The sequence below is a fragment of the Mycobacterium sp. 3-98 genome (assembly GCF_035918355.1).
In the GTDB taxonomy this organism is placed as follows: Bacteria; Actinomycetota; Actinomycetes; order Mycobacteriales; family Mycobacteriaceae; genus Mycobacterium; species Mycobacterium intracellulare.
The window spans coordinates 395,564-452,105 of sequence record NZ_CP142360.1 but is presented as its reverse complement, the minus strand read 5'-3'; the positions used below and the strand labels follow the sequence as shown (position 1 = coordinate 452,105).

The window sequence follows — 56,542 nt, the reverse complement described above, 5'->3', positions numbered from 1 at the left end:
CGACCTTCTCGAACCGACGTTTCGGCGCAGCGTGATCTACATCGTCGAGCACAACGATGGCGGCACGCTGGGTGTGGTGCTCAACCGCGCCAGCGAAACCGCGGTGTACAACGTGCTGCCCCAGTGGACCAACCTGTCGGCGAAGCCGAAGACGATGTTCATCGGGGGCCCGGTGAAGCGTGACGCCGCGCTGTGTCTGGCGACGTTGCGCGTCGGCGCCGATCCGCACGACGTGCCGGGCTTGCGGCATGTGGACGGCCGGGTGGTGATGGTCGATTTGGACGCCGACCCCGACGCCATCGCACCCCTGGTGGAGGGCGTGCGGATCTTCGCGGGATACTCCGGCTGGACAATCGGTCAGCTCGAAGGCGAGATCGAACGCGACGATTGGATTGTCTTGTCCGCCTTGCCCTCCGACGTTCTCGTCGGGCCGAGGTCAGATTTGTGGGGTCACGTCCTGCGTCGGCAGCCGTTGCCGCTGTCGCTGCTTGCGACCCACCCGATCGACATCAGCCGAAACTAGGGCTCCCCAGCTAGAAGGTCAGTGGCACGACTGCGTGCAGCCGGCGCAGCTGCCCGCGCACGCGGGCGCCGCCGCTTCCTGGCGCAGTGCGAAACGCGCGCTCTGCCAGGAGCCCGCGGCGAGCGTCCCCAGCGCCCCCGCGACACACACGATCAGCACCACCAGTGCGGTGTGCGGGACCGCGGCCAGCGCCACCACACCACCGGCGCCCAGCATCACCGCGGCAGCCAACTGGGTGGGCGCCATGGCGCGCAGCGCCAGCGCCGTGGCGCCGAAATTCCGATTGTGCGCAAGCGACCAGGTGCCGAACCCCGCCGAGGCCACCGCCGCACACATGCACAGCACGCCCGCAACCAGCATGGGCCCACAATACGAGCCGGGTTGCCGGCCCGCTCATCCGGCTCTGCGGGGTGGGTGCCGCCGGGCTCAGTGCTGGAGGAACGAAAAGTTCGGCAGCGGCGGCAAGCCGGGCACCATGGCCAGCAGGCTGGGCGTGTGCTGCTGGTTGGGCAGCGGAGCCTGCGCGGGGAGCCGGGCCGGGGCCGCGGGTGTCGTCTGGGCGAGCGGCACCAACGGGGCCGTGGCGGGGGCCGGGGCGACCGGGGCAACCGGGGCGACCGGGGCCGCTGGGGTGGCAGGGGCAGCCGGCGCCGGGGCGACCGGAGCGGCCGGGGCGGTGGCGGGTGCCGGAGCGACGGGTGGCTGGGCGGGTCGCCCGACCGGCGAGGCGGCCGGGGCCTGGGCCGGCGCCGGGGCGGCACCGCCTGGGGCGTTGACCCGGAAACCGTTGATGATGGCGTCGGTCGCCGGGGCGTCGGCGACGCTGACCGCGCGGTCGGTGGTCACCGCGAGCGAGACGAGGTATTTGTCGGGTCCCGACGTGGCGATGACGTGGCGCCGGGACGTGTTCAGCGTCAGGTCCCCGTCGCGGTAGGTGCCCTCGACGATGGACGACGGGAAGCCCCCGAAGTCGGCCATCGAGGCATTGGTGGGCTGCCACGCCGGCAGTTTCTGGCTGTCGACGTAGCCGTGGGTGATCGCCTCTTTCGGATCGAAATCCCCGACCAGCTTGTACACCACCACCTGGGCGTTGGAGGAATAGATGCTGCTGCCGCGCCGATCGGCGATGACCGCGAACGCGTCGGGCACGTTCGGGTCGGGCACCTGGGTCCAGCGGGCGGGCACCGGCAGCGTGATGTCGAGCGCCTTGAAGTTCTGCGGCTTCTGCGCCTCGAGCTTGACGCCCTTCGACTGCAGGAATTCACGAATCGTGCCGGAGGTCGCGGGCACGGGAGCCGGGGCCGCAGCCGGGGCCGGAGCGGCAGCCGGGGCGGCCGCGGCGGGTGCCGTCGTTCCTGGAGTCCCGGCGGTGGCCGGCGGCGCCAGGGGAGTGGCCGCCTGCGGCGCGGCGAGGTATCTGCTCGGAGGCACCAGCTCGGGCCCGAGGTTCTGCGGCGCCTGCGCGGGGACGGCGGGAACCGGTGCCGGCGCCGGGGGCAACGGGTCCGCCGATGCGGTGCCGCTCGCAACAACCGCCAAACCCATCAGGCCGGCGACCATGCCGCCGAGAAGTGCCCGGTGGACGGGGACGATGTCAATCATCTGCGTCGGTCCTTCCCATGGCTCAAATACCAGAAGCCGTCGATAGTGGCCGACTGTAACTAGAGGTCAAAGGCGCTGAACAGGCCCGAAATACACCTGGGATGAACCCCTGATCGGCGCGCAACGGAACCGAGACCAACCTGTGGCCGGCGAACGGCCGTGTCGGCCCTTATACCCTGTTCAGGTGACCGAATCCCCGACCACTTCGACAGGCGGCGGCCCTGGCGCCGCCCAGCCGGACTCCGACGCGCCGCCGCATCGTTACACCGCGGCGCTGGCGGGCCGGATCGAGGGCGCGTGGCAGGACAACTGGGCGAAGCTGGGGACGTTCAATGTGCCCAACCCGGTCGGATCGCTGGCGCCGCCAGACGGGTCTTCGGTCCCCGACGACAAGTTGTTCGTGCAGGACATGTTCCCCTACCCGTCGGGGGAGGGGCTGCACGTCGGCCACCCGCTGGGCTACATCGCGACGGACGTGTACGCCCGCTATTTCCGCATGACGGGCCGTAACGTGCTGCACGCGTTGGGGTTTGACGCATTCGGGCTGCCCGCCGAGCAGTACGCCGTGCAGACCGGCACCCACCCGCGCACCCGCACCGAGGCCAACGTCGTCAATTTCCGGCGCCAGCTGGGCCGCCTTGGGCTGGGCCACGACAGCCGACGCAGCTTCTCGACCACCGACGTCGAGTTCTACAAGTGGACGCAGTGGATCTTCCTGCAGATCTACAACGCCTGGTTCGACACCGCCGCCAACAAGGCGCGTCCCATCGCCGAGCTGGTCGCCGAATTCGATTCCGGGGCGCGCCGGCTCGAGGACGGGCGGGACTGGGCCGCCCTGTCGGCGGGGGAGCGGGCCGACGTGATCGATAGCCACCGGCTGGTCTACCGGGCCGACTCGATGGTGAACTGGTGCCCCGGGTTGGGCACCGTGCTGGCCAACGAGGAGGTGACCGCCGACGGCCGCAGCGACCGCGGCAACTTCCCGGTATTCCGGAAGCGGTTGCGGCAGTGGATGATGCGGATCACCGCCTATTCCGACCGGCTGCTCGACGACCTCGAACTGCTGGACTGGCCGGAGCCGGTCAAGGCCATGCAGCGCAACTGGATCGGCCGGTCCACCGGCGCCAAGGCGCTGTTCGCGGCGACCAAGGCCGACGGCGAGGCGGTCGACATCGAGGTGTTCACCACCCGGCCCGACACGCTGTTCGGCGCCACCTACTTGGTGCTGGCCCCCGAGCACGACCTGGTCGACGAGCTGGTCGCCGCCGCCTGGCCCGACGGCACCGACCCGCGTTGGACGTATCGCGCCGCGACGCCCGGCGAAGCCGTCGACGCCTACCGCAAGGCCATCGCCTCGAAGTCGGACCTCGAGCGCCAGGAGAGCAAGGCGAAGACCGGCGTCTTTTTGGGCAGCTACGCCACCAACCCCACCAACGGCAAGCCCGTGCCGATCTTCATCGCCGACTACGTGCTGGCCGGGTACGGGACCGGGGCCATCATGGCCGTCCCCGGCCACGACCAGCGGGACTGGGACTTCGCCCACGAGTTCGGCCTGCCCATCGTGGAAGTCATTGCCGGCGGGGATATTTCGGAAGCGGCCTACGCCGGTGACGGGGTGCTGGTCAACTCCGGCTACCTCGACGGCCTGGACGTGGCTGCCGCCAAGGAAAAGATCACCGCCCGCCTGGAGTCCGAAGGCCGGGGCCAGGCCCGCATCGAATTCAAGTTGCGCGACTGGCTTTTCGCCCGCCAGCGGTACTGGGGTGAACCGTTCCCGATCGTCTACGACGCCGACGGACGCGCGCACGCACTCGACGAAGCCGCGCTGCCGGTCGAGCTGCCCGACGTGCCGGACTACTCGCCCGTGCTGTTCGACCCCGACGACGCCGACAGCGAGCCCTCGCCGCCGCTGGCCAAGGCCACGGAATGGGTGCACGTCGAGCTGGATCTCGGCGACGGCCTCAAGCCCTACACCCGCGACACCAACGTGATGCCGCAGTGGGCCGGCAGCTCCTGGTACGAACTGCGCTACACCGACCCGCACAACTCGGAACGGTTCTGCGCCAAGGAGAATGAGGCCTACTGGATGGGCCCGCGGCCGGCCGAGCACGGCCCGCAGGATCCCGGCGGCGTCGACCTGTACGTCGGCGGCGCCGAACACGCCGTGCTGCACCTGCTCTATGCGCGGTTCTGGCACAAGGTTCTCTACGACCTGGGACACGTCAGCTCGCGGGAGCCCTACCGCCGGCTGGTCAACCAGGGCTACATCCAGGCCTTCGCCTACACCGACGCCCGAGGGTCGTACGTGCCCGCCGAAGAGGTGGTCGAGCGGGACGGCCGTTTCGTCTACCCGGGACCCGGGGGAGAGGTCGAAGTCTTCCAGGAGTTCGGCAAAATCGGTAAGAGCCTCAAGAATTCGATCTCGCCCGACGAGATCTGCGACGACTACGGCGCCGACACGCTGCGGGTCTACGAGATGTCGATGGGCCCGCTGGAGGCCTCCCGGCCCTGGGCGACCAAGGACGTCGTCGGGGCCCACCGATTCCTGCAGCGCGTGTGGCGGCTGGTGGTCGACGAACAGACCGGTGAGACGCGGGTCCTCGACGGGCCCGCGCAGGAGCTCGCCACCGGCACCCTGCGGATGCTGCACCGCACAATCGCCGGAGTCGCGGAAGACTATGCCGCACTGCGCAATAACACGGCCGCGGCCAAGCTGATCGAATACACCAACCACCTCACCAAGGAGCACCGTGAGGAGGTGCCCCGCGCGGCGGTCGAGCCGCTGGTGTTGATGCTGGCGCCCCTGGCTCCGCACCTGGCCGAGGAATTGTGGCTACGGCTCGGCCACACCACCTCGCTGGCGCACGGGCCGTTCCCGGTGGCCGACCCCGCGTACCTCGTCGACGACACGGTGGAATACCCGGTGCAGGTGAACGGCAAGGTGCGCGGACGCGTGACGGTGGCCGCCGACGCCGACCAGGACACGTTGAAGGCCGCCGCGCTGGCCGACGAGAAGGTTCAGGCGTTCCTGGCGGGTGCGAACCCGCGCAAGGTGATCGTGGTCCCCGGCCGGCTGGTCAACCTCGTCGTGTAACGCCGCTACCGACCGGCCGGCCGAAGCATCACCTCGTGGACGTGCCCGTCGGGTGGGGTGGCCACCACGTTGGCGACCGCGGCCGCAACGGTTTCCGGCTTCAAGAACTTGGCGGGATCGTAGCTTCCGCCTTCGAATTCGATGAGTTCGCGTTGCATGTCGGTGTCGGTGCGGCCCGGATAGACCGTGGTGACGCGCAAGTCCGGCTCGTCGTTGCGCAGGGAGTCCGCGAAGGCGCGGACGGCGAACTTGCTGGCCGAATAGGAGGCCATGCCGGGCGAGACGTTGCGGCCCGCTCCGGAGTTGATGAAGATGACCTGGCCACGGGCGCGTCGCAGCGCGGGCAACAGCGCCAGCGTGAGTTCCACCGGCCCAAAGACGTTGACGGCGAAGGTGGCACGCCACTCGTCGACGTGGGAATCGGCGACGTTCCCGGGGATCGACAGTCCCGCGTTGTGCACGAGCACGTCGAGTTCGTCCACGATTTCGCAGGCGGCCTCGATGTCGCCCCCGTCGGTCAGGTCCAGTGGAAAGGTGGTGGCATCGAGTCGCTCCGCGACCGCGTCGAGCCGATCGGATGGGCGGCCGGCCAGCAGCAGGGTGTGCGTCGGTGCCAGCGCCGTCGCGATCGCCGTACCGATCCCGCGTCCGGCGCCGGTGATGAGTGCAGTGGGCATGTGGAAAGTCTACCCAGACCCCAACGGCAAGCGAAAAGCGTTGAACGCCAGCAGCTTTCAGGCTTCCTGGCGGGCGGGCGGCACGCCGGCCGGGCCGGACGTGGGGTCGCCGGACGCCAACCGCTCCAGCGGCGCCAGCGCCTTCATCAGGGTGTCGAGGTCGTCGGTGGGGAGCTGGCTGAGCATGGCGGCCAGGGCCGCGCGGCGGTTGGCCAGCGACTCCCCGTGGACGGCTCGCCCGCGCGGGGTGATGTCGACCAGGACCGCCCGCAGATCGGACGGGTCGCGGGAACGCTTGACCAACCCCACCTTCTCGAGCCGGCGGATCGCCACGGTCGTGGTGGGAGTCCGCACCCGTTCGTGCGCCGCCAGATCGGTCATCCGGATGGGCCCCTGATCGAGCAAGGTGACCAGGATCGACAGCTGCGCCAGGGTCAGTTCCCCGGCGGCGGCCCCGCTGGGGTCCCCACGCCGCAGCATGGCAAACAATTTGGACAGCGCACGGTGCAAACCTTCGGCGAGCTCGGCAACGTCGGCCGGGTTCGATTCGCTGTCTGCCATAAATCGGGAGTCTAACCCGTTATCAGGTGCTTACAAGGTAGCTATTGCCCATTAGGGCAGTGGGGATCAAAGCACTTGGGACAAAAACCGCTGCAGCCGTTCGGTCTCGGCGGCTTCGAATATCTGCTCGGGCGGGCCCGATTCCACGACCTTGCCGTGATCCATGAAAACCACCGCGTCGGATGCCGACCGGGCGAAACCCATTTCGTGGGTTACGACAACCATTGTCATGCCGTCGGCACCGAGGTCGGCAATGAGTTCTAAAATTCCCTTGACCATTTCGGGATCCAGCGCCGAGGTCGCCTCGTCGAAAAACATCACCTGCGGCGACATCGCCAGGGCGCGGGCGATCGCCACCCGCTGTTGTTGGCCGCCCGACAGCATGCCGGGGCGGGAACCGGCCTTGTGTTTCAGGCCAACTCGGTCCAGCTGGGTCAGCGCCAAGTCGCGCGCCTGGTCGGCGGGCAGACGCCACAACTTGCGCGGTGCCAGGGCCACGTTGTCCAGTACGGTGCGGTGCGGGAAGAGATTGAAATGCTGGAACACCATGCCGATGCGCTGGCGTAGCTGGTCGGGATCGTCTTTCAACACCGACCTGCCGTCGAGCAGGATGTCGCCGCTGTCCGGCTCGTGCAAGCGGTTGAGCGTGCGCAGCAGCGTCGACTTGCCCGAGCCGGACGGCCCGATGACCGCCACCGTGCTGCCGGCGGGGACGTCGATATCGACGCCGAGAAGCACCGCGGTACCGTCCAGGGTTTTGTGAATGCCGTTGCACGCCAAAGAGACTGACGAACGGGCCACGACGCCCGAACTCACGTGATCTCCTGGCCGAACGTCGAGGTGAGCATGTCGGGCCGGTCCTCGGGGTCGACCGCGGCGCGACCACGGCGCAGCCGAGCGTCGATGTAATTCACCAAATGCGTTAACGGCACGGTCAATATCAGGTAGAAGGCGCCGGCGGCGACGAGCGGCGACAGGTTGCCGGTCTGCGCGTTGAGGTCGCGGCCCACCTGGAACAGCTCCCGCTGGTCGGCGACCAGGCCCAGGAAGTACACCAGCGCAGAGGCTTTCAGCAACGCGATGAATTGATTGACCAGCGCCGGCAGCACTCGTCGCACTCCCTGGGGCACCACCACCAACCGCATCGCCACCGGATAGCTGAACCCCAGCGCGCGGGACGCTTCCAACTGGCCGGGATCGACGCTTTGGATCCCCGAGCGCAGGATTTCGCCGATGTAGGCGGCGGCCATCATCCCCAACGCGGCAACGCCGATCGGATACGGGTTGTTGTTGGTCAACCCGCCCACTATCGGCCCGACACCGAGCCCGATGATCAGGATGATCACCACTTCCGGGAGCCCCCGGAAAACGTCGGTGTACACGCGCGCTGGCCAGCGCAGCCAGCGCGACTGTGATATTCCGGCGATGGCCAGCAGCATGCCCAGCGTCAGCCCGATCGCGCTGGCGCTGCTGGTCAGGATCAGCGTGTTGGGCAGCCCCGTGCTGAACAGAGCGGGAATGGCCTGGCGGTACATCTCCCAGTCGAAGAACGAGTCACGCAACTGCGCAAGCGTCGACTTGGGCGCGGCCGGGCCCACGTTCTTGTGGTGTTGACTCGCCGCGATGGCGGCGAAATCCGGCAGGACCGGCGGGGGCGCGGCCAGCGATCCGGGCTTCCAGCCCGGCGGCAGGGTGCGGGGAACCCACTGCGAGTACAGGTTTGACCAGGTGCCGTCGGCGATCACGGCGTCGAGCCCGGAATTCAGTGCGTCCACCAAAGGCTTGTTGTCCTTGGCCACCGCGTACGCCACGAAGCCCTCGTTGCTGAAGGCGTGCGCCACGATCACCGCCGGATCGCCCCGCTGGATCGTGCTGGCCGCCTCCCCGGCCGGCGCCACCCACGCGTCGATCTGGCGCGTCTTGAGGCTGGCATACACGGTGGCGAAGTCGGGGTACTTCACCGGCTGCAAATGCAGATTGTCGACGACGTAGGACTCTTCGACGGTGCCCTGCACGACGCCGATGCGCTGCCGGGCGGTCAGATTGCTGAAGTCTTTTATGGCGGAGCCGGGGGGCACCACCAGCGAGTAGTAGCCGAAGTCGTAGCCGTTGGTGAAGGCGACGGTCCGGCGGCGCTCCGCGGTGGCCTTGATCGACGAGGACCCGACGTCGAAGCGGTGCGTCGCCACCTGTGCGAGCAGCCCGGCGAAATCCGTGCCGACGAAGCGGACTTGAAGACCGAGCTTGCGGGCGATCGCCCGCAGCAGCTGGTTGTCGAACCCGCTGTACTGGCCGGTGGGGGTGATGCAGATGTGGGGCGGAGCGCCCGAGAGGGTGCCGACGGTCAACACCCCCGGCGTGCCCAAACCCAGGGTGTCGACGTTCACCGAACTCAACGGCTCGACGCCGGGCGTGGTGTGCTCGTCGGGCCGGCCCATGGCGCCGCTATGGGCCAGTTCCTCCGGCAACACGGCCGCACTCTTCGGGCCGGCGGGCGCGCATTGGTTCCGGTCGGCCGCCGCGGGACTGGCCAGCGTGATCGACGTCGACCCCCACACCACCAGCAATGTCGAGGCCAGTGCGAACAGCTTGGCAAGGCGCGTGGCGCGCCGGCGCACGGGCAAACTCATCACTGCCACCGTATCGACCCGGCGGCGGCACGGCCCGGACAGCGCCGGTTCTACAGCGCCAACGACGCTTCGGCCGAGATCGCCTCGCCGCCGGTAATCACTTGAAGGGGGCCGGCAGCCACGCGTCCGATGTCGTCGGACGGCGTGAAGACCCTGCGCCGAACCAGCTCGGCAAGCATGGTCTGGGCCATCAGGTAGGAGCGGTCGACGCAGGCCGCCCGCGCGGCGTCGGGATCGCGGCGGTGTATCGCGGAGTTCTCGTCCTCGTAGAACGGCAGTATTTCCTCGCGTCCGCCCTGATAGGTCGTCCAGAACAGGCGGGGGATGAGGTTTTGCGAGGCGCGGATCGTCGCGTGCAGCCGCGGCCCGGCGTACTCGTCGTTGACGGTGCGCCGATATTCGGCGGCGATATCGCTGAACGCGCGCGCATCCTTGGCGGCGCGCAGCGAGCGCATGAGGGTGTCGAGCTGCCCCAGGATCCGCGGGGTGGGGTTGGTCGCCGCGCGTGCGGACGCGATCCCGTTGAGGAGCCCGTCCAGTTCGTGGTGCTCGAGGACGGTGGCTTCATCGAAACGCTCGACAAAGGCGCCGCGGTGGTACCGGGTGGACACAATGCCGTCGTGCTCGAGTTGGACCAGTGCCTCCTGAATGGGGACCCGGCTGACTCCCAAGCCCAGCGCAATTTCGTTGCGGTCGACGCGGTCCCCGCTGCGCAGCTTGCCGGTCAACAACAGGTGGAGGATGTGCGAAACAACCAGGTCCTTTTCTTTGACCCCGTATTTCTTCGGCATCTTTTTGTCGAATCTCTTTCGCGCCGGTTCGGCCATCTGGCGCTGAGAGTTTCTCACGAATTGACGCGCGCGTTCACGTGTTTGGCGAATGAACCCGGAGCAAAGCCGGCGGCCGCCCATTCAGCGGTTATTGCGCCACTTGCATAACGCTTCGGCGTCGCTCAGGTCGTAACCCGGGCCGTCGCATCCCACGGTCAGCAGTGTGACGCCGAGGCCGACCAGCGTTTCGGCGTTGGCCAGCAGTTCGCCGCCGTTTTTCACGGCCGCCGAGCGTTCGATGCCGGCCGGAGCGCGACCGACGTCGGCGCAGTGGCGCGCCAGGACCTCCGACTTGGCCGGGAACTCGTCGGCGGCGGTGAAGCTGTGCCAGATGTGCGCGTGTTCGGCGACCAGTCGCAGCGTCTTACGTTCGCCCCCGCCGCCGATCAGGATCGGGATCTCCCGGGTGGGCGCCGGGTTCAGCTTGGCCAGCCGGCTTTTGATCCGGGGGAGCGCGGTCGCCAGGTCGTCGAGGCGACTGCCGGCGGTGCCGAATTCGTAGCCGTACTCGTCGTAGTCCTTTTGCTTCCACCCCGAACCGATGCCCAGGATCAGTCGCCCGTCGGAGATGTGGTCGACGGTGCGGGCCATATCGGCGAGCAGTTCCGGGTTGCGGTAGGAGTTACACGTCACCAGCGCACCGATCTGAATGCGCGACGTCTGCTCGGCCCAAGCCCCGAGCATGGTCCAGCATTCGAAATGCGCGCCGTCCGGATCGCCGTAGAGCGGGAAGAAATGGTCCCAGTTGAAGGCGATGTCCACGCCGATGTCCTCGCACCGGCGCACGGCGTCGCGGATCTGACCGTACTGCGGAGCGTGTTGGGGTTGTAGCTGCACACCGATACGAACAGGAAGCTCAGAAGTCATGGCTCCACCGTAAGCCCCGTCAGGCCACCGGCGCCGCCTCGATCCGTTCGCGCACCACGCAATGCGTTCCGCTGTAGACGGTGGGCATGCATTTCATGCAGTGGATGCACAACCCTTCGGTGGCGGAATCCTCTCGAAAACGGTTGACCAGGAAGGGATCTCGTAGCAGCGCGCGGGCCATGGCGACGAACTCGAACCCCTCGGCCAGGGCGCCTTCGACCGTGTCGAGCCGGTTGATGCCGCCGAGAAGGATCAAGGGCATCGACATCGCCGCGCGGAACTGGCGCGCGAGTGCTGAGAAGAACGCCTCTTCGAACGGATAGGCCCGGAACAGCCGCCGGCCCATCACGCGCAGACCCACGCCGACCGGCCGGGGTTGGGAGGCGATGAATTCGTCCATGGGGACATCGCCGCGGAAGTAGTACATCGGGTTGAGTAGCGAGCTGCCGCCGGTCAACTGCAACGCGTCGAGGTGCCCGTCGGACTCCAGCAGCCGCGCCGTGGGGATGCTGTCGTCGAGCCAGAAGCCACCCCGCACCCCGTCGTCCATGTTGAACTTGGCGGTGACGGCAACGGAGTCGCCGACGGTGGCCCGGACCCGTTCGGCGACGCGACGGGCCAGTTCGGCGCGGCGCACGGTGTCGCCGCCGAAGCGGTCGGTGCGCCTGTTCAGATTCGGGCTGAAGAACGAACTGAGCAAATAGCCATGGCCCATGTGGATTTCGAGGGCGTCGAATCCGGCGTCGACCGCGTTTTGGGCCGCTGTCCCGAAGCCGTCGACGACCGCGTCGAGTTGTTCGGCGGTGGCCGCGCGAACCAGTCCCATGGCCGGCGCGCTCACCCGGGTGGACGGCGCCAGGGTCGGCGTCCGGTTCGACAGCGTGTTGGCGACCAGCCCGGCGTGGCCGATTTGGGCGCACACGAGCGCACCCGCGGCATGCACGGCCTCGGTCAGTCGGCGCAGCTGGGGCACGCGGTCGCGGTCCAGCACGACGGTGTCGCGGTGAACGCGGCCGCCCGGGGAGATCGCGCAGTAGGCCACGGTCGTCATCGCGGCCCCGCCGCGCGCGACCTCGGTGTGGAAGTCGATCAGCGCGTCGCTGACCGTGCCGCGCGGCATCACGCCCTCGAACGTCGCCGCCTTGATGAAGCGGTTCTTCAGGGTGAGGGGACCCAGCCGCAGCGGGCTGAATGCCAGTTTCGATACCATTGGCACCGAAATATAGCACGACGGGCTGATCACAGATCGGAGAACCACGCATGCTCGTAGCCGTGACGGGCGGAACCGGATATCTCGGCGCGCATACGGTGCGCGCATTGATCCAGGCCGGTCACGAGGTGAAGCTGTTGGCCGCCCCCACCGACCCCACCGCCGTCCTCGACCGGCTACGAGCGCTCGGTCCCGTGACGGTATTGACCGGTGACGTGAGGTCCGCCGCGACCGTCGAGGAACTTCTCGCCGGAGCCGACGCCCTATTGCACGCCGCCGGCGTCGTGGGCACCGACGAACGCCGCGCGCAGTTGATGTGGGACGTCAATGCCTATGCGACGGAGGCGATCCTGACCCGCGCGGTCGCCCTCGCGCTCGACCCGGTGGTGTTGGTCAGCAGCTACAGCGCGCTGTTCCCGCCGCCCGACGGCGCCATTTCGCCCGACTCGCCCACGGCGTGCGGCCGCAGCGCGTACGCGAAGACCAAGGGTTACGCCGACCGGGTCGCCCGGCGGTTGCAGGAGACCGGCGCGCCCGTCGTGGTGACATACCCCTCGAGCGTCGTGGGACCGGCCTTCGGCACCGCCCCCGGCGTCACCGAACAAGGGTGGGCGCCGATCGTGCGGTGGGCGGTGGCACCGAAGGTGCGCGGCGGCATGCAGATGGTCGACGTGCGAGACGTCGCCGACGTGCATGCGCGGATCATGCGGGCCGGCCGCGGCCCGCGCCGCTACGTGTGCGGGGGGCAGCTGCTCACCTTCGACGAGATGATCGACGCGCTCGAAGAGGGGCTGGGCCGGCGGGTGCGGCGCGTGCGGCTATCGCCGGGCGCGTTGCGCGGCATCGGCCGCCTGGCCGACGTCGCCGGCCGATACATCGCGCTCGGCGACGGCCTCAGTTACGAAGCCGCGCTGCTGCTGACCGCCGCCACCCCCACCGACGACAGCAAGACCGTGGGCGACCTCGGAATCACGTGGCGATCCCCGAAAGCCGCGATCGTCGAATCATTGCGGGTGCGACGCGGCGACGGCCGTGATCAACAGCTGCGCGACCCGGTTTCGTAGGGTCTCGGAGTCGTCCTCGATGGCCACCGTCGTGACGAACAGCGCGGCCCCCGCCGCCATCGCCAGGGTTGCCCGGGCGTCGACGTCGGCTCGGCGGCGCTTGGCGGGCGTCGTCGCCTGCACGTCGTCGGCGAAAAGTTGAACGGCCGGCCCGCTGAACCTTGCCCACAGGTCCCGGCGTAAGTCGTCGTTTTCGCCGAGGGCCAGCAGCAGACCCGGAACCGCGGCCCGCACGTCGGGCCTGGCGAACAGCTCGTGACTTCCGCGCACCACCCAGTCGATCCAGCCGGTCAGATCGGTACCGGAAAACGGTGCCAGATCAGGGGTTTCACCGAGGATCGCGTGCAGCACCAGTTCCGCCTTAGACGACCAGCGACGGTTCAGACTGGATCGCCCGACGCCGGTCCGCGCCGCGACGAGGCGCATGCTCAACCCGTCCCACCCGACCTCGACCAACAGGTCACGGGTCACCGACAGCACGCGCTCGTCGATCGAGGTGTCACGCGGCCGCCCGGAGGCCCTGGCGCTGCGGTCGTGGTCGGTCATGACGGCTCAGGGTGCGTCGAGCACCCCGCGCAGCAGGTCGATCAGCGCGAGGGGTTGGTCGCTCTGCACGGAGTGCCCCGAGTTCTCGACCACGTGGGCGGCGCGGAAATGCTTTGCGCGACGGGCGAGTTCGGCCGCGTCATCGTCGCTGACGAAGCCCGAACTGCCACCGCGCACGAGCGTCACGGGTGCGGACAACGCGTCGACGTCGTCCCACAGGCCGGAGAAGTCGGGGAAGGTGCGGATGGCGTCGTAGCGCCACGTCCAGCTGCCGTTGTCGAGCTTGCGGGAGTTGTGGAACACCCCGCGGCGCAGCGCCTTCACCTCGCGGTGCGGCGCGGCGGCGATCGTCAGGTCCAGCATGGCCTGGAAGCTGGGGAACTCCCGTTCGCCGTGCATCAGCGCGACCGTGCCCTGCTGCTCCTTGGTCATCTCGGAATGGCGTTGCAGCGCCGAGGGGGTGACGTCGATCAGCACGAGTTCCTTGACCAGCTCGGGTGCCACCGCGCCCAGCCGGATCGCGGTCAGCCCGCCGAGCGACATGCCCACGACGAGGTTGGCCGACGGTGCGTGCTGGCGCAGGAGCGGCAGTAAGGTGTCGGCGTTGAGCCGCGGCGAATAGTCGCCGTCCTCGCGCCAGGCGGAGTGGCCGTGGCCGGGAAGGTCGACTGCCAGCGCGGGCTCACCGAGGCCGACGATGACCGTGTCCCAGGTGTGCGCGTTCTGCCCGCCGCCGTGGATGAACACGATGCGCGGCGCGGCGCCGCCCCAGCGCAGCGCGCTGATCTTGCCCTCACCGGTGCCCGATTCGACGCGTTCGACGTCGGGCAGCGGGCCGGACACCCCGGCCTGCTCGGCGTTTTCATGCAACAGCGCGAATTCAGGTAGCTGCGCCAGTTCGTCCTCAGATACGTCGGTCACGATCATTGACCCTAGACCGCTCTAGAGGACATAGCGGCGGCGAATGCCGCGGAAGCGTTCCCACATCTGGGCGGCGCGTTCTCCGGCGCTCACCATGGCGGTTCCTTCGGGGAGCGCGCCGCGCAGCGCGTCATACTTGACCACCCGGGTGTCCAGCGCGGCGGGTTGGCCCTCGAGCATGTGCCGATAGGTCAGGTTGCCGCGTTCGAAGCCCTGGGTGTCCAGCCAGTTGTGCACGCCGGGATCACGGTGAGCCATCACCAGCCGGATGCGTCCGTCCGGGTCGGCCCTGGTGCGGCTCGGCGTGTAGCTCACCGGGCGGTACAGGTAGTCCATGCTGTTGAAGAAGACGCCCATGTTGGTGAACATCCACAACCCGTCGTGGGCGTCGAATTCGACGATCAGCGCCTCGTCGGCGGCCAGCTCCCAATACATGTTGGTGGCGGCTCGGCCGCGCTTGGTGTCGGCGTCGGTCGCCCCGACGCCGGGAAACCTGTTCGGGTGGTAGGCGTCGACGCCGCCGTATTGGAACGGGAACTCGGGCCAATCCGACATCAGGCCGGTGACGAAATCGCCGGCCCACCGCATCGCCTCGACCATGTCGGCGGGCGTGGGCAGCGGTTTGGGGCCGGCCATGTCGACGCGCTCGATGCGTAGCTGCGCGGGGAGCTCGTCCCAGCGGTCAAACCCTTGGCGGATGAACAGCTTTCGTGAGTCGGGCGTGGTGGGCAGCCAGTTCGGCCCGCGCTCCGGACCGCCGATGTAGAGCTCGAACGCCCCGTCTTCGCCGGTGCGGAGCTGATGGCCGAGCAGGTTGGCTTCCGGTGTGTCGCCGAAGGGTTCGTGCAGCACGCCGGGTCCGGGGGTGCGTCGGCCCTGCACGGTGACGTTGAAGAATCGCGCGGTGCCGCGGGTGCCGGTGAGCCGGTAGGTCGAGTGCCCGTCGATCCAGGCCTGTTGATAGGTGAAGTCGGCGCAGTCACCGCCGAGCTTGCGGGTGGGGCCGCTGAAGGTGTGCAGCGCGGGGTAGCCGGTGTCGCGAGTTTCGAGGGCCAGGTCGAAGGCCTGGCCGAGGTTTTGGGTGAGGAACCGGTAGGCGTCGACGCGATGACTGCCCGACGTGGGGTTGGGGTCCTTGAAGACGCGCTCGCCGGCGCGCCGCAGCCGCTCGCAGAATTCGGTCCAGGCTTCCTGGAGGGCCGCGTCGTCCGGACCGTCACCGAAGGCCATGCTCACGCCCCCAGCCTGGCCAGCATCGCGCCGACGACGTCGCATGCGCGCCGGGCCGATTCGAGCCTGCCCTCGCGGTCGATGCGGGGCCCGATGAGTTCCAGGTCGAAGCCGTGGGTGTAGCCGCCGGCGAGCACCCGGGCCACGAACGTTTCGATGGGGATGGCGCCGTCGCCGGGGACCGCCCGGTTCGGCAGCGCCCGGTCGCCGAGCACGTAGTCGCTCAGCTGGATGAGCGCCGTGCGCGGTAGCGCCCGTTGCACCTGGGTGTCGAAATCGCCTTCGGCCCAGCAGTGAAACACGTCGATGCACACCTGTAGGTCGCACATCTCCGCCAGGGCGACGGTGTCTCGCAGGGTGTGGGCGAGGTGGATGTCGGCGTACAGGCTGGACGCGTTCTCGATCGCCAGCGCCACTCCGGTGGCCTTCGCGCGCGCGGCGCACGGCGCGACCATCTCGCAGAAGCGCTCGGCGCCCTGGTTCCAGGTCAGGTCTCCGCGTCCGCCGGTGAGCATGTAGACCGTGTGCGCGCCCACCTCGGCCGCCGCGTCGATGACGGCGGACAGCGCATCCCGGGCGGCGTGGGCGTCGGAGGTCAGGCAGCCCTCGGCGAAGAGGTGGTACACCGCCTCCACGGTATAGTCGTTGTGCCGAAACAGTTTTGACAACTCCGGGTCGAGCAGCTGGCCGTCCAGGATGCTCAACCGGGATACGCCGAGCGTCGCCCAGTGCTCGTGCAGCTCGGCCAGCGAAGCGCCGTAGAAGGTGACGTTGTGGACGGACAGCCGTTGGTGTGCGCCCGTCATGTCAGCCCCGTTTTTCGATCGCGACGCCGAACCGGTCGCGGAAGGGCTTGAATTCGGCGTGCAGGGCGTCGAGGTCTTCTCCGATGTCTGTGAGCAGTTGCGTGGAGTAGTGGAACTTGCCGTAGCGGTCGCCGCGATTGTCGGCCAGGTACGCGCGCATCGCCGCCTCCGCCTCGGCGGTCAGTTCGCGACCGCAGAACGTGTAGTAACGCCGCACGGCGCCAACGTGATCGGTGATGAAGTCGGCGTAGCGGAGGTGCAGGATGCGGGGATCATCGACCAGCGGGTTGCTCATGGTGTTGGCGACGCCGGCGCGCGTCAACTCCAGATGCATCTTGGCCAAGGCGTGCAGGTCGACGGTGCCGACCATGCCTTCGGCGATGTCGGCCATCATCATGGTGCGTGAGGCGGCGACCTGCACGGGGTCGCGGTGCAACCAGACCATCCGCGCGTCGGGATAGGTGTCGAACAGCTCCTTGAGCCGGAATCCGTGAAAGCCCTTCAGCACCCGATACTTTCGCGGCCTGCGGTATTGGAGCTGTTGCAGCATGGCCTTGTGTAGCCGGTACTGTGCGTCCGGGTCGGTGGCCAGGCCCCCGACCAGTGACTGCATGGGCACCCGCCACCACGCGGTGGGTGTCATGACGCGGAAGTCGAACGCCCAGGTGCGTTCGTCCTCGGGCAGGCCGTCGCCCAGCATGTCGTTGTAGGGATGGCTGCGCAGCCATTTGGGCATCTTCGCGTTGATCTCGCGCCAGTCGGCGTCGGCGCGTGCCCGGCGCTCGTCGTCGGGTCCCGCGAGTCCCGGCGGCGGGGACGGATACATCACCTCCCAGAACCGTAGCGCCCGAGCGCCCGGGTCGACCGACATCAGGGCGTGCATCAGCGTTGTCCCCGAGCGTGGTTCGCCCGTGACGAACATCGGCGAATCGATCACTTCCTCGGCGATCGGGTAGCGGTTGCGGTCTTCGATGAGTTCGAGCCGCGAGGTCAGCAGCCATCGACATACCTGCGCGGCTTCGAATCTGCCGTCGGCGTCCAGGCCGAGGCCGTTGAGATGGTCGACGGCGACGGCGAAGCGCTCCGGCAATGTCGGGTCGCCGTAGTCGTGCAGTCCGGTTTCGGCCTCGGCGGCGGCGAGCAACTCCGCGGCGTCCAAAAGCGTTGTCACGACGGGTCTCCGCAGAGCCGCATGAGTTCGTCCTCGGCGGCGCGGACGTTCGCCGCCGAGGTCTGCGCGTAGGCCAGCCCGGCCATGGCGCCGTAGTCGAGGATCTTGGGTACGCGCAGGCCGGCGTCCACATAGGTCTTGACGATTCTGGCGACCTCTTTCGGTGTCCCGTGGGGCACGACGGACAGCACCATCTCGGGCCGCACCTTGCCCAGGAACTCGGCGATGCGGTCCCGGGTGAGCACCGCGGGGTCGATGTCCTGAAAGCCACGCCAACCGTCGCCCATGGGGTGTTCGAAACCGAAGTCGCGCAACGTCTTCGCGGACACCTGCAGCAGAAACGCCTTGACCAGGGGAGCCTGCAGGATCTCGGCGAGGGCCGCGTCGTCCTCGCCGATCAGGCACACCTGGATGAACGACGGTGTGATCGCCATCGGGTCGCGGCCGGCGTGTTCCGCGGATGTCCTCACCGCGGTGAGCATCTCGGCGTAGTGCCCGGGAGTCCAGGCGCCCGCCGGCCACCACCCGTCGGCGTGCCTGCCGGCGATGTCGAGCATCCGCGGGCCGCTGGCGCCGATCCAGATCTGCGGAGGCCGGCCTTCGTAGGGTTCGGTGTCCAGTCGGGCGTGGTGCAGCGAGTAGAACTGGCCGTCGAAATCGACCGGGCCGTCGCTGCGCCAGAGCAGCCGGATCACCGTCAAAGCCTCCTCGAATCGGCTGACCGGACGGGAGAAGTCGAAACCGTAGGGCAGCGTGTTTTCGCTCTCGCCACTGCCCAGGCCGAGGATGAAGCGCCCCTTGGCGAGGTGATCGATGGTCAGCGCCGTCTGCGCGAGCATCACGGGATGGCGGCGCACGGTGTCGACCACGGCGCTGACGATCGGCACCCGCTCGGTCAGCACGGCCGCCGCGGCCGCGACCGCGAGCCCGTCGAGGTGACGGTGCGGCGATGGGGACGCGGTAGCCAGGTCGGTGAACTCGGGAGTCCAGATCGAGTCGGGCCAGAAGCTGACCATATGGTCGGGCAGCCAAATCGAGTGGTAGCGGCCGCTGTCGAGTTCGCCGAGCCGCGACAGGTCGAGGGGCAGCGTTGTGCGGAGGAACGCCGCGGGTTGAACGGTCATCGAGAGATGATGCTAAGCACCCGCACAGCGTTGTGTCGATGAATCGGCTATTGCGCCCTCAACCCCGGCCGAGGTACGCCCTCAACCCCGGCCGAAGTGCGCCCTCAACCCCCGCCGAGGTACGCCCTCACCCCCGGCCGAACGTCGAGTTGTTGGCCGCCTGCACGGCGTGTCGCCGCAACAACTCGACGTTCGCGGAGCAAGAAAGGAGCGTTAGCCCGAAATGAACTCTTCGAGCTGGGTGCGCGCGATGTCGTCGGGCAGCTGCTGCGGCGGGCTCTTCATCAGGTAGGCCGATGCCGGGATCACCGGGCCGCCGATGCCGCGGTCCTTGGCGATCTTGGCGGCGCGCACCGCGTCGATGATGACGCCGGCGGAGTTCGGCGAGTCCCAGACCTCGAGCTTGTACTCCAGGTTCAGCGGCACGTCACCGAAGGCCCGGCCCTCGAGCCGGACGTAGGCCCACTTGCGGTCGTCGAGCCAGCCGACGTGATCGGACGGGCCGATGTGCACGTCTTTGGTCTTGAACTCGCGCTGCAGGTTGGAGGTCACGGCCTGCGTCTTGGAGATCTTCTTGGACTCCAGCCGCTCGCGCTCGAGCATGTTGAGGAAGTCCATGTTGCCGCCGACGTTGAGCTGCATGGTGCGGTCCAGCTGCACGCCGCGGTCCTCGAACAGCTTGGCCATCACGCGGTGGGTGATGGTCGCGCCGACCTGGCTCTTGATGTCGTCGCCCACGATCGGCACACCCGCGTCGGCGAACTTCTTGGCCCACACCGGGTCCGACGCGATGAACACCGGCAGCGCGTTGACGAATGCCACGCCGGCGTCGATGGCGCACTGGGCGTAGAACTTGTCGGCCTCCTCCGAGCCCACCGGCAGGTAGGACACCAGCACGTCGACGTTGGCCTCGCGCAGCGCCTTGACCACGTCGACGGGGTCGGCATCGGACACCTCGATGGTGTCGGCGTAGTACTTGCCGATGCCGTCGAGCGTCGGGCCGCGCTGCACCGTCACGTTGGTGGGCGGCACGTCGGCGATCTTGATGGTGTTGTTCTCCGAGGCGAAGATGGCCTCGGACAGGTCGAACCCGACCTTCTTGGCGTCCACGTCGAACGCGGCGACGAACTTCACGTCGCGCACGTGGTACTGGCCGAACTTCACGTGCATCAAGCCGGGCACGGTACTGTTCTCGTCGGCGTCGTAGTAGTACTGCACGCCCTGAACCAGCGAAGACGCGCAGTTACCGACGCCGACAATGGCGACTCGTACCTCCGTCGACGCAAGCGGCGCGTTCTGCTCACTCATATGGGCGTTCTCCTAACCTCTGACCTCTGACTGGATGCTGGGTTCGTGCGGGGGATTATGTTTGCTCGGAGAGGCCGGGCATAGCCCGCTCCGCAGCAATGAGCTCGTTGAGCCACTTGACTTCGCGCTCACTGGACTCGAGCCCCAATTGATGAAGCTGGCGGGTGTAGCGGTCGAACGAGCTACTGGCCCGCGCCACGGCTTCACGCAGACCCTCCCGCCGTTCCTCGACCTGACGGCGGCGGCCTTCCAGAATGCGCATCCGCGCCTCTGCCGGAGTCCGGTTGAAGAAGGCCAGGTGTACCCCGAAGCCGTCGTCGGTGTAGTTGTGCGGACCGGTGTCGGCCACCAGCTCACCGAAACGCCGACGGCCCTCGTCGGTCAACTGGTAAACGCGCCGGGCCCGCCGGACAGGCGTCCCGGCCGGCGCGGCGTCCTCGGCGATCAACCCTTCGGCCTGCATGCGACGCAGGGCCGGGTAGAGCGAACCGTACGAAAACGCCCGGAACGCGCCGAGTAAACCGGTCAACCGTTTGCGCAACTCGTAGCCGTGCATGGGCGACTCGATGAGGAGACCCAGGATGGCAAGCTCCAGCATCGATTCACCCCCTCACAAGACGGTTTGCATGGCTAGTTACGACGGTCCGACGCCTCGCGCAATCGTATCGTCCCGATATATTAGCCACAACACCACTCGGTGTTGGTTTGCAGTTCGTCACAGCCCACCGGGGGGTCGAGTTACGCCGGGGGGACGGGGCGTTACGTGGGCAAACTCATCTGTTTGACGGTGCCGTCACCCCCGAATGCGATGTAGCCGCCGCCGTAGTCACTGGAAACATAGAGCGACAGCGTCAGCGCCCCGGGTGTGGTCGGGTCTTTTGCCGGCTCGACGATCAGGTACGTCGATTTCACGTCGGACGGCTTCATGCGCAGGGTCTGCGGGGCGCCGCGCATGATGCCCACCGCCGCGTTGACGTCGAATTTGCTCAGGTCGACCGGCGCCGGACCGTCCGAGGAACTCTTGGCCGAGCTGGTCGGATCGCCCCATCCGCCCCGGTAGGTGTAAGCAAGGATTCGCCGGTCGTCGGAGGGGTCCGGGCGGTCCAACGCCGCATACGTCGGGTAGATCACCAGCCGGTAGCCCATGGTGTCGCCGAACCGTTTGCGCATCTGCTCGAGCAATCCCGTGAGCCCGCCGACCGAGTGCAGTTGCGTCGGCGGCGTCAGGACCACGGCGGCGACGCCGTCGGGCTTCGCTCCCGGGTCCGTGGTGAAGTCCAGCGGCGAGCGGGTGTTGCCGTAGAGGCCCCATCCGATCCCCATGCCCAGCAGGACCGAGACGACGAAGGCGGCGGCCGGTGCGCCCCACCCGGCCAGCCGCGGCCGCCGGGGCCGCGAGTCGAGGGCGGGCAGTTCCCGCCCGGTGTTGGACTGCAGATCGCGCACCAGAGCCTGCAGGTCGCCCAGCGTCACCGCCTTGGTGGCCGCGCTGACCCTTTCCCGATGCTCCTCGGCGGAGACCTCGCCGTCGCTCAGCGCGTTGTCGAGGATCGTGCAGGTGTCCTGACGGTCGCTGTCCCTGGCGCGGGTGGTCGCCGTCAACCCGCCGGCCAGCGGTGTCCCGAGCCATTTCGCCACGGGATGATCGTAGAAGTCCGGCTCGCGTTGGGCGCAGAAACCGACACCGAGCACCGCGGCAGGGCCGCCACAGTTTTGGTTGCGTATCACTGGTCGGGATGGCGTCGTACTCTGGTGGGCGTGCGACTGCAGCGACAAGTGGTGGATTACGCGCTTCGGCGGCGCTCACTGCTGGCCCAGGTGTATTCGGGCCGGACGGGCGTGTCCGAGGTGTGTGACGCGAACCCGTATCTGCTGCGCGCCGCCAAGTTTCACGGGAAACCGAGCCAGGTCATGTGCCCGATCTGCCGCAAGGAGCAGCTGACCCTGGTCTCGTGGGTGTTCGGCGAACACCTGGGCCCGGTCTCGGGCTCGGCGCGGACCGCCGAGGAGTTGGTGATGCTGGCCACCCGCTTCGAGGAGTTCGCGGTCCACGTGGTGGAGGTGTGCCGCACGTGCAGCTGGAACCACCTCGTCAAGTCATACGTGCTCGGCGCCGCGCGCCCGGCATCTCCTCCCAGGGGCAGCGGGCGCTCGCGGGCGGCGCGCAACGGCGCCCGCACGGCCACTGAATGAGCTCGAATGACGAAGGACGGCACAGCCAGTCGTCCGGTGACCAACGTGGGCCAGGGGCCGAGCGGGTGGGCAACCGCGACAACGACGACCGTCCGCAGGATTCCGGACAGCGCAATGCGCCGCGACCGTCCAACCGCCGCCGGCAGGGGCCGCCCGACGATCGCCTGACCACGATCCTGCCGGCGGTCAGAGACGACCAGGCGCCGCGGCGCTCCGACCCGATCGACGAAGTCAAAGCCGCCTTGGCCGGCCCGCCGTCGACGCCGTTGCGCCGTGACGCGATCGACGAGGTCAAGGCCGCCTTGGACAGCCGCGGGCCGGCGTCGGGCCGGCAGCAGCGCGCCGGCTCCGGAGGTCGCCCACCCGGCGGACCTCCGCCGCGGCCTGGCCGGCCCGGCGGATCCGGCGGACCCGGCAGGCGGGCGGCCGGACCGTGGCGCGACTGGGCCTGGACCCAGCAGATCAACTGGCTGTGGGTGCGCCGCGCCGCCTACCTGTGTGCGGCCGTGTTGGTGCTGTTACCGATCGTCACCTTCGCGATGGCGTACTTCATCGTCGACATTCCCAAGCCGGGGGACCTTCGCACCAACCAGGTGTCGACCATCCTGGCCAGCGACGGCTCGGAGATCGCCAAAATCATTCCGCCGGAAGGCAATCGAGTCGACGTCAACCTCAACCAAGTGCCCGTGCACGTCCGCCAGGCGGTGATCGCCGCCGAAGACCGCAACTTCTATTCCAATCCCGGCTTCGACTTCAGCGGCTTCGCGCGGGCGGTGAACAACAACCTCTTCGGCAGCGGGGACCTGCAGGGTGGATCGACGATCACCCAGCAATACGTGAAGAACGCCCTCGTCGGGTCGGCGCAGCACGGCATCAGCGGCCTGATGCGCAAGGCCAAGGAATTGGTCATCGCCACCAAGATGTCGGGGGAGTGGTCCAAAGACGAAGTGCTGCAGTCCTATCTGAACATCATCTACTTCGGGCGCGGCGCGTACGGCATCTCCGCGGCATCGAAGGCCTACTTCGACAAGCCGGTCGAGCAGCTCACCGTATCGGAGGGGGCACTGCTGGCGGCCCTCATTCGGCGGCCCTCCACCCTGGACCCGGCCGTCGACCCCAAGGGCGCCCTGGCGCGGTGGAACTGGGTGCTCGACGGCATGGTGGAGACCAAGGCGCTGTCGTCGAACGACCGTGCCGCGCAGGTGTTCCCGCAGACCGTGCCGCCCGATCAGGCGCGCGCACAGAACCAGACGACCGGGCCCAACGGGCTCATCGAGCGCCAGGTGACCCGAGAACTGATGGATCTGTTCAACATCGACGAACGGACGCTGAACACCCAGGGGCTTCAGGTCACCACCACCATCGACCCCAAGGCCCAGCAGGCCGCCGAGAAGGCCGTGTCGAAATACCTCGACGGCCAAGACCCCGACATGCGCACGGCGGTGGTGTCGGTCGATCCGCACGACGGCTCCATCCGCGCCTACTACGGCGGCAGCGACGCCAACGGCTTCGACTTCGCTCAGGCCGGATTGCAGACCGGTTCCTCGTTCAAGGTGTTCTGCCTGATCGCCGCGCTCGAGCAGGGGATCGGCCTGGGTTATCAGGTGGACAGTTCGCCGTTGACCGTCGACGGCATCAAGATCACGAACGTCGAGGGCGAAAGCTGCGGGACGTGCAACATCGCCCAGGCGCTCAAGCAATCGTTGAACACCTCGTATTACCGGCTGATGCTCAAGCTCAAGGGCGGACCGCAGGCCGTGGCCGACGCCGCGCACCGGGCCGGCGTCGCGACCAGCTTCCCCGGCGTCCCCCACACCCTGTCCGAGGACGGCAAGGGGGGACCACCGAACAACGGAATCGTGCTGGGCCAGTATCAAACCCGGGTGATCGACATGGCCTCGGCGTATGCCACGCTGGCCGCCTCCGGCGTCTATCATCGGCCGCATTTCGTGCAGAAGGTGGTCAATTCCGACGGCCAGGTGCTGTTCGATGCGAGCAAGTCCGAGGACAACGGCGAGCAGCGCATCCCCAAGGCCGTCGCCGACAACGTCACCGCCGCCATGGCACCGATCGCCAGCTACTCGCGCGGCCACGCCCTCGCCGGCGGCAGGCCATCGGCGGCCAAGACCGGCACCACGCAGCTGGGTGACACCAACTCGGACAAGGACGCCTGGATGGTCGGCTACACGCCGTCGCTGTCGACGGCCGTGTGGCTGGGCACCGCCAAAGGCGACGAACCGCTCGTAACGGCCTCGGGCGCACCGGTTTATGGGTCGGGGCTGCCATCGGATATCTGGAAGGCCACCATGGACGGCGCGCTCAAGGGCACCTCCAACGAATCCTTCCCCAAGCCGACCGAGATCGGCGGCTACGCGGGCGTGCCGGCGCCGCCGCCCCCGCCGAAGCCGCCGGCCGAAACCGTCATTCAGCCCACCATCGAAGTGGCGCCGGGCATCACCATCCCGGTCGGCCCGCCCACCACGATCACGCTCGCGCCACCGCCGCCCGGCGGCGGCCCGCCGGGCGCTCCGGAGCCGGGCGGCGGTGTCCCGCCGGGTGGGCCCCAAGCGCCGCCCCCGCCGCCGTGACCGGGGACGCGGAACACGGAGCCACCATTTCACCGCGGTCGTTGGCCGCGGACCTACGCAGCGCCGACAACCGAGACTGCCCGAGCCGCACCGACTTTCTGGGCGCCGCGCTCGCCGACGTCGTCGGGGGTCCCGTCGGCCGGCACGCGCTGATCGGCCGCGCTCGGTTGATGACGCCGCTGCGGGTGATGTTCCTGATCGGGTTGGTCTTTTTGGCGCTCGGCTGGTCGACCAAGGCGGCCTGCCTGCAAAGCACCGGCACCGGCACCGGCGATCAGCGCGTGGCCAATTGGGACAACCAGCGCGCCTACTACGAGCTGTGCTATTCCGACACGGTGCCGCTCTACGGCGCGGAGTTGTTGAGCCAGGGCAAATTTCCGTACAAGTCGAGCTGGATCGAGACCGACTCCACCGGCGCCCAGCAGATCCGCTACGACGGCCGGCCCGCAGTGCGGTACATGGAGTATCCCGTGCTGACGGGGATGTACCAGTACGTGTCGATGGCGCTGGCCAAGACCTACACGGCGCTGAGCAAGCTGGCCCCGCTTCCGGTGGTCGCCGAGGTCGTGATGTTCTTCAACGTCTCGGCGTTCGGACTCGCGCTGGCCTGGCTGGCCACCGTCTGGGCGTCCGCGGGCCTGGCCGGGCGGCGGGTCTGGGATGCGGCCCTGGTGGCGGCATCGCCGGTGCTGATCTTTCAGATCTTCACCAACTTCGACGCGCTGGCAACGGGTTTCGCGATGGCCGGATTGCTGGCCTGGGCGCGGCGCAGGCCGATGCTGGCCGGTGTGCTGATCGGGTTGGGGGCGGCGGCAAAGTTGTACCCGTTGCTGTTCCTGGGTCCCATGCTGCTGCTGGGAATCCGGACCGGGCGGCTGCGGGCGTGGGGCCGCACCGCGGCGGCGGCCGTGGTGACCTGGCTGCTGGTGAACCTGCCCGTGCTGGTGTTCTTTCCGCGCGGATGGTCGGAGTTCTTCCGGCTCAATACGCGACGCGGCGATGACATGGACTCGTTGTACAACGTCGTGAAGTCGTTCACCGGCTGGCGGGGTTTCGATCCCAAGCTGGGTTTCTGGCAACCGCCGACGGTGTTGAACACGGTCGTCGCGGTGTTGTTCGTGACGTGTTGTGCGGCAATCGCATTCATCACCCTGACCGCTCCGCGGCGACCGCGGGTGGCGCAGGTCGTGTTCTTGGTGGTGGCTGCTTTCCTGCTGACCAACAAGGTGTGGAGTCCGCAGTTCTCGCTGTGGCTGGTGCCGCTGGCGGTGCTGGCTCTGCCGCATCGCCGGGTGCTGCTGGCGTGGATGACCATCGACGCGCTGGTGTGGGTGCCGCGGATGTATTACCTGTACGGCAATCCCAATCGTTCGCTGCCCGAGCAGTTCTTCACCACCACGGTGCTGTTGCGTGACGTCGCGGTCATCGCGTTGTGCGCGCTGGTGATCCGCCAGATCTACCGGCCCGACGAGGATTTGGTGCGCTGGGGCGGACGGGTGGACGACCCGGCGGGCGGGCCGTTCGACCGCGCACCCGACGCCCCGCCGGGCTGGCTGCCGGACTGGCTGCGGCCGGTGGGCTCACGCCGCGCGAGCGCCCCCGTGCCCGAGGACGCCGACGAACAACCGGCACTGGCGCCATGACATGACCCGGGTCGCCATCCCGATCTTTCCGCGCTTCACCGCTCTGGACGCGGTGGGGCCCTACGAGGTGCTGCAACGCATTCCGTCGATCGAGGTCGTGTTCGTCGGGCACCGCCGCGGTGAGGTGCGGACCGACAACGGAATGCTCGGCGTCACCTGCGACGCCACTTTCGATGAGGTGAGCACCCCGGAGGTGGTGGTGTTTCCCGGCGGCATCGGTACCCGCCAACTGATCCACGACGAGGCCATCCGGGACTGGCTGCGGGCGGTGCATCCGAGCACCAGGTTCACCACCTCGGTCTGCACGGCTCATTGCTGTTGGCTGCGGCCGGACTGCTCGAGGGGTTGACCGCCACCACCCACTGGGGCGCCGCCGACCTGCTCAACAATTTGGGCGCGCGCTACGTGCCCGAGCGGGTCGTCGAGCACCTGCCGCAGCGGATCATCACCGCGGCCGGGGTGTCCAGCGGCATCGACATGGCGTTGCGGCTGGTGGAGTTGCTCGTCGACCGCCAGGCCGCGCAGGCCGCCCAGCTGCTCATCGAATACGACCCGCAGCCGCCATTCGATTCCGGTGCGCTCGCCAAGGCCGATCCAGCGACGCTGGCCAGGGTCAAGGAATACATGGCCGCCCGGCGGTAGCGGGGTTGCGCCGTCGCGCGGATTTTCTGGTCAGCCCTGTATCCGGTAGCCTGGGGCGGTTGCCGACGCAGGCGACCCTCCTGCCACGGATCGACCGTGGCCGCTTGAGACCAGAGGAGGTGGTGAGGTTTCCATGCGTCCATACGAAATCATGGTCATTCTTGACCCCACGCTCGACGAGCGCACCGTTGCACCGTCCTTGGAGACGTTCCTGAACGTCGTCCGCAAGGATGGCGGATCCGTCGACAAGGTCGATATCTGGGGCCGGCGCCGGCTGGCCTACGAGATCGCCAAGCACGCCGAAGGCATCTACGTCGTCGTCGACCTGAAAGCCGAGCCCGCGACGGTGTCCGAGCTCGACCGCCAGCTCAGCCTCAACGAGTCGGTACTGCGCACCAAGGTGATGCGCACCGACAAGCACTAACAATCGTGGCCGCGCCGTGGACCCACGGCGGGGTGCACCTGCGTAGGCTCAGCGAGGACACGCTCATGACATCCACTACCGGAGCGGCGAGCAACAGCGTGGAACGAGGAGGAAACTGTGGCTGGTGACACCACTATCACCGTCGTCGGAAACCTGACCGCAGACCCAGAACTGCGGTTCACTCCGTCGGGTGCCGCCGTCGCGAATTTCACGGTGGCGTCGACGCCTCGGATCTATGACCGCCAGAGCGGGGAGTGGAAGGACGGCGAGGCGCTGTTCCTGCGATGCAACATCTGGCGGGAAGCCGCCGAGAACGTCGCCGAAAGCCTCACCCGCGGCTCCCGTGTGATCGTCACGGGCCGGCTCAAGCAGCGTTCGTTCGAGACCCGCGAAGGTGAGAAGCGCACCGTCGTCGAGGTCGAGGTCGACGAGATCGGCCCCTCGCTGCGGTATGCCACGGCCAAGGTCAACAAGGCCTCGCGCAGTGGCGGTGGCGGCGGCGGCTTCGGCGGTGGTGGCGGCGGTGGATCCCGCCAGCAGGCGGCGCCCGCAACCGGCGCACCGGCCGACGACCCGTGGGGCAGCGCGCCGGCGTCGGGCTCGTTCGGCGGCGGCGACGACGAACCGCCGTTCTAAAGAACTTCAGCAGTAGAAAAGGGAAAGAAAGACAGACATGGCCAAGTCCAACAAGCGGCGCCCGGCTCCGGAAAAGCCGGTCAAGGCGCGGAAGTGTGTCTTCTGCGCCAAGAAGGATCAAGCGATCGACTACAAGGACACCGCGCTGCTGCGCACCTACATCAGTGAGCGCGGCAAGATTCGTGCGCGTCGCGTCACCGGCAACTGTGTGCAGCACCAACGCGACATCGCCATCGCGGTGAAGAATGCCCGCGAAGTGGCGCTGCTGCCCTTCACCTCCTCGGCGCGGTAGGCGTCGAAGGCCAACTGAAAGTTACGAACGATGAAGCTGATTCTGACGGCCGACGTCGACCACCTCGGTACCGTCGGCGACACTGTCGAGGTCAAGGATGGCTACGGCCGCAACTACCTGCTCCCGCGCGGACTGGCGATCGTGGCCTCGCGCGGCGCGCAGAAGCAGGCCGACGACATCCGCCGGGCCCGCGAAACCAAGGCGGTGCGCGACCTCGGCCACGCCAACGAACTCAAGACGGCGATCGAGGCGCTGGGACCGGTCTCGCTGCCGGTGAAGACCGCGGCGGATTCCGGGAAGCTGTTCGGCTCGGTGACCGCCGGCGACGTCGTCGCCGCGATCAAGAAGGCCGGCGGCCCCAACCTGGACAGACGGATCGTCCGGCTGCCGAAGTCGCACATCAAAGCCCTCGGTACTCACCCGGTGGCGGTGCACCTGCACCCCGAGGTCGACGTCGAGGTCGCGCTCGAAGTGGTCGCGCAGAGCTAAGCACCCGACATTTGCTCATTCCCGGCGGTGGCCTTGATCGGCCGCCGCCGGGCTTTTTGCGCTGCGGGCTTGCGGCCGTTGTTTGCCCCGGGTGGTCGCGGACGTGCTCCGTAGCGAACGATTTCTGGGCCGCATCCGAACGGTCCGCGTTACCGGCCCGTAACGCTGGGAAAATATGGCGGAAAGCCAACACGCCCGGGACCGTAACCCGGCCCGACACGCCGTAGAGATTCTTGTCCACATGGTTTTCATGGCGTTGTATGGCCGGTATCTGCACCTATGTCCTGGCCCTTTGCTTTAATCCACAGGTTCTCCACACCCCGCTCAACACAGGTGTCGATGTATATGCACACACGATGCACAGCTTCATGAACAGCACCCCTTTTACCTAGTAGCCAGCAACGTCTAGCGTCGTCCCGGCGCCGAGCGTGTGGGCGCTCCGAGGCGAAGGAGTCAGGACCTTGACCTACCCTCAATGTCGGTTGTCGAATGTATGTTCGGATGAGTGGAGCGCGGGAGAAGGGAATCCATGGCGGTCGTCGATGATCTGACGTCGGGCATGGATGCGTCGTCGCCCAGCGAGGACTTCGGGCGTCAGCCACCGCAGGACATGGCGGCGGAGCAGGCGGTGTTGGGCGGCATGCTGCTGAGCAAGGACGCCATCGCCGACGTGCTCGAGCGGCTGCGGCCCGGCGACTTCTACCGCCCCGCGCACCAGAACGTCTACGACGCGATCCTGGACCTGTACGGGCGCGGTGAGCCGGCCGACGCCGTCACGGTCGCCGCGGAATTGGACCGCCGCAACCTGCTGCGCCGGATCGGCGGCGCGCCGTATCTGCACACGCTGATCTCGACGGTGCCCACCGCGGCCAACGCGGGCTACTACGCGACCATCGTCGCCGAGAAGGCGCTACTGCGGCGCCTGGTCGAGGCCGGCACCCGCGTGGTGCAGTACGGCTACGCGGGCGCCGAGGGTGCCGATGTGGCCGAGGTGGTCGACCGCGCGCAGGCCGAGATCTACGAGGTGGCCGACCGGCGGACGACGGAGGATTTCGTTCCGCTCGAGGATCTGCTGCAGCCGACGATGGACGAGATCGACGCCATCGCGTCCAACGGCGGCGTGGCGCGCGGCGTGCCAACGGGTTTCACCGAACTCGACGAGGTGACCAACGGTCTGCACGCCGGGCAGATGATCATCGTGGCGGCCAGGCCTGGAGTCGGGAAATCGACGCTAGGACTAGATTTTTTACGCTCGTGTTCAATTAAGCACCGCATGGCCAGCGTCATCTTCTCGCTGGAGATGAGCAAGTCCGAGATCGTCATGCGGTTGCTGTCGGCGGAGGCGAAAATCAAACTCGCCGACATGCGTTCGGGCCGGATGAGTGACGAAGACTGGACGCGGCTGGCGCGGCGGATGAGCGAAATCAGTGAGGCGCCACTGTATATCGACGATTCGCCGAACCTGACGATGATGGAGATCCGCGCCAAGGCGCGCCGGTTGCGGCAGAAGGCCGACCTGCGCCTGGTGGTGGTCGACTACCTGCAGCTGATGTCGTCGGGTAAGAAGGTGGAGTCGCGGCAGCTCGAGGTGTCCGAATTCTCCCGTCAGCTGAAGCTTTTGGCCAAGGAGCTCGAGGTTCCCGTGGTCGCAATCAGCCAGCTCAACCGCGGACCCGAGCAGCGCACCGACAAGAAGCCGATGCTGTCCGACCTTCGTGAGTCGGGATCGCTGGAACAGGATGCGGACATGGTGATTCTGTTGAACCGCCCGGACGCATTCGAAAGGGACGATCCGCGCGGGGGAGAGGCGGATTTCATTCTCGCCAAACACCGTAACGGCCCGACCAAGACGGTGACCGTCGCGCACCAGCTGCATCTGTCGCGCTTCGCCAACATGGCGCGGTGACGTCCGACTGTCGCGATGCAGTGGTGATTGACGACCGTGTACTGATTGTTTGCCGACATTGTCGGGCCGCCAATCTTTTTCGTACTCGTAGTGGCCACCAAAACCAGCGGCCGCGAACGGCGGTGCCTGGTTAGGTGACACCGCTGAGGATGGGCCCGGTGGCGTCCGGGTCGGCGCTCACCGCGGCTGGTGTTCGCGGCGAAGACGGCGCCGTATTCACGGGCCTCGAGTAGACCCTGCGCGGCCACCAGAACCAGCGTCCGAGCAGCGCGGCGATCGAGGGCACCAAGAAGGACCGGACCACCAGGGTGTCGAGCAGTAGGCCGATCATGATCGTGCTGCCGACCTGTCCGATAGTGCGCAGATCGCTGACCAGCATGCCGCCCATGGTGAATGCGAACACCAGCCCTGCGGTGGTCACGACTCCGCCGGTACCGCCCATCGACCGGATGATCCCGGTCTTCAAGCCGGCGTGGATCTCCTCCTGCATCCGCGAGACCAGCAGCAGGTTGTAGTCGGATCCGACGGCCAACATGACGATCACCGCCATGGGAACCACGATCCAGTTCAGTGGCATGTGCAGCAGGTGCTGCCAAATCAGCACGGACAGGCCCATCGCGGAAGCGATGGAACCCGCCACGGTTCCGACGATCACGGCCGAGGCGGCCAGGGCACGGGTGATACCGAGCATGACTATGAAGATCAGGCCCATTGCCGCGGTCACCGAGACCGTCAGATCCAGCGTCGACGCCTCGTGGACGTCTTTATATGTGGCCGCGGTGCCGCCGAGATAGATGTTGGCGCTCTCCAGCGGTGTTCCCTTGGTGGCCTCGGTGGCGGCCTGCTTGATCTGGTCAATGTGCGAAATGCCTTGCGGGCTCGCCGGATCGCCTTTGTGGGTGATCACGTATTTCGCCGCCTTGCCGTCGGGGGACACGAACAGGTTGAGCCCGCGCTGGAAGTCCGCATTATCGAATGCTTCTGGCGGCAGGTAGAACATGTCGTCGTTTTTGGAGTCGTCGAACGCCCGGCCCATGATGGTTGAGTTCTGCGACATCTCATCGAGCTGATCGGTCAGGTCGCTAAACGAGCTGTAGATCGTCAGCAGCAAGCCCTGCACCGTTTTCAGGGTCGCGATCAGCGGGGGCAGTTGCGCCGCCAACTTCGGTACCAGTGTGTCGAGGCGGTCCAGGTCGACGTTGGTGATGCCCTGCAGGTCGTCGCTGAGCTTGTCGACACCGTCGGTGGCGTCGAACAGCGAGCGCAGCGACCAGCAGATCGGGATGTCGAAACAGTGCTGCTCCCAGTAGAAATAGCTGCGAAGCGGTCGCCAGAAGTCGTCGAAATCGGCGAGGTGATCGCGCAGCTCCTGGGTGGTGTCCAGGATTTGGTGACCCCTGCCATCCAAGTCGTGGGTGACATCGCTGAGCTGAGTCGTCAACCCGTAGATGGTCTGGGTGAGGTTGATGACCACGCTCAGCTGATCACTGGTTTTCAGCAGGTCACCCATGCGGTCCTTGAGGTGGTGCAGATTCTGGATCGTGATTGCGTTTTGGGCGCTGATCTGAAATGGCACCGAGCTGTGATCGACCGTCGAGCCCAGTGGACGCGTAATACCCTGTACCCGAGCGATTCCCGGCAGATGGAAGGTGAGCTTGGCGACCCGGTCCAACACCAGCATGTCGGTGGGGTTACGCATGTCGTGGTCGGCTTCGACCATGAGGATCTCGGGCCCCATCCGCGCCTCGGGGAAATGCCGGTCCGAGGCGCGGTAGCCCACGGAAGACGGTGCGTCGGTGGGTAGGTAGTAGCGGTCGTTGTAGTTGGGAACGTAAGCGGGCAGGGCCACCAGACCGATCACCGTTACCAGCACGGCACCGACCAGGATCGGTCCCGGCCATCGCACCACGGCCACCCCCACCCGCCGCCAACCGCGGGTCTTGACCTTGCGTTTGGGATCGAAGACCCCGAACCGGGTAGCTATGGTGATCACCGCGGGCGCCAGCGTTAGGGAGGCGGCGATCGTCACCAGCAGGGCGATCGAACACGGCGCACCGAGGCTGTGGAAGTACGGCAGGTGGGTGAAGCTCATGCAGAACATCGCGCCCGCGACCGTTAGACCCGACCCCAAGACGACGTGGGCGGTTCCCTTGTACATGGTGTAGAAGGCGTCGATCCGGTCTTGCCCGTGCGAGCGGGCCTCCTGATATCGACCGACCAGGAAAATGGTGTAGTCGGCCGCCGCGGCGAGCACCAGGCTCACAACGAGATTCACCGCGAACGTGGACAGGCCGATAACGCCGTGGTGACCGAGTACGGCCACAGCACCGCGAGCGGCGGCGAGCTCGGTAAGAACCGTGAGCAGCATGCCCAGCATGGTCGCTACGGAGCGGTAGACAATGAGCAGCATGGCCCCGATGATCACGACGGTGACGACGGTGATCGTCTGCATGCTGCGATTGGTGTATTCCATGCGCTCTGTGGCCAACGGTCCGGGACCGGTCACGTAGGCCTTGATCCCCGGTGGCGCGGGCACGCTTGCCACGATCTTGTTGACCGCGGCGACCGAGTTGTTGGACTCGGTATCGCCTTGATTACCACGCAGATTCAGCTGAACGTAGGCGCCCTTGGCATCGCTGCTCTGCGCCCCCGCCGCGGTCAGCCGATCTCCCCAGAAGTTCTCGACGTGCTCGACATGCTCGGTGTCGTGCGACAGCTTGGCCACGATCTGGTCGTAATACCGATGTGCCGCGTCACCGAGTTTGTCTTGTGCCTCGATCACGACCATCGCTGTGGTGTCCGAGTCGTACTGCTGAAAGTCCTTGCCAATACGCTTCATCGCGATCAACGACGGTGCGTCTTCGGGTATCAGCTGCACCGAGTGCGCCGCCCCGACCACATCGAGCTGGGGCGCAATGACGTTGAGCGCGGCCGTGATCAACAGCCATCCGATCAAGATCGGGATAGCCAGAATTCGCGTGGCATGCGCGAAGCGGCCGTGCTTTGCCGCCGGATCGATCTCAGCGGAGTGTGCGCCGGTCATGCCGACTTCATGATGCAGTGGGTCTGGGCACGGTGGCCGTCGAAGACCCGTTGGTCACGAACTTCACCGTTGACGGTGATGCGGCACCCGATACTGTCGGCCTCGCCCTGGGCGACCACCGTCGCGATCACCGCGGTGTCGGTGGTGACGATCTCGTAGCTCCATGGCACCGTAGCCGTTGCAACCCTCTGCGGTTGGGCGTGCTCGTCGAGGTAGTCGACCTGGACGACGGTGCCGGCGGGCCCCCAGACGTCGTAAAGCACGTGCTTGGGATTGAACTGCACGAGCGTGTCCACACCGTTGGCTCCGCCGGCCGAAACCGACTGTCTGCCAAAAACACCGTGCAGCCGCACCACAGCAAACGATGCAATCGCGATCACCAAGACCATCACCAGCGGAACCCACGCCCGCTTCACCAGAGCCATCGCGCTCCCAACTGGAACCGTTGTCGACGTACCTTTTCTGAGCAGCGGCCGGCTGGAGACATAGAGCTCCATCATGCGGACGCAGTCGCCGACGGTCCTGAACCCGTAGTCGCGCGCTTCCCCTGGAGGGCCGCGTCGGTGTCCGCGATGGCCAGCATCCTGTTGATGTCTGCGCCGGCCAGTGCGCCGGCCGCCGCGGAGGCCCCGACCTGGGCGACCAGATCGGTGGCGTTGCCGGCCACCCACACACCCGGCACCTCGGTGGTGCCGGCCATGCCGGAGGCAAAACCGCGGCCCATGTTCGGCAGGTCCTGCACCGGCAGGCCCAGACCTTCCAGGCCCTGGGTGCGGGCCTGCATCTGCGGGGCGACCGCGAGGACGCGCCGGGCCACGACCTGGCCGTCGGCCAGGCGCACCCCGGCGAGGGCACCGTCCTCGTCGTTGACGACCTCGGTGACCGGGGTGTTGATGACGCGGATGCCGCGGGCGGCAAAGCGGGCGCGGCTGTCCTCGTCCAGGTCAGTGCCGTGGGTGAAGTAGATCAGGTCCTCGGTCAGCTGACGGAACAGAAACGCGTGGCCGATGGAAACCGGGCCGGTGGCGAGGATGCCGATGGGCTCATCGCGCACCTCCCAGCCGTGGCAGTACGGGCAGTGCACCACAGTGTGCCCCCAGTGCTCGGCGAGCCCGGGCACCTCCGGCAGCACATCCGTAAGGCCGGTGGCTACCAGGATGCGGCGAGCGGTGATGCTGCGGCCGTCGGCCAGGGTGACGGTGAACCGCAGGTCCCCGTCCGCCGACGGGGCGGCAGACTCGGCCGAGACCACCTCGCCGTGGACGACGCGTCCGCCGTACTGGCGCACCTGCTCCCGGCCCCGCCGAAGGATCTCGGGCGGCGGGGTGCCGTCCAAGACGATGAAGCCGTGCACGGCCTTCGCGGGCGCGTTGCGCGGGGAGCCGCTGTCGATCACGACGACCGAGCGGCGGGAGCGGGCGAGGATCAGCGCACCGTTCAGCCCCGCGGCGCCCCCGCCGATCACCACCGCGTCGACCGTCCCGTCGTCCAGTGCGTCGCTCGCGTACGGAGAAGTCGTCACATCCATGGCCTCCTGCCTTTCCTTAGTCAGAACATAACCATTCAATATCGGAACGTCAACGTTCTATTCCGGGGCAGGCTACGATCACATCGTGTCCGTCTCGACGAAGCAACTCTCGGGTGTGCAAGCGCGCACCAGAGCCGCGATCCTCGCTGCTACGGCCTCTGCGCTGGCAGCGAACCGGACGGCCACCATGCCGGAGATCGCCACCGTGGCCGGGGTCGGTCGCACCACGCTGCACCGGTACTTCGCCGACCGCGAGACGCTGATCTACGAGGCGACCCTGGACTCGATCCGCGTGCTCAGTGAAGCGGTGGACGAGGCCGCCCTTGACGACGGACCCGCAATCGACGCGATGCGGCGATTCATCACCGCAGGCGTCTCAATAGGTGAACGGCTGGTCTTCCTCTTCGGTGACCCGGCGGTGCTCCGCGATATCCCCCCGGCCCAGTCCCCGAATGAGGAGTTGGTGATCAAACTGATCACGCGGGGACAGGACGAAGGCGTGTTCGACTCTGACCTCAATCCGACCTGGATTTGGCACGCGCTCTACGGATTGATCCTGCAAGGCTGTGAGCAAGCCATGGCCGGTGCACTGCCTCGGCACACCGTCGCGCCACTGATTATCCGGACCTTCGAGCGCGGCATCTGCCCGGTTCCCTAGCACAACAGGTGCGATCAGGACCGCACTCATTTCCGGGGATCGCGTCGCGCCGAATGACTTCAAAGCCATACGTGCTCTTGTCAAAGTAGCCCGGCGTGTCCTGTCAATCTTCTCTGCATCTCGACAGTTGTCGTTGGTCGAACCGGCGCTACTTTGCGCTCCCGCCACCATCCTTGGTGTTCGCCGCGCAGACGGCAGGCAGGATGAGCGTGTCGATGACTCTGCGGACGAACTTCGCGTCGACGGTTTGACCGCTGATGACCCGCATCAGCCCCATTCCCGTCAAGGTGTCGGCGATAAGGGTCCAGTCCCCGTCGGGTGCGACCTCGCCGCGGGCGGCGGCCTGTCGGAGGATGGCCGTCACCACGCGCCTGCCCTTGAGCAGCATCAACTCGTCGAGGGCCGATGCGAGCTGCTGATCGTGCATCGCCTCCATCGCCACTCGCAGCACCAGATCGCTGGAGATCAGGTCGTCATCGGCGCGCGCTACACGTTCAACCACCGCGTCGAAGTCACCGGCAAGGCTGCCTGTGTCCGGGGCATCGTCGTCGATGAGGTCGGGCCGCCAATACACAAGCGCATCGGTCATCAACGCGGCCTTCGACGCCCAGCGGCGGTATATCGCCGCTTTACCAACACCCGCTCGCGCGGCGATATCGTTCATATTGGTGTCGTTGTAACCGTTTTCGGCTAATGCGGCCAGCGCGGCGTCGAGGATCGCGGGATCGCGGGATCGATCGAGCCGGCCTTGGGTGCGTTGGCGCAGTTTTGATTCCGTGTCTGACAAGCATTCCGCCGCGGCGACCAACCCCGCCGCCAGCTTGCCAGACTCGGTCACGGCTCTCACGCCCTCGCTGTCGCAAGGGGCGCAGTGTTGTCGTCGTCGACCGGAGTTGGCTCGGGTCCGCCACGGCCATGCCTGGTGATCTCAAAGGTGTTGAGCGGCCACCAGAACCAGCGGCCCAGCGCGGCGGCAATCGAGGGGGTCATGAACGCCCGCACGATCAACGTATCGACCACCAGGCCGATGCCGATGGTCATGCCGAGCTGACCGACCACGCGCAGGTCGGACACGATCATCGCCATCATGGTGAAGGCGAACACCAGGCCGGCCGCGGTGACGACGCGTCCGGTCGCCCCGATGCCACGGATGATGCCCGTGTTGAGCCCGGCGTGTATCTCTTCCCTGAAGCGCGAGACCACGAGGAGATTGTAGTCCGAACCCACTGCCAGCAGGATCACCATCGACAACGGGATCACGATCCACTGCACGCCCAGCCCGAGGATGTCCTGCCAGAGCAGCACCGACAAACCACACGCGGTACCCAAGGATGCGGCGACGGTGCAGACGATCACCAGGGCGGCCACCACACTGCGCGTGATCAACAGCATGATCGCGAAAATCAGGATCATCGCCGCGATGATCGCAATCATGAGGTCGGTGACGACGCCGTCCTGCATGTCGGCATACAGCGATGCCGTGCCGGCGAGTGAGACCTTGGCATTACTCAGCGGGGTGCCCTTGAGGGCATCTGCGACAACACCTTTGAGGCCCCGCACATGGTCGATACCCTCCACCGAGGCCGGGTCGCCCTGGTGGGTGATGATCATCCGGACTGCCTTGCCATCGGGCGACATGAACATCTTCATGCCACGTTTGAAGTCGGGATTGTCGAACACGTCCGGTGGCAGATAGAACAAGTCGTCATTCTTGGCCTGGTCGAAGTACAGGCCGATCTCCGTCGCGCCTTTGGCCAGCTCCTGCTGCTGGGCCTGGGTGCCGGCCTGGGTGCTATGGGTCGCGATCATGAAGTCGCGCATCTTTGTCATCGAGGTGATGGTGTTCTGCAGCACCGGCAACATCTGCGGCAGCAAATGATCCAACCGATCCAAATCGGTGGTGAGGCCTTGTATTTGGTCGGCGAGGGCGTCGATTCCGTCCAGGGTGTCGAAGACTGACCGCAGTGAAAAGCAGATCGGGATGTCGTAGCAGTGCTTTTCCCAGTAGAAGTAGCTGCGAATGGGTCTGAAGAAATCCTCGAAATCGGCGAGGCTTTGCCGCAATTCGTTGGTGGTGTCCACCATCTCGTGCGTCCTGCCAACCATGCTGTGCGTGGTTTCGGTCATCTCCTTGGTGATGGTGTACATGCGTTGCATGTTGGCGATGGTCCGGCTCATCTCGTCGGCCTGTTCGAGCATCTGCGCCGAGTTGTCGTTGTTGAACTTCGCGGCCTGCAGGGTGCCGGCGTTTTGCGCACCAAGCAGGAAGGGGATCGAGCTGTGCTCGATCGGTGCGCCCAGCGGGCGGGTGATGGTCTGCACCCGATCGATGCCCCGCATGCGAAAGACATTCTTGGCGACCTTTTCGATCACGAGCATGTCCGCGGGGGTACGCAGATCGTGATCGGCCTCGAGCATCAACAGCTCGGGGTTCATGCGGGCCTGGGAGAAATGCCGGTCCGCGACGCCCATGGCCTGGTTGGCGGGCATATCGGCGGGGGTGAACTTCTGGTCGTTGTACTGCGGCACATACGTCATCAGGGCGACGAAACCCACGACGGCGATCACGCAGGTCACCAGGACGATCGGGATGGGCCAGCGAACCACGGAGGTGCCGACCTTGCGCCAACCCGGCGAGGAGACCACGTTGTGCTTGGGGTCGAGCAGACCGAACTTCGATGCCACCGTCAGGATCGCCGGCGCCAGCGTCAGGGCTGCGGCGATGATCACCCCAACTGCGATCGCGCAGGGCAGACCCATGGTCTGGAAGTAGGGCAGCGTGGTCATGGTGAGGCACAAGCAGGCACCGACGATGGTCAGCCCGGAACCCAGGATGACATGCGAGACACCGCTGTAGGCGACATAGAACGCCTCTTCGGAATCGAGGCCTTTCGATCTCTCCTCGTGATATCGCCCGAGTAGGAAGATTACGTAATCTGTCCCGGCGGCCAAGGCCAGCATGGTCACCATGCTCACCGCGTACGGCGTCAAGCCGATGATGTTCAGGTTGCCCGCCGTGGCCGTAATGCCCTGTGCGGCAAATAGTTCCAGGCCGATGATGACCATGGAAACCAGCATCGTCACGACGGAGCGGTAGACGATCAGAAGCATCACAATGATGACGCCGACCGACACCAGCTCCATGATCGCCATGCTTTGGTGCCCTGCCACGCTGGTGTCGGCATTGAGCACGGTATTACCGGCGACATGGGCCTTGATACCCGGAGGCGCTGGTACCGACGCAACGATGTCACGCACGGCTGCCACCGACTCGTGGCTGGGCGTCGTGCCCTGGGGGCCATTGAGGAAGATCTGCACGTAGGCGGATTTGCCGTCCACGCTCTGAGAGCCCGCCGCGGTCAGCGGATCACTCCAGAAGTCCTGGACGTTCTGCACGTGCTGATGATCGGCTTCCAGCTTGGCGACGATCTTGTCGTAGAACTTGTGCGCCGCGTCGCCGAGCTTGTCCTTGCCCTCCAGCACGACCATCGCTGTGGAGTCGGAATCGTACTGCTGAAACACCTTGCCGATGTGCAGCATCGCCCGATACGAATCCGAATTGGTGGGGCTGATAGGCACTGAACGCGTCGCCGCGACGGCATCGAGCGACGGGGTCAAGATGCCCAGGCCCACCGCGACGAGCACCCAGAACACGATGATCGGTACCGAGAAGATCCGGACCATCCGACCAACGAACGGGCGGTGCGGCTTCGTGTGCAAGTTGCTCATACGGATTTCACCAAGCAGTAGATGAACGGTTTGATGGCGTCGGTGCTCGCCCTGCTGTCACGCACCTGACCGTCGACGGTCACCTGACACCGAAGATCGTGGGTGCCCCGATCGCCCTGGGCCAGGATGTTGGCCGACATCGACGGCAGCGTCGTCACGATCGTGAAAGACCAGGGCAGCGGGGCGTTTTCGATGAGATGGGGTTGTCCGTTCTCGTCGAGGTAGTTCAGATTCGCGGTCCCGCCCGCCCCGGTGACCTCGTACCGGATGTGCTTCGGATTGAAGTTCGCGGTAATTCCGGATCCCTCCGCCAGATTCGGGCCGTGATGCCCGGTGGACTCGCGGATGCGGGTGATCGCGTACGCGCCTAGTGCCACGACCACCACCAGCAGCAGCGGGATCCAGAACCGTCTCAACACTCGAAACACCGCGTGCGTTCCCCCAGCTTTCGTTGCGTTCAGTCAGACGCCGGACAGCCCGGTTGACGCGAGAAGATGGCTGCCAACCGAAGCGAAACTCGGGTTCCGAGTCAGCGACGGTGGCTACGCTAACACCGTCGCGTCAACCACGCCAACCGACCCGGGGGCCTTGACGGGGTGATGAGCTGTGTGCGCAATGGAGCCGTGATCGCAGGCCTTCACGCCGTAGCCGGTCGATTGGCATCGCGTCGAGCGGCGCGTAAAGGAGTCGTCCACCGCCACGCAGGTTGGCAACCTACGGTGATGATCGCCGCGTAAATCTCGTCCGGTGGGTCCCCCGGCGCGGCGCCGCCGTCGAAGACGGATTCAGGGACTCCAATTGTGGGGTAGGCTGAAGGGCGAATGTGTTCTGCATTCGCGAAAGTAAACGAAAGAAGTACAAGAGATATGACGCAAGGAACCGTGAAATGGTTCAACGGCGAAAAGGGCTTCGGCTTCATCGCCCCCGATGACGGCAGTGCGGACGTCTTCGTCCACTACTCCGAGATCCAGGGCGGTGGCTACCGCTCACTGGAGGAGAATCAGCGGGTTCAGTTCGAGGTAGGACAGGGCGCCAAGGGCCCCCAGGCCACCGGAGTGACCGCGGTCTGATCTTTACGTAATCTGTGGGCCGGCAAGGGATTACCCTTGTCGGCCCACAGATCGTTTACGGCCGGCGCTGCCGGTCCCGCGGCCGGGTCGAGAAGCTGCGCGACGTATTTGCGGCCCATGCCGCGGTGGGGCGCGCCGACCAATTGCACCCCATAGGTGCCGGCCCCAATCCTGGCCTCAATCGCGAACAGCCGGGTCGTATCATACTCGAAGTACTAATGTCCATCGAATTCTATTGGCAGAACGATGTTTTCGGCGACGCACTGGTTGAGCGGTGGAAGTTCGTCAAGGGTAGGACCATCCCTGATTCCGAAACCCGAGCAGCGGGATAGCGACGGAAGCTGTGCGACTGGTTCACTCTGGAGGCGGTGGTGCCTCGCCGCAATCGGTAAGCCTCGGCTGGGAAAACGTCACCGAGCCGACACCACCGAGGGTCATCCCGTTGTCCGCGAGCGTCATGGTGGTCGTGTACGGGCAGGTCTGAATTCCGGTCAGCCCGGTCAAGAACTCGACTTCGTAGGCGTACAGGAACGAACGCACGAGCTGGTCGGCATTCCACGGCACATCCAGCGCGAAGCCGAGGGATGACGCCGAACGTGCTCCGAGGACCCGTGGTCCCACCTCGCCGATCCCTGGTGTCAGGCGGAACGGGGTTCCGTCCTGCTTCGTGCCCGACACACTGCCGCTGCGGATGCGGTAACCGGTGGCGCCCGAAGGTACGAGCGGGCCTCTCGGGATCTTGGTGCTGAACAGAATCGAGTAGTTCGTACCTCCGGCGATGGCCGTTGTGCTGAAACTCGTCGAGGTGAATTCCTGGGGTAGCTGCACCGCGCAGTTGCCGACCATGCCGGATGGATCGCTGCACTCCGAAGGCTCGGCCAACGCGGCGGGTACGACGAGCGCGGCGCCCACGACGGGCACCGATAACGCGGCGCCCCGCATGAACACCCGGCGGGAGAAAGCGTCGTTGATGATGTCGGTCAATGCGAGCGCCTCCTTCGTGTGTCGGCCGACGCTACCGCGATAGCCTAGTCCGGCAGCGACAATGGCGCGACCACCCGGGAGCGGTCAGTAATCCCAGACGGTCGGTACGCACCGAAAGACGTTGCCGGCGACCGCGACCCGGCACACTGACGGGAACGGCAAGTGGGTGGCCACCAGCGACTCGCCTGTCGAGGCCAACTCCCGCAGGAGACGCACCCGAACGCGGGCCGCCTCCTCGGGGTCGTGCTCGAATCCGTTGTGCCACTCGGGGTTTTCGAATCCGACCTGGAACACGGCGTCACCGGCGAGTGTCAGCCGGTCGCCGCCCGAAGCCAGGCGGACCACACTGTGCCCGGGGGTGTGACCGCCGGTGCGGGTGACGAACACGCCCGCCGCCACCTCGTAGTCCGTCTCGAACGTCTGGAGCCGGTCGCGGTACTCGTCCAGGAATCGCGAGGCGACCGAGCGAAGCACGTCCGGTATCGGCTCCGGCATGGTGGTGTGGGAGAAGTCGGGCGCCTCCCAGAAATCGGCTTCTGCGGCCGCCACGTGGATCCGCAGGTCCGGACGCAGCCGGTCCTTCAGCCCTTCGGTGAGCAGCCCGCCCACGTGATCCATGTGCAGGTGGGTGAGCACCACGTCGGTCACGGATGCCAGATCGACACCCGCGGCCTCCAGTCGCTTCGCCGTTTGCCCCGCCCGCGGGAAGTCCGGGAACTCCAGCCCCAGCCCGGCGTCGACCAGGATGGTCCGGTCACCACTACGCACCACGACCACGTTCAGCGGCCAGTCGACCACCTCAGGCGGCAGGAAGTTATCGCCCAGCCAGCCTGCCAGCGCGGCGGGGTCGGCGTTGGTGGCCAACGTCGAGGTGGTTATCGGTAGCACCCCATCGCTGATCACCAGCACGTCAATCTCGCCGACCCGCACCGCGTAGCGCGACGGCACCAACTCGTCCGCCGGGGCCATCCGGGCGTCTGAGGCGTGCGCCAGGCTCATCTTCGTCTCCTCGATAGTTGAAGGGCGGACCCGAACGGGCCGGCGAGGAATGGTGGAAAATTCATGCCGGTCCGGGTCGCACGGCATGAGCTTCGCGTGTCCAGGCAGTCCTTCGCGCCCTTGAAAGTGCGTAGTCCGTGTCCCGGCATGCGTAGTCGAACACGCGGCCTCTCGCAGGTTGATCACAACGAGGCCAGCCGTCCTGAACGAACACGCCCGCCTTGATGAGGTCGACCCCACGGTGTGCTATACAGATGTACAGCGAAGCCATTACTTCAGCGGAAGGACCGTCATGACCAACGGCGACGAGCTCAAGCAACTGCAGCAGCGGGTGCAGTACCTCGAGGATCGCACCGCCATCCTCGACTGCGTGATGAACCAGTCCCGTGGGCATGACCGCCACGACACGGAACTGATGGGCAGCGTCTATTTCGAGGACGGCGTGGACGAACACGGCCCGACCGTGAAACTCGGCCCCGAATACGGGGATTGGGCCAACAACGCGCACAGCATGGTCTTCGAGGACCACCTGCACAACATCACCACCCACACCTGTGAGATCAATGGCGACGAAGCCCATGCGGAGAGCTATGTCATCGGCGCGATGCGGGCCAAGGGCGGCAAGATCGTGTCGCTGATGGGCGGCCGTTACCTCGATCGCCTCGAGCGCCGCGACGGGGTCTGGAAGATCGCGCTGCGCCGCTGCACCCTCGAGTGGATGATGAGCGGCGATTCCTCGGTGATGGCATCGGGCGCCGTCAAGGGCTTCATCAAGGGCAAGTGGGACCGCACCGATCCCTCCTACGCCCGTCCGCTGACGATCGAAGACGTCCCCGCCGAACGGTGGTGAACCTCAGCGACGAGGTAGATCGCCTCGGTTGGAATCCGGTCTGTGGTTACAACCCCAGCAGACCTCGCGTCTCGCCTGTGTCTCAGACACCTGCGGGGCCGGGCCCGCCGTGCATGTACAGCGTCTGGCCCGAGCAGTAACTGGACGCATCGGAAGCGAAAAACAGTACCCCGTAACCAATCTCATCCGGCTCGGCAACGCGACCCGAGGCGTTGGTCTGTCCGATCACGTTGACGTCGAAGCCCTGACGCTCTGCGTCGGCTTCTAGGCCGGGCGTGCGGATGGCGCCGCAGGCGATGCAGTTGACCCGCACGCCCTTGCGGGTCCAGGCCGCGGCCATCGAGCCGGTGAGGTTGTTCAGCCCGGCCTTCGCGGCGGCATACACCGGCGCCTGGGGCATGGCCAACAGGCCGGCGCCGGACGAGATGTTGACGATGGCGCCCTTGCCCGCGGCGATCATCGGCTTGGCGGCCGCGCGCGACAGATACCACGCACTGGACAGGTTCAGGTCCAGCACCCGATGCCACTCGTCGTCGGTCCACTTCATCAGGGATTTGGTCTCACCGCCACCGGCATTGTTCAAAAGCACATCCAGGTGGCCAAATTCGGCCAGCGTCGTATCGACGAGGGACTGGCACGCCGCGGCATCGGTCACGTCGGTCGGCACGGCCAGTGCCCGCCGTCCCAGTACCTCGATCTCGGCGGCCGTGGCCTTCAGCGGCTCCTCCCGCCGTCCGGCGAGCACGACGTCGGCGCCGTATTCGGCCAGGACCAGTGCCGAAGCCCGGCCGATCCCAGTGCCGCCGCCGGTGATGACGGCAACCCGCCCCTGCATCGAGAACCTGTCGTCCACAACACCACTTCCCATCGTCGCGACCGGCAACAGACGCAATACGACTGTACAACATCAGCGAAATGCGGCCGCCTTGTCTACGGCGTACGTATCGCTGTACATTCGTACAGCACACACCCAATGTCGGTGCGGCAAGGAGCGTGTCTGAGATGAGCCGAGTGGCGGTGGTGACCGGCGGCGGATCGGGCTTGGGTCGGTCGATCTGCACGATGCTCGCTGCCGACGGGCACCGGGTGGCCGTCCTTGATCTGAACGAGGAGGCAGCCACCCAGGTCGTCGCCGAAATCCACGAGGCGGGAGGCAAAGCCGTCGCGGCCGGTGTCGACGTATCGGAGGAAGCGTCGGTTCACGCCGCGTTCGACACGGTGCGAGCACAGTTCGGCCCCGTCGAGATCCTGGTGACCAGCGCGGCCATCGGCGGGTTCACGCGGTTCGACCAGATCACCCTGGCGGAGTGGAATCGGTTCCTCGCGGTGAACCTGACCGGCACCTTCCTGAGCCTGCAGGCCGGCCTCGCGGACATGGTCCCCGCCGGATGGGGGCGCATCGTCACCATCTCGTCGGCGGCCGGCCAACAGGGCGCGCCACGTCAGGGCCATTACTCGGCCACCAAGGGCGGGGTGATCGCGTTGACGAAGACCGTCGCGCGGGACTACGCCGGAAAAGGCGTCACCGCCAACACCATTCCGCCATTCGCGATCGACACCCCGATGCTGCGCGAACAACAGCGGCTGGAAAAGCTGCCGCCGACCGAGTACCTGACGCGGGCGATTCCCGCCGGCCACCTGGGCTCGCCCGAGGACGTCGCCGGATTGTGCTCCTACCTGTGCACCGACGCCGCGGGCTACATCACCGGCCAGGTGATCGGCGTCAACGGCGGTGCCGTCATCTAGGCCGAATGCCAAACGAATCGCGCCGCTCGGCAATAACTTTGGAGGCAGCAGATGGACGACCTGTACTACGATCCCTGGGATGTCGAGATCGACCTCGACCCCTACCCGACGTATCGCCGGCTTCGCGACGAATCCCCGCTCTATTACAACGAGCGGCACAACTTCTGGGGCATCAGCCGCTACGCCGACGTCGACGCGGGGCTCAAGGACACCACTCGCCTGAGCTCGGCCAAGGGCGACATCCTCGAAGTCGTGCTCACAGATCCGATGATCCCGGCAGGCGTCTTCATCAATGAAGATCCCCCGGTGCACACCATCCACCGCGCCATCGTGTCGCGCGCATTCACACCGAAGAAGATGCGCGCCCTCGAGGACAAGGTGCGCGCGTTCTGCACCGCCTGCCTCGATCCGCTGGTTGGCGGTGAACGCTTCGACTTCGTCCAGGACCTCGGGGCCGAACTCCCTATGAAAACGATCGGGATGCTCGCCGGCATCCCGGATTCCGAGCAGCCCGCGGTGCGCGCCCACGCCAACGCGGTGCTGCGCAACGAAGCCGGCAAGCCTATGCACGTCGACAAGGAGCACTACTTCACCGGCGAGATGTTCGGCGAATACGTCGAGTGGCGCGAGAAGCACCCGTCCGAGGACCTGATCACCGAGCTGCTGAACGTCGAATTCGACGACGAAACCGGAACCACGCGCAAGTTGACCAAGCAAGAGCTGGTCATCTTCCTCGCCGTCGTCGCCGGCGCCGGCGTCGAGACCACCGGTCGGCTGTTCGGGTGGATGGGCAAGGTCCTGGCCGAACACCCCGACCAACGCAAGGAACTCGCCGAAGACCACTCCCTGATCCCGACTGCGATCGAGGAACTGCTGCGCTTCGAGCCGCCCGGGCCGCACGTCGCGCGCTACGTCGCGACCGAGGATGTCGCGTTCCAGGAGCAGATCGTGCCGGCCGGCAGCGCGATACTGCTGATGCTCGCCTCGGCCAATCGCGACGAACGGCACTTCGAGGACCCCGACCGGTTCGACATCCGCCGTAAGCCTGGCGGACACCTCACCTTCGGTCGCGGCGCCCACTTCTGCGTCGGCTCACCACTGGCCCGCCTCGAGGGCCGCGTCGCGCTCGAGGAGGTGCTCAAGCGATTTCCCGAGTGGACCATCGACATGGACAACGCGCGTCGTTCGCGCACTTCGACCGTCCGGGGCTGGGACTCCATGCCCGCGATCGTCGGCTGACCCGACAGACAGGAGAACTCTCATGTCGTCCGCACCGTGCGTGGCCGTCGTGACCGGAGCCAGCCGCGGCGCCGGAGCCGGCATAGCCCACGCCCTCGGACAGCACGGCGCCACCGTGTACGTCACCGGCCGCAGCGAGAACGCCGGCGACGCCGCCCTGCCCGGCACCATCCACCGGACGGCCGAAATGGTCAGCGCCGCGGGGGGACAGGGCATCGCCGTGCGTGTCGATCACGGCGACGACGAACAGGTCAAGGCGCTGTTCACCCGGATCGAGCAGGAACAGGGCCGCATCGACATCCTGGTGAACAACGCCGCCCTCATCCGCGACGAAATGATGGGGCGCACCAAGTTCTGGGAAGAGCCGCTCAATGTCATCGACACCCTGGATGTCGGCGTGCGCAGCAGCTACGTCGCCACCGTCTATGCCGCACCCCTGATGCTCCCGCAGCGACGCGGCCTGGTGGCCTTCACCTCCTCGTCGGGCTCGGTGCACTATGCCTTCGGACCCGCCTACGGAGTGCCGAAAGCCGCCGTCGACAAGATGGCCGCCGACATGGCCGTCGACTTCAAAGACACTGGGATCACGGCGGTATCGATCTGGATGGGATCGCTGCTCACCGACCGCGTCCGCGCCATCATCGCCAGCAACCCCGAGAAATTCGGGCACATCCTCGACAGCGCCGAAACACCCGAGCTCACCGGACATGTGATCTGGGCGCTCTACAACGACCACCAATGCATCGAACTCAGCGGCCAGACGCTCATCGGCGCGGAACTGGCCGTCAAGTACGGCATCCACGATGAAGACGGCCGGCAACCACCCTCCTACCGCGACCTGTTTGACGTCCATCCACACACCCAGTGTGCGCACGTGATGCGCTAGCCGAGCGGCACCGCGGTGTCGCTATGCAGTTGCGCTGCGCCCTGATTCGATCCGGCTTCCCTGGAGAAGTCCGCCCTGAACGCTACGGTGAACGCCGTTGGGCGGTCTTACGTTTCGGCGCTGGGGCCGGTTCGATCGAGTCCAGGTACTTCTCGAAGGCGTTGGTGACTTCCTTGTGGGCGGTCTTGACGCCGATGCCCTCTTCGAGGTTAAGGAACTTGGGCAGCCCGGAGATCAGCAGTTGCAGGGCGGGTAGCGAGAAGTGTCCACCCGGGCGTGCGCTCTTGCCGAATTTGGCGACGAGCGCATCGACCTGACGTTTGCGGTTGGCCTGGGTCACCGCGGCGATCTCGGCCTGGATGGATTTGCGGTGGTTGCCCAGAGCCATGAATTCCGTCATCAACGCGCCCGATGCCTCGGTACGGCTGAACTCCCACAATGCGCGGAGTGGATCATCGGGGCGCGATTCGAGCACCTTGTCGAGGAGCCGTCGGCTGCGTTCGGAATAGCGGCGGATCGCCGAGAGAAAAATGTCGTCGAGTGTCGGGAAGTAGTACTGGACCAGGCTGGGCGTGACCCCGGCGGCCGAGGCCAGGGCGCGGTAGGTCACGCTCGCGTATCCCTCGTCGAGCATCATTTTCTCGACATGGTCGAGCAGGGTGTCCCGGGTCTTGGACGTCTCGGCGCCCACACGCCGCGCGGATGCTGCCATGTTCTCCTCGTTCAGCCGGTTCGTTGTATTGTGACACCGGTGGCACGCTGTACAGGCGTACAGTGCCGGGCGATTCTGAGATTGTGGCGCGGGGGTCTTGCGCCGAAGGGGGGGCGCCGTCGCCCGGTCACGTCAACCCGATCTCCCGCTGCATGCGGTGGCCGGCAACATCTCTCGACAACTGGCCGCCGAAAATCTTCGCCAGGCCCTTGCCAAGATCGCCGACCCGAGCTATATAAAAACTATGCCGCAAGGCATAGATAACCGATGCGAACAGACACCAGATGGGAGTGTTGGAGGTGACGACCATGTTGGTTCGTAGCGATCCGTTTCGTGACCTCGACCGCTTCACTCAGCAGCTATCGGGCACCGCGGCACGTCCTGCCGCGATGCCGATGGATGCCTGGCGCGACGGCGAGCAGTTCGTGGTCGAATTCGATCTGCCGGGAATCGATGAGCAGTCGCTGGACCTCGACATCGAGCGCAATGTGGTGACGGTGCGCGCCGAGCGCCCCGACGTCGATCCAAGCCGGGAGATGCTGGCAACCGAACGGGCGCGTGGGGTGTTCAGTCGGCAACTGGTGCTCGGCGACAATCTCGACACCGAACATATCGACGCGTGTTACGACGCCGGGGTACTGCGGTTACGTATCCCTGTGGCCGAGAAGGCCAAGCCACGCAAGATCGCGGTCAACCGCGGGGATAGGCAGCAGACCGCAATCAGCGCCTGATGGGCCGGTGCCATGCTGACAGAACGTGAGTTGGTGATGACGCACTGCGGCACCGGGACAGCGGCGCCCGGCACCGACGCCGAGGGATCAGCAGGCCGGCAGACGGGGCTCTTGCTGGCCGATGATCCGGAGGTGGCGGTCCTGATTGCCGAGGTCGACGCCATCTTGTGCGCGGCGTCAGTCACCCTGCTTCGTCGGCCACCGGCGCCACCAGTGGCCGGGTGCGCCCTGCTTGGGCCCCGGTCACCTGGTCGGTCCTGGGAGGTATGCGCACCGCCATGGCGCGCGCCCGCGCCCAATGTGCGCGCCGTGCAGCGCAGCCCTCCGCGGCGACCGTCGGCCAAGCCCGGTAACACCAGGATGGAGAAAGGCAGGTGATGAGATCACAACGAGGATGAATGGGCCAGTCCGCCGCGCCCGGGCAACTCCGTGGGCACTACCTCGATCCTGCACGGATGAGGTTCGGCCACTGCCATAGCCAGGCGACTCGTCCGGGGGCGGGCGGCCCACCCTCACAAAGCCAAACATGTTGACAGTCGGGGTTATTCATCAGTCGCGAAGGAGGGTAACCGTGATCGAACCAGCCATGCTCAACAGCCGTGCGCGCAGATACTTCGGTGCGCGGGACAGCTTTTTGCCAGTGGAGGCCGACCCCGCCGACTGGGCAGAACAGCAACTGTCGGTACCCCTGCCCGACGACGAATATCCCCATCTCGGTGGTGAGCGCCGCGTCCTGATCTCGATGTCGGGCGGCGCCGACATCGACTGATATCGCATTGCGTTGAGGTCCAGCTTGTTTGAATCGGCAGGTTCCGTGCCTCACGACCTGGCCTGAGACTTGTTGGCCGGAGTGTGGCCGGCGCGTGACCCTCCCGCGACCGTGACGAAGGACGCTCATCACGTGACGGTAATCGCGGCGATCTGCGCGCTCACGACAGCGACGTGCATCGGCTACTACGTCGGCCGCCGTGCGCGTCCCACGCGGCCGAGCTGGAAGAAGCGCACCAGCAGGATCGCGCTGGGCAAGCTGGCGATCAACCTGGTCGCGGTGGTCACGGCACGCCGACTTCGGCAGAGCCTGCAGCTCGAGCGGATGTTCGCGAGTGGGCGAAGATCGAGACCGGTTGCCCCACTTGACCTTCTGCGGGGTAGCGTCGTGCGGATGCGGTCCTACTAGCCTGCCCGAAGCATGCACGCCGCATCGAACTCGCCGCGACGAAGGAAGAGAGCTGGCATGGCTGCGCTGCAGGACAAGGTGGCATTGGTGACGGGCGCGTCGTCGGGACTGGGCGCGGAAACCGCCAAACTGTTCTCGCGGCAGGGCGCAACGGTTTTCGGCATCGGTCGCGACGCCGGACGCCTGGCCGGCGTCTTCGCCGACGTGGAACGCGGCCGCCACGCATCGGTGGACATCGCTTCGCCCCGGGCCTGCAGGGACGCGGTCGAGCAGTGCGTCAACGAATTCGGCGGCTTAGACATTCTCGTCAACGTCGCCGGCAAACACCAGATGCGCCGCACGGAGTCGATGTCCGACGCCGACTGGGAGCAGGATGTCGCCGTCAACCTGAACGGCCCCTTCTTTCTCTGCCGGGCCGCGCTGCCCCACCTGCTGGAGCGAGGCGGAAACATCGTCAACGTCAGCTCGATCGCCGGTGTCGAGGGCCAGGCGTACTCGGCCGGCTACTGCGCCGCCAAGCATGGGCTGATTGGCCTTACCCGCGCGCTGGCCGTCGAATACACGGCGGATCGCCTGCGCGTCAACGCCGTGTGCCCGGGCGGGATGCTCACACCCCAAATCGAACAGTTCAGCGCCCCGGACAATCCGAACTACGACCTGATCATGCGCACGGCCTCCCCACGCGGCATGATGCAGCCGCTCGACGTCGCCAACGTGATCGCCTTCCTTGCCAGCGACGCCGCCGCGGCCATCCACGGCGCCGTCTATCGCGTCGACAACGGCAAGGGCGCCGGATAACGGTTGGGGCACGTTTCGGTCAACCGTCGACATGTCATGCGCCGCCACGGTTCTCGTGGCCGACAATTCGGGACATGAGGCAGTCGCGGGAGCCCGACGTTGGCGCGTGAGATCTCACGGCAGACGTTTCTGCGGGGCGCCGTCGGGGCGCTAGCCGCGGGGGCGGTGCTCGGCTCACCCCGTGCTTTCGCCGATCCCAGGCCGTCCGGGTGGGAAGGCCTTTCCACCGCGCTCGGCGGCAAGGTGCTGCTCCCGGACAGCCCCCAATTCGCCAGTGCCAAACAGGTTTTCAACACCAACTACAACGGGTCCACGCCGGCGGCCGTCGTCACCCCCACGTCGGCGGCCGACGTGCAGAAGGCGATGGCGTTCGCCGCCGCCCACAACCTCAAGGTCGCTCCGCGCAGTGGCGGGCACTCCTACATCGGAGCGTCGACCGCCAACGGGACCATGGTGCTCGATCTGCGCCAACTGCCCGGGGACGCCAACTACGACGCGGCCACGGGGCAGGTCACGGTGACGCCGGCCACCAGCCTCTACACGATGCACCGGACGCTTGCCGCGGCCGGCCGGGGCGTCCCGACGGGCACCTGCCCATCGGTCGGCGCCGCGGGGCACGCGCTGGGCGGCGGCCTGGGTGCCCAGTCCCGGCACGCGGGTCTGCTCTGCGACCAGCTGACATCGGCGTCGGTCGTGCTGCCCAACGGCCAGGCGGTCACCGCATCCGCGGCAAGCAACCCCGACCTGTTCTGGGCGCTGCGCGGCGGCGGTGGCGGCAACTTCGGTGTGACGACCTCGCTGACCTTCGCGACGTTCCCCACCAAGGACGTCGACGTCGTCAACCTCAACTTCCCGCCGGAGTCGTTCGCCCAGGTCCTCGTCGGATGGCAGAACTGGCTGCGCACCGCGGACCGAAACAGCTGGGCGCTGGCCGACGCCACCGTCGACGCGACGGGCACGCATTGCCGAATCATGGCGACCTCCCCGGCCGGATCCGGCAACAGCACGGCGGCGGCCATCACCCAGGCGGTCGGAATGCAGCCCTCCGGCACCGAGAACCACACCTTCAACTACATGGACCTGGTGAACTACCTGGCGGTCGGGAACCTCAACCCGTCACCGCTCGGCTACGTCGGCGGATCCGACGTCTTCGCCACCGTCAACGCGGGCGTCGCGCAGGGGATCGCCGCGGCGGTCAACGCCTTTCCCCGCGGCGCCGGGCGCATGTTGGCGATCATGCACGCGCTCGACGGCGCCCTTGCCACCGTGGCGCCGGGGGCGACGGCCTTTCCCTGGCGCCGGCAGTCGGCGCTGGTGCAGTGGTACGTCGAAACCGGCGATCCTGCGGCCGCGACGAATTGGCTCGGCACGGCACACCAAGCGGTGCAACAGTATTCGGTCGGCGGCTACGTGAACTACATCGAGGCCGGCCAGTCGCCGGCGCGCTATTTCGGCCCGAACCTGTCTCGGCTGAGCGCGGTGCGGCAAAAGTATGATCCCGGCCGGGTGATGTTCTCCGGGCTGAATTACTAGGCGGCGGGCAGGGCCCGCAAGTCGGTGATTAGACCAGCTTTGCACGGGGTACTTCCACTGCATCTGTGCGAATGAGGGGTTTGGTGAATGGCAGTGGAACACGGTCGCGCACGGTGCCCGCGATGCATGGCATGGGCGCAGTACAGCTTTCTAGAGCGCGACGACAAGCTCGAGTATCAGGTCCGTTGCGATGCGTGCGGCAACGTCTACTCCGAAGTCACCACCGCGTCGACCGCCACGACGCCGGCCGCCTAGCCGCCCGACCTGCTGCGTTACGGAATTTAACCCTCGTGTAAAGTCGAGGACGCGAGCCAAGACGCCCCCAACCCGGAGTAGCGCCTAGTGCGCGCAAACGCCGTGCGGAACGCGTTGAAAGGGGCGGCGTGGACGACATTTTGGCGCGAGCCGGCATCTTCCAGGGAATTGCACCCGACGCGGTCGCCGCGTTGGCCCGCCACCTGCAGCACGTCTCCTTCCCGCGCAGGCGCACCGTCTTCGTCGAGGGCGAGGCGGGCGACGACCTCTTCGTGATCTTGGCGGGTTCGGTGAAGATCCGTCATCAGACCGCCGACGGCCGTGAAACCGTCTTCGCGGTGCTGGGCCCCGGCGACGTGTTCGGCGAGCTCGCACTGTTCGATCCGGGCCCGCGAACCTCGACGGTGATCACGCTGACCGAGGTGGAGACCGTCAGGATGGACCGCCACGCCCTGCGAACATGGATGGCCGAACGCCCCGAAATCGCGGAGCAGCTGCTACGGGTGCTGGCGCGTCGGCTCCGGCACACCAACAACACGCTGTGCGACTTGATCTTCACCGATGTGCCCGCCCGGGTCGCCAAGCAAATCCTCGATCTGGCAATGCGTTTCGGTACCAACAGCGGGGGACCGGTGCGCGTCGAGCATCACCTCACGCAAAAAGAGCTCGCTCAACTCGTCGGTTCCTCGCGCGAAACGGTCAACAAGGCGCTATCGGATTTCACCCAGCGCGGCTGGATCCGGCAGCAGGGCAAGGCCCTGATCATCGACCAGCCCGCGAAGCTGGCCCGCCGCGCACGGGCCTAGGTGATCGACCAGAATTCCAGCAGCGTCCGTAGCGTCGCGACCAGGGGAAGCGGCTGGTCCAGCATCGGGTGATGACCGGCTTCGGCCAGCTCGACAAACGGGCCCCTCAGCTGCAGGAGGGAGCGGATCCGTTCGGCCATGGCGGGCGGCACCAATCCGGCCTCGCAACGCAAATACCCTACGCGGCAGCGCATCGCGGCGAGCATGCTCTCCAGCGATTCCTCGTCGGCGGGCGTCGGATCGAGATACTCACCGCCGTAAATCGCCGGATCGAATTTCCAAACCCAGCCCCCGTCGGACTTGCGTACCGACTCCGCCGCGATATGCCGGCGGACATAGGGGAGGATCAACTCCTGCGACGGCACGGCCGTAAACCGGGCCAGGATCTCGTCTTTCGTCCGATATTCGGTGTGTTTGTGCCGGCGTAGGCGTTCTTCCTCCGGCGCACGCTCCCACAGCGGCGAATCGATCACCAACATGCTGTTGATCTGCCGGCTGTGGTGCATCGCCGTTGTGGATGCGACCCAACCGCCCATGCTGTGGCCGACGATGGTCGGCCTCCCGGCGGGGCCCGCGGCGGACGCGGCGGCCATCACTTCGCTCGCCCAGATCCGCAGGTCATAGTTGGCGCGCGACCCGCTGTCGCCATGGCCGGACAGATCCAGCGCAATCACCCGGTGGGTACGGGAAATGAACGGCGCGATGTGGTCCCACCAACCGGAGTGGGCTCCGCCGCCGTGGATCAGCACCACCGGCGGCTGGTCGGCGGCACCCCAAATGCGTAGGTGGATACGGCAGCCGTCGACATCGACCTCGCCGTGCTCGGGCTGTTGATCGAGTGCGGCAGTGAACCACGCCGGTGTAACGGGTAGCTGGCGCGAACGGGAGAACAGTTTGACCCTCCCTATTCGTGATGCAGGTCAGCCGCGCCGACGCCCCACTTTAACTGCAGCGGAACAATTTCGAAAGCATGCTCGCGCATCCACGGCGGCCCTGTGGGTGGCAGCGAATCATCGGAATGGACGCCAGGAGGGCCACCCATGTCCCAAAAGCTGTGCATAGATCCAACTTTCACCGTGTTGAGGTGCGTGCCGTTGTCCGGGAGGGACTGCGATCTCCACGGATCCCGCCGGTCGGCCGTGGCGGAAGCCGTATTATCATCGCCTTAATATTCTTACCATAACCTTAGATTTGCGGTATGCTGCTGCGGCATGGGTCACACCACAAACCGTGTGGGCTCCTCTGTTCACAGGCCTGTGCCGTGAACGCCTCGCGTGAGCACGCCGTTGTGCTAGGTGCGGGGATCGCGGGTCTGCTTGCCGCGCGGGTACTTTCGGATGTCTACGACTCGGTGTGCGTCATCGAGCGTGACAAGACTCTCGGCCTTCCCATTCACCGGAAGGGTGTGCCACAAGGGCGTCACATCCACAATTTCCTGAGCCGCGGCACGCAGGTGCTCGCCGAACTGTTTCCCGGGCTGATTGACGAGCTGGGCGCCGCCGGTGCGGTTGTCATCGACGACGGCGACTTGTCGCGGCTTTATGTGCGGGCGGGCCGCTACGAGCTCCAACGTGCGGGCACGTTGACCGATCCCACGGCGGTGACGTTGTGCCTGGCGACGCGACCTTTTGTGGAGTCCCATGTGCATCGACGCGTCGCGAATCTGCCCAACGTGCGGTTTCTCGAGGGCCATGAGGTGATCGAGCCGCTCACCGAGGCAAATGCTATTGCCGGCGTGCGAATAGTGCAGCACGACAACGGCACGCCGGGGGACCTGGCCGCCGATCTGGTCGTCGACGCGATGGGCCGGTCCGCCCGCACCCCGGCGTTTTTAGAGGGGATGGGCTACGGACGCCCGCCCGAGACGCGCTCCACCGCCATGCTGGGCTATTCCAGCCAACTGCTGAGCATCCCTAACGGATGCATCAACGAGCAGATGGTCGTGTTCAACCTCGGGCTCCGTGGCAAGCCCGGCGGGCTGCTGCTGGCCTGCGAGAACGACACCTGGATGTTCGCGGTCGCCCGCACCATCGACACGGGCGGGGCGCCACCCGATTTCGCCACCATGCTTGCGCTGGCCGAGGGTGCATTGCCCCCGGAAATCATGGACGGGCTACGCCGCGCGCACCCGCTCGCGGACATTGCCACCTTCCGCAATCCCGCGGCGGTTTGGCGGCGCTACGACCACATGACGAGACTCCCCCGCGGACTGCTCGTCATCGGCGATGCGCTCTGCAGCCCTAACCCGGTGTACGGGCAAGGCATGACAATGGCGGCGCAGCAAGCGCTGGCACTGCGTGACTGCCTACGCGGCGGCGACGCCGACTTGGCCCAGCGCTTCTTCCTCATGGCGGCACGCGGCATCCGGCCGACATGGGCGATGAATCAGGTCAACGACCGCAACTGGTCGTCGAACCGCAAGCCTTCCCTGCAACGGCGGCTGCGGGGCCGTCTGGTCGGGGCGTTGCTGAACGCCGCCGGCGACGACACCGCGGTCACCGAACGCCTGCTGCGGGTCACTCACCTCGTCGACCCACCGGTGCGGCTGCAGGACCCCACGTTGTTGCTTCGCGTCCTTCGAGCCAACTTGCGGCAACGATTCCGACGGGCGCAGCAGCATCGACACCATCGATTGCGGGAGGCATTGTGACGACCGGTGAGCGGCGGACCGACGAAGACGCGATCCGCGGGCTGATCGATCAGCAGGTAAGGGGTTGGGCGGCAGGCGATCCCGACGCCTACGCCAGTGTCTTCACCGCGGATGCGGACTACGTCACCTTTCTGGGCGCCCACCATACGGGCCGCGACGCGATTGCGGCGT

General features: G+C 66.6%; 56 protein-coding genes and 1 pseudogene (2 of these 57 cut by a window edge). 27 read left to right on the top strand and 30 right to left on the bottom strand.

Annotated features, from left to right (window positions below):
* Positions 1-523 carry the 3' portion of a YqgE/AlgH family protein gene (locus tag QGN30_RS02285; protein ID WP_014381568.1) on the top strand. It extends 83 nt beyond the left edge of the window, so only the last 523 of its 606 coding nucleotides appear in the window; its start codon lies off the left edge, out of view; the stop codon is at positions 521-523.
* 18 nt (positions 524-541) lie between these two features.
* Here QGN30_RS02285 and QGN30_RS02280 read toward each other — a convergent pair whose 3' ends face one another.
* Both QGN30_RS02280 and QGN30_RS02275 read right to left on the bottom strand, forming a co-directional pair.
* A complete protein-coding gene (locus QGN30_RS02280) occupies positions 542-883 on the bottom strand; it encodes a hypothetical protein (protein WP_233042321.1) in 342 nt (113 codons plus the stop codon).
* 66 nt (positions 884-949) lie between these two features.
* Positions 950-2,125, bottom strand: coding sequence for an LpqN/LpqT family lipoprotein (locus QGN30_RS02275; RefSeq protein WP_233042322.1), 1,176 nt, complete (start codon positions 2,123-2,125; stop codon positions 950-952).
* Positions 2,126-2,309: 184 nt separating this feature from the next.
* Here QGN30_RS02275 and leuS point away from each other — a divergent pair, with 184 nt between their 5' ends.
* Entirely contained in the window at positions 2,310-5,219 is a 2,910-nt protein-coding gene (gene leuS / locus QGN30_RS02270; RefSeq protein WP_038534679.1) for a leucine--tRNA ligase, read from the top strand.
* Between the two features lie 5 nt (positions 5,220-5,224).
* On the opposite strand, the gene QGN30_RS02265 is transcribed toward leuS, so the two are convergent.
* From QGN30_RS02265 to QGN30_RS02235, 7 genes are all read right to left on the bottom strand, one after another.
* Positions 5,225-5,896, bottom strand: a complete 672-nt coding sequence (locus QGN30_RS02265) for an SDR family oxidoreductase (protein ID WP_009954166.1) — start codon at positions 5,894-5,896, stop codon at positions 5,225-5,227.
* Between the two features lie 57 nt (positions 5,897-5,953).
* Positions 5,954-6,457 (bottom strand): MarR family winged helix-turn-helix transcriptional regulator, encoded by a 504-nt coding sequence (locus QGN30_RS02260; protein WP_009954167.1) that lies wholly within the window; start codon positions 6,455-6,457, stop codon positions 5,954-5,956.
* Between the two features lie 66 nt (positions 6,458-6,523).
* A complete protein-coding gene (locus QGN30_RS02255; protein WP_201358546.1) occupies positions 6,524-7,273 on the bottom strand; it encodes an amino acid ABC transporter ATP-binding protein in 750 nt (249 codons plus the stop codon).
* Positions 7,270-9,087 carry an ABC transporter substrate-binding protein/permease gene (locus tag QGN30_RS02250; RefSeq protein WP_041784732.1) on the bottom strand — a complete coding sequence of 606 codons (1,818 nt, stop codon included), beginning with the start codon at positions 9,085-9,087 and terminating at the stop codon, positions 7,270-7,272. Before QGN30_RS02250 ends, QGN30_RS02255 begins: the two co-directional genes overlap by 4 nt.
* Before the next feature lie 50 nt (positions 9,088-9,137).
* On the bottom strand, positions 9,138-9,878 hold the full coding sequence (locus QGN30_RS02245; RefSeq protein WP_008262639.1) for a GntR family transcriptional regulator: 741 nt from the start codon (positions 9,876-9,878) through the stop codon (positions 9,138-9,140).
* A gap of 120 nt (positions 9,879-9,998) precedes the next feature.
* Entirely contained in the window at positions 9,999-10,784 is a 786-nt protein-coding gene (locus QGN30_RS02240) for an LLM class F420-dependent oxidoreductase (protein ID WP_248923308.1), read from the bottom strand.
* Between the two features lie 19 nt (positions 10,785-10,803).
* Positions 10,804-11,994 (bottom strand): NADH:flavin oxidoreductase, encoded by a 1,191-nt coding sequence (locus QGN30_RS02235; protein WP_248923309.1) that lies wholly within the window; start codon positions 11,992-11,994, stop codon positions 10,804-10,806.
* 50 nt (positions 11,995-12,044) lie between these two features.
* Between QGN30_RS02235 and QGN30_RS02230 the strand changes: the two genes are divergently transcribed.
* The gene (locus QGN30_RS02230; protein WP_248923310.1) at positions 12,045-13,058 is read left to right on the top strand and encodes an NAD-dependent epimerase/dehydratase family protein; all 1,014 of its coding nucleotides are present in this window, start codon (positions 12,045-12,047) and stop codon (positions 13,056-13,058) included.
* On the opposite strand, the gene QGN30_RS02225 is transcribed toward QGN30_RS02230, so the two are convergent.
* The 9 genes from QGN30_RS02225 to QGN30_RS02185 all read right to left on the bottom strand — a co-directional run bounded on the left by QGN30_RS02225 (position 12,999) and on the right by QGN30_RS02185 (position 21,802).
* Positions 12,999-13,604: a TetR/AcrR family transcriptional regulator gene (locus QGN30_RS02225; protein ID WP_095562371.1), complete on the bottom strand. Its 606-nt coding sequence runs from the start codon at positions 13,602-13,604 to the stop codon at positions 12,999-13,001. The two genes, QGN30_RS02230 and QGN30_RS02225, sit on opposite strands and share 60 nt — an antisense overlap.
* A 6-nt stretch (positions 13,605-13,610) precedes the next feature.
* A complete protein-coding gene (locus QGN30_RS02220) occupies positions 13,611-14,531 on the bottom strand; it encodes an alpha/beta fold hydrolase (RefSeq protein WP_248923311.1) in 921 nt (306 codons plus the stop codon).
* A gap of 15 nt (positions 14,532-14,546) precedes the next feature.
* Complete coding sequence (locus tag QGN30_RS02215) at positions 14,547-15,755, bottom strand: DUF1214 domain-containing protein (protein ID WP_038534698.1); 1,209 nt, start codon at positions 15,753-15,755, stop codon at positions 14,547-14,549.
* 2 nt (positions 15,756-15,757) lie between these two features.
* On the bottom strand, positions 15,758-16,561 hold the full coding sequence (locus QGN30_RS02210; protein WP_248923312.1) for a sugar phosphate isomerase/epimerase family protein: 804 nt from the start codon (positions 16,559-16,561) through the stop codon (positions 15,758-15,760).
* Between the two features lies 1 nt (position 16,562).
* A complete protein-coding gene (locus QGN30_RS02205) occupies positions 16,563-17,732 on the bottom strand; it encodes a sulfotransferase family protein (RefSeq protein ID WP_248923313.1) in 1,170 nt (389 codons plus the stop codon).
* Positions 17,729-18,856: an LLM class flavin-dependent oxidoreductase gene (locus QGN30_RS02200; protein WP_248923314.1), complete on the bottom strand. Its 1,128-nt coding sequence runs from the start codon at positions 18,854-18,856 to the stop codon at positions 17,729-17,731. Before QGN30_RS02200 ends, QGN30_RS02205 begins: the two co-directional genes overlap by 4 nt.
* Before the next feature lie 213 nt (positions 18,857-19,069).
* A complete protein-coding gene (locus QGN30_RS02195) occupies positions 19,070-20,164 on the bottom strand; it encodes an inositol-3-phosphate synthase (protein ID WP_008262662.1) in 1,095 nt (364 codons plus the stop codon).
* Between the two features lie 55 nt (positions 20,165-20,219).
* Positions 20,220-20,762, bottom strand: coding sequence for a PadR family transcriptional regulator (locus QGN30_RS02190; protein WP_003874738.1), 543 nt, complete (start codon positions 20,760-20,762; stop codon positions 20,220-20,222).
* 161 nt (positions 20,763-20,923) lie between these two features.
* Positions 20,924-21,802, bottom strand: coding sequence for a DUF1707 SHOCT-like domain-containing protein (locus tag QGN30_RS02185; protein ID WP_026071086.1), 879 nt, complete (start codon positions 21,800-21,802; stop codon positions 20,924-20,926).
* A gap of 120 nt (positions 21,803-21,922) precedes the next feature.
* Between QGN30_RS02185 and QGN30_RS02180 the strand changes: the two genes are divergently transcribed.
* The 9 genes and pseudogenes from QGN30_RS02180 (at position 21,923) to dnaB (ending at position 30,977) form a co-directional block, all read left to right on the top strand.
* Positions 21,923-22,357: a DUF5318 family protein gene (locus QGN30_RS02180; RefSeq protein WP_036389608.1), complete on the top strand. Its 435-nt coding sequence runs from the start codon at positions 21,923-21,925 to the stop codon at positions 22,355-22,357.
* Between the two features lie 65 nt (positions 22,358-22,422).
* Positions 22,423-24,945 (top strand): transglycosylase domain-containing protein, encoded by a 2,523-nt coding sequence (locus QGN30_RS02175; protein ID WP_038534708.1) that lies wholly within the window; start codon positions 22,423-22,425, stop codon positions 24,943-24,945.
* Complete coding sequence (locus tag QGN30_RS02170; protein WP_095562373.1) at positions 24,942-26,588, top strand: glycosyltransferase family 87 protein; 1,647 nt, start codon at positions 24,942-24,944, stop codon at positions 26,586-26,588. The genes QGN30_RS02175 and QGN30_RS02170 overlap by 4 nt, the downstream gene beginning before the upstream one ends.
* Before the next feature lies 1 nt (position 26,589).
* Positions 26,590-27,230, top strand: a pseudogene (locus QGN30_RS02165) (DJ-1/PfpI family protein).
* A gap of 133 nt (positions 27,231-27,363) precedes the next feature.
* Positions 27,364-27,654 carry a 30S ribosomal protein S6 gene (gene rpsF, locus QGN30_RS02160; RefSeq protein WP_007771721.1) on the top strand — a complete coding sequence of 97 codons (291 nt, stop codon included), beginning with the start codon at positions 27,364-27,366 and terminating at the stop codon, positions 27,652-27,654.
* A gap of 117 nt (positions 27,655-27,771) precedes the next feature.
* Positions 27,772-28,290: a single-stranded DNA-binding protein gene (locus QGN30_RS02155; protein ID WP_095562374.1), complete on the top strand. Its 519-nt coding sequence runs from the start codon at positions 27,772-27,774 to the stop codon at positions 28,288-28,290.
* 37 nt (positions 28,291-28,327) lie between these two features.
* Positions 28,328-28,582: a 30S ribosomal protein S18 gene (gene rpsR / locus QGN30_RS02150; RefSeq protein WP_003874730.1), complete on the top strand. Its 255-nt coding sequence runs from the start codon at positions 28,328-28,330 to the stop codon at positions 28,580-28,582.
* Positions 28,583-28,612: 30 nt separating this feature from the next.
* Positions 28,613-29,071 carry a 50S ribosomal protein L9 gene (gene rplI, locus QGN30_RS02145; protein WP_095562375.1) on the top strand — a complete coding sequence of 153 codons (459 nt, stop codon included), beginning with the start codon at positions 28,613-28,615 and terminating at the stop codon, positions 29,069-29,071.
* Between the two features lie 529 nt (positions 29,072-29,600).
* Complete coding sequence (dnaB, locus tag QGN30_RS02140; RefSeq protein WP_009952120.1) at positions 29,601-30,977, top strand: replicative DNA helicase; 1,377 nt, start codon at positions 29,601-29,603, stop codon at positions 30,975-30,977.
* Between the two features lie 130 nt (positions 30,978-31,107).
* On the opposite strand, the gene QGN30_RS02135 is transcribed toward dnaB, so the two are convergent.
* The 3 genes from QGN30_RS02135 to QGN30_RS02125 all read right to left on the bottom strand — a co-directional run bounded on the left by QGN30_RS02135 (position 31,108) and on the right by QGN30_RS02125 (position 35,548).
* On the bottom strand, positions 31,108-34,020 hold the full coding sequence (locus tag QGN30_RS02135) for an MMPL/RND family transporter (protein ID WP_014378778.1): 2,913 nt from the start codon (positions 34,018-34,020) through the stop codon (positions 31,108-31,110).
* Positions 34,017-34,445: an MmpS family transport accessory protein gene (locus tag QGN30_RS02130; protein WP_009952118.1), complete on the bottom strand. Its 429-nt coding sequence runs from the start codon at positions 34,443-34,445 to the stop codon at positions 34,017-34,019. The genes QGN30_RS02135 and QGN30_RS02130 overlap by 4 nt, the downstream gene beginning before the upstream one ends.
* Before the next feature lie 71 nt (positions 34,446-34,516).
* Entirely contained in the window at positions 34,517-35,548 is a 1,032-nt protein-coding gene (locus tag QGN30_RS02125; protein ID WP_009952117.1) for an NAD(P)/FAD-dependent oxidoreductase, read from the bottom strand.
* A gap of 85 nt (positions 35,549-35,633) precedes the next feature.
* On the opposite strand from QGN30_RS02125, the gene QGN30_RS02120 reads away from it, so the two are divergent.
* Positions 35,634-36,206, top strand: coding sequence for a TetR/AcrR family transcriptional regulator (locus tag QGN30_RS02120; protein ID WP_029383922.1), 573 nt, complete (start codon positions 35,634-35,636; stop codon positions 36,204-36,206).
* Positions 36,207-36,354: 148 nt separating this feature from the next.
* Here QGN30_RS02120 and QGN30_RS02115 read toward each other — a convergent pair whose 3' ends face one another.
* The 3 genes from QGN30_RS02115 to QGN30_RS02105 are packed head-to-tail and all read right to left on the bottom strand — an operon-like array spanning position 36,355 to position 40,354.
* Positions 36,355-37,044 carry a TetR/AcrR family transcriptional regulator gene (locus QGN30_RS02115; RefSeq protein WP_009952113.1) on the bottom strand — a complete coding sequence of 230 codons (690 nt, stop codon included), beginning with the start codon at positions 37,042-37,044 and terminating at the stop codon, positions 36,355-36,357.
* Between the two features lie 5 nt (positions 37,045-37,049).
* Positions 37,050-39,935 (bottom strand): MMPL/RND family transporter, encoded by a 2,886-nt coding sequence (locus QGN30_RS02110; RefSeq protein ID WP_095562376.1) that lies wholly within the window; start codon positions 39,933-39,935, stop codon positions 37,050-37,052.
* Positions 39,932-40,354 (bottom strand): MmpS family transport accessory protein, encoded by a 423-nt coding sequence (locus tag QGN30_RS02105; RefSeq protein ID WP_014381581.1) that lies wholly within the window; start codon positions 40,352-40,354, stop codon positions 39,932-39,934. Before QGN30_RS02105 ends, QGN30_RS02110 begins: the two co-directional genes overlap by 4 nt.
* A gap of 447 nt (positions 40,355-40,801) precedes the next feature.
* Between QGN30_RS02105 and QGN30_RS02100 the strand changes: the two genes are divergently transcribed.
* Complete coding sequence (locus QGN30_RS02100) at positions 40,802-41,005, top strand: cold-shock protein (protein ID WP_009952110.1); 204 nt, start codon at positions 40,802-40,804, stop codon at positions 41,003-41,005.
* A gap of 354 nt (positions 41,006-41,359) precedes the next feature.
* On the opposite strand, the gene QGN30_RS02095 is transcribed toward QGN30_RS02100, so the two are convergent.
* A complete protein-coding gene (locus tag QGN30_RS02095) occupies positions 41,360-41,989 on the bottom strand; it encodes a hypothetical protein (RefSeq protein ID WP_008262709.1) in 630 nt (209 codons plus the stop codon).
* An 84-nt stretch (positions 41,990-42,073) separates the two neighbouring features.
* The gene (locus QGN30_RS02090; protein WP_095562377.1) at positions 42,074-42,988 is read right to left on the bottom strand and encodes an MBL fold metallo-hydrolase; all 915 of its coding nucleotides are present in this window, start codon (positions 42,986-42,988) and stop codon (positions 42,074-42,076) included.
* 292 nt (positions 42,989-43,280) lie between these two features.
* Here QGN30_RS02090 and QGN30_RS02085 point away from each other — a divergent pair, with 292 nt between their 5' ends.
* Positions 43,281-43,838 (top strand): nuclear transport factor 2 family protein, encoded by a 558-nt coding sequence (locus QGN30_RS02085; protein ID WP_014383604.1) that lies wholly within the window; start codon positions 43,281-43,283, stop codon positions 43,836-43,838.
* Between the two features lie 82 nt (positions 43,839-43,920).
* Here the strand turns inward: QGN30_RS02085 and QGN30_RS02080 are convergent, their stop codons facing one another.
* Positions 43,921-44,691, bottom strand: coding sequence for an SDR family NAD(P)-dependent oxidoreductase (locus QGN30_RS02080; RefSeq protein WP_014383605.1), 771 nt, complete (start codon positions 44,689-44,691; stop codon positions 43,921-43,923).
* A gap of 149 nt (positions 44,692-44,840) precedes the next feature.
* Here QGN30_RS02080 and QGN30_RS02075 point away from each other — a divergent pair, with 149 nt between their 5' ends.
* The 3 genes from QGN30_RS02075 to QGN30_RS02065 are packed head-to-tail and all read left to right on the top strand — an operon-like array spanning position 44,841 to position 47,709.
* The gene (locus tag QGN30_RS02075; RefSeq protein WP_009952105.1) at positions 44,841-45,584 is read left to right on the top strand and encodes an SDR family NAD(P)-dependent oxidoreductase; all 744 of its coding nucleotides are present in this window, start codon (positions 44,841-44,843) and stop codon (positions 45,582-45,584) included.
* Positions 45,585-45,635: 51 nt separating this feature from the next.
* Positions 45,636-46,823 carry a cytochrome P450 gene (locus QGN30_RS02070; RefSeq protein ID WP_095562378.1) on the top strand — a complete coding sequence of 396 codons (1,188 nt, stop codon included), beginning with the start codon at positions 45,636-45,638 and terminating at the stop codon, positions 46,821-46,823.
* 22 nt (positions 46,824-46,845) lie between these two features.
* Positions 46,846-47,709, top strand: coding sequence for an SDR family NAD(P)-dependent oxidoreductase (locus tag QGN30_RS02065; protein WP_014710769.1), 864 nt, complete (start codon positions 46,846-46,848; stop codon positions 47,707-47,709).
* A gap of 82 nt (positions 47,710-47,791) precedes the next feature.
* Here QGN30_RS02065 and QGN30_RS02060 read toward each other — a convergent pair whose 3' ends face one another.
* Positions 47,792-48,421 (bottom strand): TetR/AcrR family transcriptional regulator, encoded by a 630-nt coding sequence (locus tag QGN30_RS02060; protein WP_008262744.1) that lies wholly within the window; start codon positions 48,419-48,421, stop codon positions 47,792-47,794.
* A 127-nt stretch (positions 48,422-48,548) separates the two neighbouring features.
* Positions 48,549-48,731 carry a hypothetical protein gene (locus tag QGN30_RS02055; RefSeq protein WP_014710770.1) on the bottom strand — a complete coding sequence of 61 codons (183 nt, stop codon included), beginning with the start codon at positions 48,729-48,731 and terminating at the stop codon, positions 48,549-48,551.
* Here QGN30_RS02055 and QGN30_RS02050 point away from each other — a divergent pair.
* From QGN30_RS02050 to QGN30_RS02020, 7 genes are all read left to right on the top strand, one after another.
* Positions 48,730-49,152, top strand: coding sequence for an Hsp20/alpha crystallin family protein (locus QGN30_RS02050; protein WP_008262748.1), 423 nt, complete (start codon positions 48,730-48,732; stop codon positions 49,150-49,152). The two genes, QGN30_RS02055 and QGN30_RS02050, sit on opposite strands and share 2 nt — an antisense overlap.
* A gap of 571 nt (positions 49,153-49,723) precedes the next feature.
* On the top strand, positions 49,724-49,921 hold the full coding sequence (locus tag QGN30_RS02045; protein ID WP_026071082.1) for a hypothetical protein: 198 nt from the start codon (positions 49,724-49,726) through the stop codon (positions 49,919-49,921).
* 132 nt (positions 49,922-50,053) lie between these two features.
* Positions 50,054-50,329: a hypothetical protein gene (locus QGN30_RS02040; protein WP_014383609.1), complete on the top strand. Its 276-nt coding sequence runs from the start codon at positions 50,054-50,056 to the stop codon at positions 50,327-50,329.
* Positions 50,330-50,386: 57 nt separating this feature from the next.
* A complete protein-coding gene (locus QGN30_RS02035) occupies positions 50,387-51,127 on the top strand; it encodes an SDR family NAD(P)-dependent oxidoreductase (RefSeq protein ID WP_009952096.1) in 741 nt (246 codons plus the stop codon).
* 99 nt (positions 51,128-51,226) lie between these two features.
* Positions 51,227-52,660, top strand: coding sequence for an FAD-binding oxidoreductase (locus QGN30_RS02030; RefSeq protein WP_009952095.1), 1,434 nt, complete (start codon positions 51,227-51,229; stop codon positions 52,658-52,660).
* 126 nt (positions 52,661-52,786) lie between these two features.
* A complete protein-coding gene (locus tag QGN30_RS02025) occupies positions 52,787-52,915 on the top strand; it encodes a hypothetical protein (RefSeq protein ID WP_008262754.1) in 129 nt (42 codons plus the stop codon).
* Between the two features lie 128 nt (positions 52,916-53,043).
* Positions 53,044-53,721: a Crp/Fnr family transcriptional regulator gene (locus tag QGN30_RS02020; RefSeq protein WP_009952093.1), complete on the top strand. Its 678-nt coding sequence runs from the start codon at positions 53,044-53,046 to the stop codon at positions 53,719-53,721.
* On the opposite strand, the gene QGN30_RS02015 is transcribed toward QGN30_RS02020, so the two are convergent.
* Complete coding sequence (locus tag QGN30_RS02015; RefSeq protein WP_162832309.1) at positions 53,718-54,614, bottom strand: alpha/beta fold hydrolase; 897 nt, start codon at positions 54,612-54,614, stop codon at positions 53,718-53,720. The genes QGN30_RS02020 and QGN30_RS02015 overlap by 4 nt on opposite strands.
* 368 nt (positions 54,615-54,982) lie before the next feature.
* Here QGN30_RS02015 and QGN30_RS02010 point away from each other — a divergent pair, with 368 nt between their 5' ends.
* Both QGN30_RS02010 and QGN30_RS02005 read left to right on the top strand, forming a co-directional pair.
* A complete protein-coding gene (locus QGN30_RS02010; protein ID WP_248923316.1) occupies positions 54,983-56,371 on the top strand; it encodes an FAD-dependent oxidoreductase in 1,389 nt (462 codons plus the stop codon).
* Positions 56,368-56,542: the beginning of an SgcJ/EcaC family oxidoreductase gene (locus tag QGN30_RS02005; RefSeq protein ID WP_248923317.1), read on the top strand. Its footprint extends 257 nt past the window's final position; the window shows 175 of its 432 coding nt (coding positions 1-175); the start codon lies at positions 56,368-56,370; the stop codon falls past the right edge of the window. Before QGN30_RS02010 ends, QGN30_RS02005 begins: the two co-directional genes overlap by 4 nt.

Bases quoted from the DNA above. Each gene is read 5' to 3' on its own strand.
- QGN30_RS02280 (WP_233042321.1), bottom strand. From the start codon at position 883: ATGCTGGTTGCGGGCGTGCTGTGCATGTGTGCGGCGGTGGCCTCGGCG.
- QGN30_RS02275 (WP_233042322.1), bottom strand. From the start codon at position 2,125: ATGATTGACATCGTCCCCGTCCACCGGGCACTTCTCGGCGGCATGGTC.
- QGN30_RS02265 (WP_009954166.1), bottom strand. From the start codon at position 5,896: ATGCCCACTGCACTCATCACCGGCGCCGGACGCGGGATCGGTACGGCG.
- QGN30_RS02260 (WP_009954167.1), bottom strand. From the start codon at position 6,457: ATGGCAGACAGCGAATCGAACCCGGCCGACGTTGCCGAGCTCGCCGAA.
- QGN30_RS02250 (WP_041784732.1), bottom strand. From the start codon at position 9,087: ATGAGTTTGCCCGTGCGCCGGCGCGCCACGCGCCTTGCCAAGCTGTTC.
- QGN30_RS02245 (WP_008262639.1), bottom strand. From the start codon at position 9,878: ATGCCGAAGAAATACGGGGTCAAAGAAAAGGACCTGGTTGTTTCGCAC.
- QGN30_RS02240 (WP_248923308.1), bottom strand. From the start codon at position 10,784: ATGACTTCTGAGCTTCCTGTTCGTATCGGTGTGCAGCTACAACCCCAA.
- QGN30_RS02235 (WP_248923309.1), bottom strand. From the start codon at position 11,994: ATGGTATCGAAACTGGCATTCAGCCCGCTGCGGCTGGGTCCCCTCACC.
- QGN30_RS02230 (WP_248923310.1), top strand. From the start codon at position 12,045: ATGCTCGTAGCCGTGACGGGCGGAACCGGATATCTCGGCGCGCATACG.
- QGN30_RS02225 (WP_095562371.1), bottom strand. From the start codon at position 13,604: ATGACCGACCACGACCGCAGCGCCAGGGCCTCCGGGCGGCCGCGTGAC.
- QGN30_RS02220 (WP_248923311.1), bottom strand. From the start codon at position 14,531: ATGATCGTGACCGACGTATCTGAGGACGAACTGGCGCAGCTACCTGAA.
- QGN30_RS02215 (WP_038534698.1), bottom strand. From the start codon at position 15,755: ATGGCCTTCGGTGACGGTCCGGACGACGCGGCCCTCCAGGAAGCCTGG.
- QGN30_RS02210 (WP_248923312.1), bottom strand. From the start codon at position 16,561: ATGACGGGCGCACACCAACGGCTGTCCGTCCACAACGTCACCTTCTAC.
- QGN30_RS02200 (WP_248923314.1), bottom strand. From the start codon at position 18,856: ATGACCGTTCAACCCGCGGCGTTCCTCCGCACAACGCTGCCCCTCGAC.
- QGN30_RS02195 (WP_008262662.1), bottom strand. From the start codon at position 20,164: ATGAGTGAGCAGAACGCGCCGCTTGCGTCGACGGAGGTACGAGTCGCC.
- QGN30_RS02190 (WP_003874738.1), bottom strand. From the start codon at position 20,762: ATGCTGGAGCTTGCCATCCTGGGTCTCCTCATCGAGTCGCCCATGCAC.
- rpsF (WP_007771721.1), top strand. From the start codon at position 27,364: ATGCGTCCATACGAAATCATGGTCATTCTTGACCCCACGCTCGACGAG.
- rpsR (WP_003874730.1), top strand. From the start codon at position 28,328: ATGGCCAAGTCCAACAAGCGGCGCCCGGCTCCGGAAAAGCCGGTCAAG.
- rplI (WP_095562375.1), top strand. From the start codon at position 28,613: ATGAAGCTGATTCTGACGGCCGACGTCGACCACCTCGGTACCGTCGGC.
- dnaB (WP_009952120.1), top strand. From the start codon at position 29,601: ATGGCGGTCGTCGATGATCTGACGTCGGGCATGGATGCGTCGTCGCCC.
- QGN30_RS02135 (WP_014378778.1), bottom strand. From the start codon at position 34,020: ATGACCGGCGCACACTCCGCTGAGATCGATCCGGCGGCAAAGCACGGC.
- QGN30_RS02130 (WP_009952118.1), bottom strand. From the start codon at position 34,445: ATGGCTCTGGTGAAGCGGGCGTGGGTTCCGCTGGTGATGGTCTTGGTG.
- QGN30_RS02125 (WP_009952117.1), bottom strand. From the start codon at position 35,548: ATGGATGTGACGACTTCTCCGTACGCGAGCGACGCACTGGACGACGGG.
- QGN30_RS02110 (WP_095562376.1), bottom strand. From the start codon at position 39,935: ATGAGCAACTTGCACACGAAGCCGCACCGCCCGTTCGTTGGTCGGATG.
- QGN30_RS02100 (WP_009952110.1), top strand. From the start codon at position 40,802: ATGACGCAAGGAACCGTGAAATGGTTCAACGGCGAAAAGGGCTTCGGC.
- QGN30_RS02090 (WP_095562377.1), bottom strand. From the start codon at position 42,988: ATGAGCCTGGCGCACGCCTCAGACGCCCGGATGGCCCCGGCGGACGAG.
- QGN30_RS02085 (WP_014383604.1), top strand. From the start codon at position 43,281: ATGACCAACGGCGACGAGCTCAAGCAACTGCAGCAGCGGGTGCAGTAC.
- QGN30_RS02075 (WP_009952105.1), top strand. From the start codon at position 44,841: ATGAGCCGAGTGGCGGTGGTGACCGGCGGCGGATCGGGCTTGGGTCGG.
- QGN30_RS02070 (WP_095562378.1), top strand. From the start codon at position 45,636: ATGGACGACCTGTACTACGATCCCTGGGATGTCGAGATCGACCTCGAC.
- QGN30_RS02065 (WP_014710769.1), top strand. From the start codon at position 46,846: ATGTCGTCCGCACCGTGCGTGGCCGTCGTGACCGGAGCCAGCCGCGGC.
- QGN30_RS02060 (WP_008262744.1), bottom strand. From the start codon at position 48,421: ATGGCAGCATCCGCGCGGCGTGTGGGCGCCGAGACGTCCAAGACCCGG.
- QGN30_RS02050 (WP_008262748.1), top strand. From the start codon at position 48,730: ATGTTGGTTCGTAGCGATCCGTTTCGTGACCTCGACCGCTTCACTCAG.
- QGN30_RS02055 (WP_014710770.1), bottom strand. From the start codon at position 48,731: ATGGTCGTCACCTCCAACACTCCCATCTGGTGTCTGTTCGCATCGGTT.
- QGN30_RS02035 (WP_009952096.1), top strand. From the start codon at position 50,387: ATGGCTGCGCTGCAGGACAAGGTGGCATTGGTGACGGGCGCGTCGTCG.
- QGN30_RS02025 (WP_008262754.1), top strand. From the start codon at position 52,787: ATGGCATGGGCGCAGTACAGCTTTCTAGAGCGCGACGACAAGCTCGAG.